Here is a 57671-nt window from a genome sequence, read left to right as displayed (position 1 = left end):
ACTTCGCAACATAATTGAAGAACAATAATGACTGCCGTAAATCAGATAATAGATATTGCCAGAAAACAGGACGGGCAATTCACACGAAAAGACCTGCTGAATGCGGTGCGCTCTGGTATGAAAAACATATCAGAAGGTTCTCTTGTTGTGCTTTTGAATAGGATGCTTGCAGAGAACAAAATCATCAGAGTTTCATACGGGAAATACAAATTAAATGAAGATTTGAAATATGATTTTTTGTATGAGCCAAGCGAATTTATGCTTTCACTCAACAGACATATAAAAGAAAAATTCCCTTTCATAGATTATTGTATATGGCAACCATCTATATTCGCTTCTATGATGTTACATATACCTGCGGTAAGAACTACATTGGTAGATGTTGAAAGGGTGGCAATGGAATCCGTTTTCATGTCATTACAAAACATGGAATCTGCAATCCCTGTTTTTTTGAATCCGAACCAAGAAGATGCGGATCGATATATTACAAATCGTGATATGATTATTGTTCGTCCTCTTGTCAAAGAGGCTCCAATAGATATTATTGATGGCTGTCCCGTTCCTACATTGGAGAAAATGCTTGTTGATGCCATATCCGACAAGGAACTACAACATCTTCAGGGTAATGAATTATATACTATATATTCAAACGCCTTCTCGGACTATGAAATCAAAATGCCACGGCTGTTGAGATATGCGGCACGCCGTAACAGAAAACAAAAAGTCGAACAAATTATCAATACAATCAATATATGATACATCCCGATAGCAGGACATTATCTTGGATAGAACAAGTAGCCAAAGACAACAAGATAAAAGATATAGCCCTCGTTGAAAAAACAATCCGTGCATTCTCGTTGTTGGAAGCATTAGCCCGGTCCGGTTGTCCCTTTTTATTCAAGGGAGGATCTTCCTTAATGCTTCATCTTGATACCGGCAAACGACTTTCAATCGACATTGATATAATTTGTCCTCCAGGAACAAGGATTGAAGATTATCTGGAAAAGTATTCCGAAGAATATGGTTTTGGAGAGGTTAAATTGGTGGAACGTATCTCTCGTACCGATATACCAAAACAACATGCCAAATTCTTTTACCAGGTGGCATATCCGGCAGGAGGACGTCAGGACAAGATTCTGTTGGATGTATTATTCGAGGAAATTCATTATGCAAATGTGGTGGAACTTCCCATTAAAAGTCGTTTGTTAAAGACAGAAGGAGATCCCGTAATGGTAAAATTGCCAAGTAAAGAAGATCTGCTCGGTGATAAATTAACCGCGTTTGCTCCTCACACGACCGGAATCCCATTTTTCAAAGGAGAAAAGAATTGTTCAATGGAAATCTGTAAACAGTTATTTGACGTTGCATCGCTTTTCGACATAGTTGGTGACTTATCTGTTACAGCGGAAACATTCAATAAGTTTGCGATGGTTGAACTTCAATACAGAGGTGAGAATCCTGATGCAATTCAAAAAGTTTTGGATGACATTTATGATACAGCCAAATGTATAGTAATGCGCGGGCAGGACAATCAGGAGGAATTTGACCTGATTCAAGATGGAATTAAAAAAGTGCGTGGCTTTATTCATAGTGAAGTCTATACTTTGGAAAGTGCTATTACAAATGCTTCAAAGGCAGCTTATCTTGCCAAACTTATCAGTAATGGCATAAATGAGATAAAGCACTATAATCCATCCGAAGCAAATCTATTGGTCAACGTAACGATACACTCTCCACTCTCAACCAAATTGAATAAATTAAAGAAGACGAATGCAGAAGCGTTCTTCTATTGGAGCGAAATACAAAAGTTATTATAACGAGATTTTTATAATGCAGAAGAGCCGATCCATCACGGACAGGCTCTCCTTTCAAAAGAATTGACATTTAACTAATCAATTTGAACAAAAAGAATCTTACACTTTCCTATTTCATATATAGCATGACTTTGGTATGTCTGTTAGCTTCAGTGGGTACATAATTGGAAATACCTCCTTGACAGACCTTTGTTATATTTTCAACAGTCACTCCGCGCCTGCGCAACTCCGTGGCAATATAATCGGCTCTCGATGCGCTCAACTTATTGTTTATATCGGCAGTTCCGGTGGCAGCGTCAGCCGCACCTGCAACAGTCACGGATAATCCGTATTTCTTTGTCACACGCGCCAGTTCATCCAGATTGACCAACTGGGATTTATCAGTCAGTTGAGCCGTGCCGAGTTCAAAGAAGAAATAGACAGGTGAACCGATGCACTCGTTGCCGGAACCTATAAAGGAGAGATAATCCGAATGGCTATAAATGGAAATGCTGTCATTATTCATATCTGGAGACAGCAGGGAATCGGCACCTGTGACATAGAAGCCGTTTACAACGCTACCGTCATTATTGGGTATGGCATTGACAAATTCAGACTTACTGAACAAACTGTCATTGGACAATGGAGACTTACCATCCCAATGCCTGTTTTTCAATCTTGCTCGGAGCGAGTTCAGTCCGCTGTAATCGTTTCTCGGATAGACATTGCCCAAACTCTCCCGGTCATCAAACATCTTGCTATATTTATCAAGCAAGCCCTCAATTTCCAGAATCTTCTTCAATTCGTTGATCGTTCTCATCGCCCTGTCATGTTGCCCGGTGTATCTGCGATTACTCTCCGATAGCTGTGAAGCGTAACCAATCAGCCACTCGTTCTGCCGGATGTAAGGACTCGCATCAACGGCACGTTTCCAGCCGGTCTTTCCAATCGTAAACGACAAGCCGGCTGACACGGAGAGCATATTATCTCCGAAACGATTGGATTTGCCATAGCCATCAAAGTCCTGGAATGTGGAAACATTGCCAATTTCCAACAATGCAGACAGCCGTTTACAGATACGGTATTGTCCCTGTATTCCGTATGAAATGGCAAACGGATTATGTCCGTTCTGCGGATTGTGCATCAGTCCAAATCCTATGTATGGAATGATTCCCCAACGAGGATTCTCAACCTTGCCATACCGATATCCAAGCACATTCCACATCAAGTCAGCATGAAAGTGATGGTAGTCATTTGTGACCAGTTCGCAATCTTTGAACTGCCAACCTCCATAACCGATTCTTGCTCCGATCTGCGGAGTGAACCACTTGCCAAGCGATGCGAAAATAGTAGGCTTTATCCTGTCAAATAAGTCGGCACAACCAACAGGTTTGCCAATGAACGCACTTGCACCACCTTGAAGACTGACAAACCAGTTGCCGTTCCAAGGCGATGTCACGAATACACCCTTATGGTAAGTCGGATCCAAAGGCCGGAGCATCTGTTCGATATCCGTGTACGACTCCAGCTGTACAGTGTCCTTTGTCACAGGTGGTACAGCCGCTTTCATGTGCAGTGAACAGCCCATACCTGCCACTGCCAGAATTAAAAATATTTTCTTTGTCATATTCAACGCATTATTTTGTTTTGTTATCCATTGCAGAAAAACATATTCTGCCGATTACCTCTTTTGCTTCTTGCCGGAAGCCGGTCGCATCATTCTGCTTGCCATCATCATGCAACGCCTTGCCCACGCACGGTTATCCTCGTCATCATCCTTTCCCCATTTAAGGTTGCTTTTACTTCCTCCACCGCCATGCGTTTCGGCAAATGTAGTGGCATCGTTGACCATACCAAGGAAGAGGAGCGTGGCGCAGTGCATCACTTCCGCCCCTTGCTCGGTCAGGCTCTGCAACAAAGAACCGTCAAAGACGGATTGCTCCGCAGCTCCCATTTCAGCCACTCTTGCCGAATGCTCTCCAACCAATGTTTCCAGCATCACATCTTTGAGCAGTACATCCACGTTGGAATGGATTTCACGACTGTATTTATAGGCTTCGCCTTTCAGTTCCTCCGTGCGCTCGCCAATGGCATCCATGTCCCTTTTAAGGGCTTCAAGCTGTTGGTCAGCCGTCCGTAGCTTATCCTGCTTGTCTTCCAATTTCGTTTGGATAGAAGCCAGTTCTTTTTCCAACCGTTCCCTCTCGGCTATAATGGTAGCCGTATCTCCCTGATGGGATTGAAGGGTGCGTTCCAATGCCGATAGTTGGGATTCCTTTTCCGCTTTCGCTTTTCGGAGGTTATCCACCATAGAGGTCAAGCCTTTCACCCTGCGCTCTGCCAGACTTATTTCCACTTTAAGGTCTGCCAATGCTTTTTTGTGTTGGACAACCTGTTCCTCTATATTGGTACATTCTTCCGAAAGGTATCGGCGGTATTCCTCCGTGCTTCGATGTCTTGCCCCAGTTTCGGAAACATTACGTCCCCGTTCCAGTTGCCATTTTTCGTTCACTTGCGAGAGTTCATCGTGTAACATTTTCATTCTTGCAGAAAACTCATATTTGTCCTTTCCTGCAAACATCTTTTTGAACGCAAACTTACCGTCTTGGATTGGCAATAAGGTAAGGTGCATATGCGGGGTCGTTTCATCAAGATGTACATAACACCCGACAATATTCTCCTCACCGAATCTTTCACTCATGAATCGGTACATATCCTTTGCCCATTCTTCTATTTCCGGCTTTCGTTGAAGCGAAGCATTGGCGGTATTGTTACCGGAACCATACACAACAGCCTGGTCTCCAAAAGCAAGCTGCCGCATTTGAAACTTCGATCCGCCCAGTATAAAATCCACGACCGTGCGAAATTTCGGTTCTGCCAAATCCGAATTGGGATCTTTTATCCCACGCCCGGCAAGGTTTTCAGCCATGCGTTCAGGAATAGACTTGTCCTTGTTTATAGGTCGCACCTTACCGCCCTTTACAATCTCGAAATTCAACCGTTCCCTTTGGCGGTCATAAGTTCCCTTGTCTATGGCGTGTTTCCAGCCGCTTTCCGTCCAGTTACGCTGGTGTTCGTTGCTTTGCGCGGTGGTTATGCCTTTCATCACGTTCATGTGCATCACCTGCCATGATTTTTCAGCCATATCATCCGTTTTTATCGGACAACCGATTTGCCCCAGCTTGCTGCTTGTCCGGCAACCACTCCCACCGACCGTAGTCGTGTGGGGTATTGAGTTACCCATACTTCCCTCTGTTTGGTCAACGTGCAAGCACCGCTGCACGCTTAAAATGGCAAGCCTACAAATGTAGGGCATCACGGTTCATCCGTGGTTATACAATAGTTTTTGACTTACAACATCGGTTGTGGAGTCTATAAAAGGGTGGAATCACGCTCCTGGTACTTTGCCCACAACGCCCTGAACGGCTGTCGGAGCGTGGCAAGCATATCCGTTTCGCTCGAACTATTGGGCGCGCCGTCGTTTCCAGCGTCCAGAATCATCTTGGCGATTATCTTGGATGCCTCCAAAAGTGAAGTCCAGTCACCTCCCAGTTCCCCGTGAAAAAACTCCAAGAAATCGGTCGGATCATCGAAGCGCGAATTTCGTATGGCGCGTTTCAGTCCGGCTACGGCTACACGTTCGACAATCTCTTGGGCTAACTCCGTTTCTGCACCTGCCTTTATTGCCGGCTTGTCGCCCGAATGATCTTTGCCGGATTCATCGGCAAGCCGTTTCAGTCCGGCTTCATGATACTGTCCACAAATCTCTCCCATATCTTCGTCAGACAGACTGCCATTTATCCATTCGGACAAAGCCTTGTCCAAATCATCGGCAAGTCCGGCCCCTGTATGACCGGTATAAGAGGCAGGAGTTTCGCCACTGGAGAATGGCGCAAAAGTCACGGTAATGACCACACTCTTTGCGAACCTTGTCCGACGAATATATCCCATCTCCTCCAGTTTGTCAAGGAACGCCCTGACGGTAGCCCTGTGCCAGTGCCATTCCACCGCAAGGTCTGAAATGGTCACATGACACTGGTCAGCCTGCAACACATACTCGTGGTTCTTCAAAAAGGGAGCGATAAAACCTGCCGTTGCTTTCTCCAACAGGTCGTAGTAGGCACCGGTCTTTGTCTTCCGTTCACCGACTTTCTCTTTGAGGTAGTCGAAAAACATCATATCTGCCAATACCTGATTGGCGGCTCTATTCTTGTCTTTCATCATTTCATTTGATTTTTATTTGACTATATGTGGATTCTATTAACCTGCCACTATCCACTTATTCGTGGCAGGTTCGCGTGATGATGTCAGCAGTAATGTTCGGACATTGTTTTTGGATTTTCTTTCAAATGCTTGCGCGTGTCGTCATCCTTCCATTCGGCTAACACACGGCAAGAGGGATAGAACATGGCAGCCAAAAGAAGAAAGGCGAGTGTGAACGCCGTGGTGTGCAGATGTGGTACAGCGCAGATGACCAATGTGATGAAGGCTGCCATAACGAACCTTTTTTTATCCTCGTGGAGTCTGTGCATCCACCTGTCGGCACGTCTGAACGAGAACAGAACGGCACAAGGTATGGTGGATATCAGAACTCCCCACTCTCCGAAGTGTCTGCCGGCATAGACATAGTGATATAGCAGGAGGAAGATAAGCATACACTGCACATAGAGTTTCCTTGCACTCTCACTACCCGCCATCCTAAGGTAAAACTTTGCCATAAAAAGCCGGTTGCTCCTGTACAATGACATGGGCAGTATAATGAGCAATGCCGGAAATGACATTTCGATGATAATCCAAATCATAATCGTAATCCTTTGTGTAATCAGTATTGTTTGAATAATGGCAGTTCGGTCAGTTCCAGTTTGACCAGCCCATAGGTGGCAATCTCTATAATGGCTTCCACATCCTTGGCTTCAAGATATGACGCTCCTTTTTTAAGCCGTGCCTTTAACTCGTGATTCTTTTGACGATACCTTGCCAATGCCTTGTCCAGCTCGTATTCGGATATGCTCCATTTCGTGCCACGCTCATAGCCATTGTGCTTATAAGTGGAACGGAGCCGGAGCATACGGCACACGCAGGAAACCGGCCTGCCCCGTCTGAACACGACACTTTGCCTGTATCCATATCCGTCATCCACGACTATCCAACTCCTGTACATATTGATAATGTATAGCATTTGCAGGTATATCGTCCGTCTCATATAAATTCGGCAAGCAACTCCTCCTTGGTCTTGCGGTACTTGAAATGACCGGTCTTTTCGTGAAGTTTCAAGTCAAGGCAGATGTCAGAACACATGAACTCCAGGGATTCATAGATGGTCACGTCAATGCGGTCAACCTTGCCGGTATCAGAAACTCTCGCGTTCATCTTGAACATCTGTCCGAAAGCCGGATTGGAATAGGCACAGGTGCTGCTGCCGAATGTCGTTGCGCTTGAAGGAATATGATGATAAAGGGTTATCAGCTCCATGTCGTCCTCGAAGATGTCCATTACTTCTTCCAGATCGTATGGGTCGGCAAGCGGAAACGAAAGGAGGACGTAATCGTCATAGAACCGCGGCTGTTCCATTGTGGTTACATCCAGCAACTGCGGAAGCTGGAGCGGCACAAAGGAGAGAAAGTCATCGTAAAAAAGTTGTAGCATAACTGTTGTATTTATTTGTTTCTGGTTCGTCAAATGGATGTGAGCATTATCTTGATCAGTACTCCGGGCAATACCCGCCATTGGTCGTTGTCCGTTCCGGCAGTCTTGTTGAGTTTGGCTATCATCTGAGGTGTCCGGTCAGCGACTGCATGAAGTGTTGTCCTTTCCATATCGGACAGGATAGCCACGCTGAAACCATCCAAGGCAACATACGGCTGCAACAACATCCAAACGTAAGCCCTTGCCTGCGCTTCGGTCTTTACATTGTCTTGGTTGATGTCATCACGGCAAGCCAAAGCGTTGAGTATGATTCTCCGGTTGGTTCGCCTGGCTGTATATACCAAGGCATCCCGGTAAGAGAGCCTGCCATTCTCCGCAGACTGGAATATCGACAGGCAGCATTTCTCCGTGTCGCACGTAATGACAGAAAGGTCGGCATCGGCAAGTTCAGTCAAATGGTCAAGGAACGAACGGAACAGCCTGTCCTCTTCCTTTATGAAAGCAAGCATTTCACTCTTGCCGCTTATTCCGGATTTCAAGGTCTTGGAAAGGAACATTCGGTATTTTTCAACGACAGCATTGGCACTGCCTTTATATGTCGGGACGGAATCCAATGGTTTGAAAAACGGCTCCGCTTCCGCTGCCGACTGCATCAGCTCCGTGTCTTGCCGGTATTGGGAAGTCTGCTCTCTGAGGAGCAACACATCCGCAAAAGTTCTCGGCTTCTCCAGAGCCAGACGGGTAAATTCAATGCGCAACGAATCGTGCAATCCACGAATTTCGCTTTCGTAATTGGCGTGAATACGGTTTGCCGTGTCTTTGGCGACACAGGCAGATACCGAATCTCGAAGCGACTGCCAGTCGTTGACTTTTTCAATCAGACGGTCTGTTGGCAGGTTTGCTTCCTTTCGCACCTCGGACAGGTATGACCTGTAAGCATCGGCAGCATTTTTAACGGTCTGAAACATACTGTTGCCGGTCTTTTCTCCGCATGATGCCAATGTGACAATGGCAAAACATACGGCAAAAGATTTGGCATACGAAGCACATTTCTTTGAGTATGATTTCAAGTTTCCTCTCTTCGGTTTTTGCATTGATTCTACTTTAAACAAGCCTTTATACATGATATTTTTATTGGTTTATGGCGGCAAAGTTAAGTATAAAAGTTTGTATGATAATACTCTAAAATAAAACTTTAATCTATTTTCTTTTTCATACTTACGAGTATAATCCGCGAAATAAACAAGAGCGTAACAAGTGAAAATACAAAGTATAATAATTGAAAAATATTTTATTGAGTATGATTTTAACCGAATTAAACTTTGTATCTTTGCACTTGGTATCATTTAGCATTGAACAGCACTATGGCAAAAGTAGGTTACATATTCAAGGCAGCCGGTTATGACGGCTTCGACACTGACAAGAAGTGGATGGAGCAATACGGCTGTGTACAAGTGATAGAGGAAGAGAACGGACACGAGAAACTGCGCCCTCAATGGAAACAACTGATGGCAAGTCTGGAGCGTGGGGACGAGCTGGTTGTCTCAAAATTCAGCAATGCCCTGCGTGGCTCCCGTGAGCTGGCGACATTCATCGAGTTCTGCCGGGTAAAGGTGGTTCGGATTGTCTCCATTCACGACAAGATTGACAGCCGTGGGGATTTGTTTCCGGAAACCAAAGCCTCCGATGTACTGGAGATGTTCGGTTCTTTGCCGGAGGAATGTGCCATGCTGCGCAAGGCTTCAGCCCACATCATCCATCTGAAACAGAATATCAACCAGCCGACCAAAGAGAAAAACATCAGCAGGGCGGAACGTGAAAAAACTATCGTGGCGATGTACAATAACGGGCATTCCATTGATGACATCTGGAAAGTGAGTGGATTCAACAGCCGCAGTTCGGTGTTCCGCATTCTTAATAAATACGGTGTTTCACTCAATCGAGGCAAGTTCAGCGGGCCGCTTGGGAAAAGAAAGAATAAAGAAAACTAATTATGGGACATAGTAAAATTTACAATAACGACTCAAAATATGTTATCGCCTACGTCATGGACGATGTAGAAAACGTTAATGTGAGAGAATATTTAATTGATTTTCATGCAAAATCAATCTATCCGGCAATAGAAGCAATGGTTCTAAAAGAACAGAATTTAGACACGATATGCAAAGATCCAATAGCAATAATGTTGGCATCAAAAAAAAATAGCTGAAAAAGAAATTGCTAGAGCTACTTCTCTCGAAATTCCCGAAAATATTAAATTGCTATTTCAAGAAGAACTATCCAAAAAAGAACAAATTTCTCTATTAAGGGGTATTTCAATAAAACCAGAACAACTCGCTACAATCTTTTTATATGCCAATGATAAAGGGTACAAATTCAGCAATTACAGATTTGAAGATACACCAAAAAAATATATAGGTGCAGATTTACCATCATTTATTTATCTATGCGATGAAAATACCATTGAACACTATGGAGAGACATCATTAACAGATGGTCAAATGAAAGAAATAATAACTGTTTCACAATTTGTTTTAGCACGAATCCTTAACAATGGGAAACATTGGCATTGCTTTTATCAAACCAGAAGGGGGTTATTAGGCAATGAACCAGGAGAATATGGAAACAAATCGCACATTCACTATATATCTGACTCGTTTAGCATCTCATTAAAAGATGTGATTAAGGGATTTAAAGCTGGAATTTGCCCACATTCTAAAGTTCACATAACACTTGATGAATCAAAAGAATAAAGTTTATTGTGTAACTATTGTAACAATCAAATTCGTTTTTAAATAATGAATAGCAAACCACACATATGGTCTATTGACAAGTTATTAGGGAAGAATCTAATCATTCCAGATTATCAACGGCCATATAAATGGACGGACAAAAACATAACAGAACTCATTCTCGATACTCAAAAAAGTATTGAAGAAAGCCGTAAGTACGCTAATTTCAAATATCGTATAGGTACAGTAATTCTTCATAGAAATGAAAACAATGAGTATGAGATTGTTGACGGACAGCAGCGCATACTATCATTCCTTTTATTGAAATTACATTTAGATTCTGATTTTACGTGTAATCTGCTAAAGAACAAGTTTCTAAATAAAATTACACAGAAGAATCTACATGACAACTATACAACTATCCGAGAGTGGTTTTCTTCTGTTGATGATACAGTGAAGGCCATTTTTAACGATGCCCTAAAAAACATTCTAGAAGTTGTCGTGATTACAGTAAATAGAATAGATGAAGCATTCCAATTATTCGATTCTCAAAACACACGTGGTCGTGCGCTATATCCGCATGATTTACTTAAAGCTTATCATCTTAGAGAGATTCACGATAAGTATGAGATGCAGAATGCCGTAGTGAAATGGGAATCGAAAGATCCAAAGGCTATCAGAGAGTTATTCGACTTGTACCTTTTCCCGATATGGAATTGGGCAAAATGTCGAAAGTGTGGTAATTTCACTTCTGCTGATATAGACATCTATAAAGGTATTGAAGAGAAGTATGGTTACACTTACGCGCGCAGAGCCAACAAAGCCATGCCTTATTTCCTACTCACAGAGCCATTCATTTCAGGAAGTGACTTTTTTGAAATGGTTGATCACTATATGAAGATGTTGCATAATATAAAAGAAGAAATTGTAACGAATCCAGCATTTCATGATATCGAACTGATTATTACAAACGGAAAAGATGTGGATTCAGCAGAAGAATTAGATAAATCTTTCAAATCGTCATCAGTTGGACTTAACCATGCACGAAACCTCTTTTTCTGCGCCTTGCTTTGCTATTACGACCGTTTTCACAACTTTGATGTCATGGCCGTGAAAAAACTATTTACTTGGGCTATGATGATTAGAATTGATATGCAGCATTTAGGCTTTGATACTATTAATAGATATGCCATAGGTATAGAAGATGACAAATACAGCAATGTAAAACCCGTAATATCCATGATTGCTTATGCGCGTAGACATACTGAAATCTCAGGAATGAGACTTGACATGAGAAATGATGACAAAGCAGCCAGTGAAAATTGGAACAATTTATATGCACAACTTCGTCAACTTAATGGATACAATTAATATGGTAGAAGAATTAAAAATATTGGATGAAGTAACAATATTCGATACAAATACTCACTATGTAATTCCGCGCTATCAGCGAGCCTATGCGTGGGAAGACAAAGAGATAGCGCAATTAATTGATGATATTAACGATATTGATTCATCCGAGAACTATTACATCGGTTCACTTGTTGTTTCCAAGGTACAAGATAAACCTAAAACGTATGAAGTTGTTGATGGACAGCAACGTCTTACAACACTTTTTCTTTTATTGCAATACCTTGTATCAGAAGGAGCATTGGAAGGAGAATTAGGACAGACTCTCTCTTTTGATTGTCGCTCTAAATCTAAATATACCCTTTCTAATATCCAACAAATACTAGCAGACAAAAAGCCTTCTGCCGATTATGAGGAAAATATAGATCAGTCTATCCTTAATGGTATAAAAGCAATCCGTCAAAAGTTTACGAGTGACAAAGGATTAAACAAGGATGAATTTGTTTCCCGTTTGCAACATGTGATTCTCTATAAGATAGAAGTGCCTGAACATACAGACTTAAACCGTTACTTCGAGATAATGAACACCCGTGGAGAGCAATTAGAACAGCATGATATCCTTAAAGCCCGGCTCATGAGATTTCTCAACAATAGAAAGGAACAAGAACTATTTTCACGGATATGGAATGCTTGTAGCGATATGACAGGCTATGTTCAAATGCACTTCTCACGAACAGAAAGAGAAAACATTTTCGGTGGAGAGTGGAATGGCTGGCCTGCTAATGAATGGAGTGAATATAGTGACTGTTTAGAAATTACAGAGGATTCGGAGAATAATGCAACCATAAACGAAATCATTAAGCCAAGATTCAAAGTTGACAATGTAGATGGCATACTTGACGATGATACTCATATACGCTTTGAAAGCATCATTGAATTCCCGTACTTCTTGCTTCATGCACTCAGGGTTTTTGTGGATTTCTACGATGTGTCATTGGAAAAAGATTTGGGCGAATTACTTGATGACAAGAAATTGATTGCTGACTTTGAAAACGTGATTAAATATGGAACATTAGATAATGAACCTATCAAGAACAACAAAGAAAATTTTGCCAGAATGATAATTATTCATCTGTTGCAAACACGTTATCTTTTTGATAGTTTCATCATAAAGAGAGAATATACTGGCGAAGACAAAGAGGGCGAATGGAGTCTTAAGGAATTGCACACATCTGGACAGGCATCTAAAAAGAAAGCATATTATTCAAATACAAAGTTGAAGTATGAAAAAGAATGGGAAACGACATATGCTCCACGCAATAAAGAATGTTTAATGATTCAGTCTGCGCTTCGAGTATCGTATACATCCCCAAAAGTCATGCACTGGATAACCGAGCTTGTTCTATGGCTGTTTGAGAATGATGAAGTAGCCCTATTAACAAACGAGGCTGAAGACATAGCGGCACTGGCAACCAAGGAGAATTTCTTGGATGGAAAGGACTACAAACTTGGTGTAACGACTCCTCACATCGTGTTCAACTTTCTGGATTACTTGTTATGGAAGAATAATAAAAGCAAATACAGCGATTTTGAATTCGAATTCCGTAACTCTGTTGAACACTGGTATCCACAAAATCCATCTGACGGTTCTTTTGACTCATGGGATGACAAAGATACATTTGGAAATCTGTGTATCATTTCTCGAAGTGTCAATTCAAAGTTTTCAAACCTTTCACCAGAGTCAAAGATGAAGTCATATGGCAAAATGGTTCAAAAAGGAAGTTTGAAACTTCGCATTATGGGAGATATTATAGAAAAAAGTTCAAATGACAAATGGATTAAGGTTCAATGTCATGAACACGGGGCTGAGATGATTGACATATTAGAAACAGCATGCAGAACATTAGATTGATTTACTGAATATGAGCAAGTGTAATTACATACAAGCCGACATTATAGAAACTGAGCGATTGCTCGTCCGCAAACTTACCAATGATGATTTTGATACTTTGCTTACAATAATGGGTAAGCCGGAAGTGATGTACGCTTGGGAGCATGGCTTCAGCGAAGATGATGTACAAGACTGGATAGAAAGACAGCTCGTCCGATATGCCAAAGATGGTATCGGATATTTTGCCGTTCTACAGAAAGAAAGCGGACAACTGATAGGCCAGGCCGGACTTATGAAAACAACAATGAACGGGAATGAAGTCGTTGAGATCGGCTACATATTTGACAACACATATTGGCACAACGGTTACGCGACAGAAGCCGCCGAATCTCTCATAGCCTATGCTTTTGACAGCTTGGAATTACCGGCTGTATATTGTAGTATCCGCCCGGAAAACAAGGCTTCCATTCGAGTGGCAAAACGGCTTGGTATGGAATCTTGTAGTAGCCATATTGTTGTTTACCGAGGTAAAGAAATGCCCCATATCATATACAAATTAAAAAAGCCGAAATAAAATGAGCAAAAAAGAATACATACAAGCCAATAAGGAATGGCTGGAAGCGAAAGCCAAAGAAGAGGGAGTAAAGCCACTCCCGAAAGGTATCTATTACAAGGTCATCAGTAAGGGAAAGAACGATGGCAAGCACCCTGCACCACGCAGTATCGTCACAGCCCACTATACCGGGTGGACCATAAACGGAAAGAAATTTGACAGCAGTCGGGGTGGCACTCCGATTGCATTCCGCCTGAACGAACTGATTGAGGGTTGGATTATCGCAATGCAACAGATGTGTATCGGGGACAAATGGGAGATTTATATCCCTGCCGAAATGGGATATGGCAAGTTCTCGCAACCCGGCATACCCGGTGGCTCAACACTCATCTTCGAGATAGAACTTTTCGGAATTGCATAGGCCAAGAACAGATGACATCCTCTCAAAAAAAAATGCTTCATCATATTGATATTTAACACCATACATTCGTTTATGTCGCGTTTTTTTCGTATCTTTACAAGTAGTAATCAGAAATAAATCAGTGATATGGGAGACGTAATCATTACAGTATTGGGATTGTGGGTGTTCATCAAAATCGTGAAAGTGATATTCGGAGGCTGGAGCAAAAGCGACTACCAGCGGGACAGGTAAGATTCAACCAACAGAATGCAGCCTATGACAGTCGTTCATGTCTGGCATAGCGAGGGACTTAAAAATCAGTATTTAATTCTCCCTCTTGTCGAAAATATCAACCCAAGCAAAGGGCGGGCAGTAAACGAGTTTCTTCTGCAAGCCCGATAAATAACAAAATGTTTTGCCTACCGGGAGAAAACGAAGTCTTGGAGCGGTTGGCAAATCTTTTTGTATCGGGCGATTTCGGCAGAGTGTCTTGCGAAAGAGGAGCAACGTGCAACATTGCGCAGCCGAGCAAGTCTCTCGAAGAAAAATAGAAGAAGCCGTTGACGGGATGGGTGAAAACTTATAATGGGCAACCCATAGATGTATGACAAGTAAACATACGAGCAAAAACAAAAGCGACCGAAGCCGCTTTGTTTGTCGGAACGAGGCAGGAGTTATTTCTTGCCTTTTTTCGTTTTCTTTTCCGGCTCCGCAGGAGTTTCTTCCTTGTCGGGTGTCTGGTAGAACTTGTTAGCGACCATGACGATGCGGTTGTGTTTCACGCCGTCCTTGTCAATCCATTCTTCGGGTTTGAAGTAGCCCTCCACTGTAAGCAGGGTACCCTTGGTGATTTGGGCAAGCGAATCGGTGTTGGCGTTGTTGCGCCAGGCTTCCACGTTGATGAAAGCGGACACACGTTTTGTTTCCTCGCCACTCTTCTCCTGACGGCTTACTGCCAATGAGAAGCGTGCCACGCTTGCATTTGCGAACTGACGGATTTCTGCGTCCTTACCTACGAATCCTGATACTGCGAAATTGTTCTCAATCTGTTTCATGTTACAATGCTTTAAGTTGTTAATTAAATTATTTTTACGCTGCCAATATAAGTGAGTGCAGTTACAGGGTTGCGACAAGGTTAGCAATCAAATACTCTTTATTTTTGTCAGCGTAAGCCGTCAAAACCTCCGGCCAGATAAAGGAAGATTTGTGAAGCAACACCATTGACCAAGGCTTTCAGCCGTACCCGGCTGCATACTAACTTTGCAACGGAAAAATGAGGAATAACACGGCCAAAAGCTGTAACGATATGGATTGGTGAATAAACAAGTGAGCAAGGTTCGCAGACAAAGGACAGCATCCGTCCGCAGACACAAAGTTTCAGGTACGCTTCGGCTGTAAATCCCAAAGGAGCAGAGTGATGAGACGAGGAATCCAGTATGTCCTCTCAATGTGGATGCCGTAATACTGAATCCGTTATGACGCTGCACAGCCAAAGGTATTTTGCTATGGAAGGGATAGCCGAAGAACAGAATGGCACGAAGATCGCGGAAGCCAGAGAATAGTCGCGTTCTACCTTACCGACAGAACCGGAGAAATCAAGGCAAAGAAAACAATGGCAAGAAGTCCGGTGCTCGTTGAACAAAGCAGCCCGATCGCCATTGCGAAATATGAAATGCCATATATACAAAAGGAGACTTGACTGTCAAAGATGAATATATAAGAGGAAAAACGGCTTGCCTTGCAAGCTCCAATTATAAAAGTTGATGCCATTGGAAATGTATTTCCAAATGGCGTGGACACAACAATGTGGAGCATTGCCCCACATTGCCATTCTGCCAGATGTCGGTCAGTTCAGGTATGACCATTCTGTTATCTCCAGTTCCTCGCCACAAGGGAAATCAATGATAGGGTCACAAATGAATGTACCACAGAAATTGACCACTACACAGCCGTTTTTCAGAGAGGCTGGTTCACTCCAATCATCGTCCGTATGTCGGATATGATACCACAGTTTACCCTTGGGCAAGGTTTCGGTGGCAATCCGCAAATCAATAAATTCGCCCTCAATGGTCTTGCCATTCGCCAAAGTCAGAAGCATAGGCGATTTGCTTTCTTTTCTGTAATCGTACAGCATAATCTTTCTTTTAATCTGTTATCTCAATTATTTCATCAATCCGACCGCAAAGGAATGTCCGTAAAGCGGTCTTGTCCACAGCATAGTATTCGGCTATATGTCCGTATTGCTTGACAAAGTAGCGTTTCAGTACGTCAGAGAAGTCAAAGCGGTAGCCCATTAGCGGAATAGCCCTTTTGAAATAGGTGTTGCTGTTCACGCTGTTCGTAAGCCAATTTTTCTGTTGTCGGCTCATTGGCGTACCCTCATTGAGTTGCACTCTCAATTGATAGACCTTGCTGTCTTGCAGGGTTGAAAGTTCGGGAATATCCCAATCCACAAACCTTGTCGCTATTGGTGTCATCATAAAGCAATCCTCCATTAGTCATAGATTAGCACTTCATCCCGGTATTCCACCACCTCCTTGCCATTGGTGAGCCTTACCACTATCTCGTTGCCGTAGTCTCCAACGACTTCTCCCTCTGTATGCCCCTTGTAAGGAGTCAGTAATGTGCATAAGCACCCGATAATGTCCGTATCTTGTTCGTCCTCGTAATACATAGTCAGTGAGTTTTTTAAGGTTATCGGTATGACCATTCTCCATTAGAGAACACTTGGAAGTTCACATACTCGTTACATAGTTCGTGTGTCAGCACTCGAATGTAGATTTTGTCTTTGTCCTCCAAAAGAGAAATCATCTTGTTTATCTCTTTTTCGGGATAGTCCCATTTTGACGAAAACTCGCCCTCGATACTGTCTTCCGACCTGTCAAGGTAACAGTCGCAAAATGTGTCTTCCAAAAAGTTCTCCACCTTATCAAGGTCTTTCTCGTTCTCCGTACTTGCGTAGAAGATGTTGGTCGCATAATTTGCCATAATCGCTTTTGATTTGATTTTTTACTTTTCCCTCTGTTGGCATCAACTACTTTCGGGTTTGATTAAAATTATGTCGCTTTGCAAGGTGTCCCGGCTCTTCCTGCAAGGCTTCACAGACAAAATACGACCTCAGTTGAAAACCGAGTGTGGAGATTTTGGTTTGAACCGATAGGCTTGACCTTGCAAGGAAGAAAGACGGGATATATACCTTTGCGACACAATTCTTATCTGCCAACCCGAAAGTGATGTGAAGACGAGAAAGGATAGTAGGTGTGCAACAGGAGCACTATAAACGGCAAAACGCATTTCAAGCAATAGCGAATAAAAAGGAGGATTTGCTGACGAAAAGAAAAAGCAATCAAGAGTTTAGAAATTGAGAAAATCAAGCAGTTTAGTTTAGAACTTGATTAGATATACAAAAACCAAACTAAACCTATTCAATCATTACTTTACTCACGTTATTGGTAACTGCATCAAACCTAACTTTCGTCCGAGGGACAAGCGAGGGACAAACAACAATACAACGAGGGACAAATTATGTCCCTTGCATTTCAGCATGCTTTTTCGAGAATGGTCTTATTGCTTTTTTCTTTTGGTATGCAAGACTATGGCTTTTGGCGTTTCTGAAATAATACAGAATCTAACTCTACATCCGAGGGACGAGGAGAGGCAAAGCAAAATAATTGCGAGGGACAAACCGTGCCTCTTGCAATTCAACACGTTTTTTTGGGAAGTGGTTTTATTGTTTTTCTTTCTTTTGGTATGCGAAATTTTGTCCCCCGTTTGTCCCCCAAAAATATTCTTCAAAAATTTACATATTGATATACAATGCTTTATACAACACAAATATCGTTTGCGTGGGCAAATAAACATTCTGCATCGGCAAGTAAAAAGCAGATGCAATCATTGGTATAATTTGGTATAATAAAGTAGATAGTTGTAAGAAATCCTATGCCCATTATAGAAATACATTCCTTAACTGATCCCAGAATAGAAATATTCAGTACTCTCACTGAAGCTCAACTACGTAATCGTATCGAGTCTGATAAGGGACTGTTTATTGCAGAAAGTCCGAAAGTTATTAATGTAGCTCTAAATGCTGGTTACGAACCTTTAGCTCTTTTATGCGAGCAGAAGCATATCACTGGTGATGCTGCTGATATCATTGAACGTTGTGGTGATATACCCGTCTATACGGGTGCAAGAGAACTGCTTGCCACATTGACCGGATATACACTCACACGCGGCGTCCTCTGTGCCATGCACCGCCCGACACCGAAAAGTGTAGAAGAAATATGTAGAGGCGCACGGCGTATCGCAGTCATTGAAGGTGTGGTAGACACTACCAACATTGGAGCTATTTTCCGTTCTGCAGCCGCTCTTGGGATAGATGCCATATTACTGACACGCAATTCTTGCGACCCGTTGAACCGACGTGCAGTCAGAGTTTCAATGGGATCTGTTTTCCTGATACCATGGGCTTGGTTGGATGGTTCTCCCAATGAATTGCATAAACTGGGATTCCGCACAGTCGCTATGGCACTTACAGAGAAATCAATCTCTATTGATAGTCCCATCTTAGCGACCGAACCCAAGTTAGCCATTGTGATGGGAACCGAGGGTGACGGTCTTCGAAACGAAACAATTACCGAGGCGGACTATGTGGTCCGCATCCCTATGGCAAACGGGGTAGATTCACTCAATGTAGCTGCCGCATCCGCTATCGCTTTCTGGCAACTTCGTGTTAAAGATTAAGCAACTCTGCCATCATCACCGGACGAGACACATATATGATTCTATTCATATTCCTACTCACACCTACAATATGTATTCGCCCCACAAGAACAGCGAGGCAAGAGTTTCTCCATTAATTCACTCCGAAAAAACTCATACAGTTCTTTATGCATAGCGTCATATAGTGCCACCACCCGTTCTTCCTGTTCATCATCGGCATGAATACCTCCCCGAAAAGGATCTGCAAAATTAAAAGAAACATATTTCCTCACTACACCCTGCATTTCCTTTTGCACTTCCTCCGCTTCTGGACAAAGAGTAATAACATAATCCCATGTCTGCTGGGCATATGTCGCAACATCACAAGGCTTTCTACGTGAAAAGTCATATCCATTTTGTTCCATCACTTGGCAAACAACGTCAGGAACAGAATTTCCAGCCAAAACACCGGCAGTACTAATCTTCATACCTCTACCGAACGAGTTTAAAATCTCTTGCGCCATACGACTGCGACACGTATCACTATTGCTCACTATCAGTATATTCTTCATATGTGATTTCTATTTAATTTTCATTTATTTCCTGATATAGCTACTTTAATAACCCCATCCAGCTTGTTTTCAAAGACACGGTAAGCCTCCTCAATCTCATTCAATGGAAATCGATGTGTAATAAGAGGAGTTGTATCAATTTTACCTTCCTCAATCAGCATGAGAATCTCGTTACAATCGCAGCCATCCACTCCACCTGTTTTAAAAACCAAATTCTTGCCATACATATCAGGTAAAGGAAGAAGTTGTGGTTTATCATAGAGGGCTACAATCGTGACAATAGCATTAGGACGGGCACAATTCCAAGCCAAATGGAAGGAATCGTCACTCCCTGCCACTTCCAAAACGACATCTGCACCACCATGGTCACTATTCTTGAGAACAAAATCCTTGCAGTTTTCCGGTTCAGTCACCAACACATCAGGATAATGCTCGCGGACAAACCGAATTCTTTCAGGAGACTTCTCACAGATAATAATGCGTTTTGGCTTCTTCAGCATCACACACAACAAAGTACAAATCCCGGTAGGTCCGGCACCGATGATAAGAACAGTATCTTCCGCGGTTATTTCCGAGATGCATGCTGCCCAAAAACCTGTTGCAAGCACATCACCGACAAACAAAGCTTGTTCATCACTCACTGTATCCGGAATACGATTCAAACCTTGATCCGCATAAGGAACTCTGACATATTCCGCCTGACCGCCATCAATTCGACAACCTAAAGCCCAACCGCCATTAGGATCAGTACAGTTATTCACATATCCATGCTTACAGAAAAAACACTCACCGCAGAAAGTTTCGACATTCACAGTCACCCTGTCACCAGGCTTCACCGAAGTGACATCAGCCCCTACTTGTTCTACCACACCTACCATCTCATGCCCGACAGTTATTCCGGGCACAGCACGCGGCACACTGCCATGTTTAATATGAAGATCACTGGTGCAGATGCTACCAAGTGTTACACGCACGACTGCATCCCGTGAATCCTTTATTTCCGGTCTTGCTTTCTCCTGTAACTCAAACTTTCCGTGTTCAATATATGTGTATGCAAGCATAATATCCTCCTTGTTCATTAATGTATACCTTGCAAAGATAATGATTTCATTGGCAAAACAAATCTCTTTTATCACGTTCAATACTCCCAAACCGAATCTCACTCTATATTCAGAACAATACAAAGCTGAATAAAGTCATTCACTGTTTTTTCTACTTCAGTTTTGATATTCTGGAAAATATTCTTACTTTTATATCCCAAATAATAAATAAAAACAGCTGCACGACTTATTATATTTACACACAAGCCTATGATAGATACTTCCGAAAATCTGATTATTATAAAAGGACAAATCAAGACTCCCAAAATAGAGAGTTGCCAAAATCATAATGGCAACTATAAGATAGTATTCCGAAATGTTCCTAGTACGTATACTTATAAAGAAGAAAATGTCCTTTGGCTGACTGATCCGGACAAACCGGACCCCAATAATTATCAAATAATCAGTAAAGGGAGAACTTTATCAAACATCAAAGCCTTATCTATTTTTAAGGCCGGATCACACAGGTATTGGCACATTCGTTTTCTAAATGGTAAAGAGTATGATTACAGAGAAAAGGACTTAGAAATTATCGAATCATGCTTGGGAGAGAGTCGTTCGAAAAGTATATTCGAATATTTGAAGAAAGTTGCCGATGCGAACGAATTGAAAGCTGATGACGGAACGAAGCTATTGGCAAAACAATATGAAAAGATTCATTTCATCGCAAACAACAGAGCTATTGCTGTATATCTGAATCCTCAAAAATATAAAATGCAGACCCAGCCTGCCTCAACCTTGATTTTTCCTTTCGGTTGTAATGCAAGCCAGCAAAAAGCAGTCCAGGCAGCTTTTGAGAATCAAATCAGTGTTGTGCAAGGACCTCCGGGAACTGGAAAGACCCAAACGATTCTGAACATCATTGCCAATATCCTTGTGCGTGGTAAGACTGTTCAGGTAGTATCTAATAATAACTCCGCCATTGTCAATGTACTTGAGAAGTTATCCAAATACGATATGGGATTCATTGTTGCATTGCTTGGCAGCACAGCTAACAAAGAGAAATTCATCGAGACTCAAGAAGAGGAAAAACAATATCCGGAGCACTTTGAGTCATGGCATGATACGGATGCCGACCAACCTCAATTTCTCAATCAGATACATCATCAGACAGAAGAACTAAAAAGCATATTTTACAAACAGGAACGCCTTGCCATGGCAAGACAGGAAATACAAGCTTTAAAAATAGAGTGGCAACATTATCTGCAAGAGTTCGGAACAAAAGAATTTACTCTCCAACAACGGAAAAGTTCCAGCTCGGCAGACCTTCTGAATTTATGGAATGAATGTCAACAATTTGCAGAAAAAGAACAATCATCAAGTCTTCGGGGAATAGCAGCTTTTATTCAACGGTTGAAATGGTTATTCTTTAAATTCAGGAGCAAAGCGATTTGTAAAATCCCCGATAAAGGTTTTTATAAACGGGAGATGAGTTTGATTATCGCTGACTTCCAAATCTTATTCTACCAAACAAAGTACGCAGAGCTGGAAGTTGAAATAGACACATTAGAAAAGGAGCTTGCCAACAAAGATGCAGCAGAAATGGCTAGACAAATGGCCGATACATCAATGAAATATCTAAAGAATCAGTTATTTCATACCTATGGCAATAATCATGACAAGCCCATCTTTACGCTCCCTGATCTAAAAAATAATTGGCGAGAGGTACAGAAAGAATACCCCATTATATTAAGTACGACCTTTTCATCATTAAGCAGTCTACAACGAGATGCCGTATATGATTATATCATTATGGACGAAGCATCGCAGGTTTCCGTTGAAACCGGAGCTTTAGCCTTGTCATGTGCTAAAAATGCAATCATTGTCGGTGACACCATGCAACTTCCCAACGTGGTCACAGAAGAAAATAAGGAAACGCTAAACTTTATCGCTAATGCGTGCCTAATTAAACCGGAATATGATTGTGCCAATATGAGTTTTTTGCAATCTGTCTGCAAAGTTATTCCAAATGTACCACAGACCTTGTTACGGGAACATTATCGATGCCATCCCCGAATCATCAACTTCTGTAATCAGAAATTTTATGGTGGAGATCTTGTCATCATGACACGTGATAAAGGAGAAGAGGATGTCATTTGTGCCATACGGACAGCCAAAGGTAACCATTCCCGCAGTCACATGAATCAACGAGAAATAGATGTTATCAAAGAGGAAGTACTACCGAATCTATCTTATGAAACAGATGAAATTGGCGTCATAGCTCCATATAACAAACAAGTAGATGCAGTAAAATCCGCACTTGAAGAGGATATTGATGTCGCAACAGTCCATAAGTTTCAAGGAAGAGAAAAGGATGCTATCATTATGACCACTGTCGACGATGTCATCACTTCCTTTTCCGACGATCCAAACCTGCTCAATGTTGCTGTTTCGCGGGCTAAGTCACAATTCTATTTAGTCGTATCGGGAAACGAACAACCCAAAGACTGCAATATCAGCGATTTGATTGCTTATATCGAATATAACAATGGTACTGTTTCCACCAGTAAGATTCATTCTATATTCGATTATCTATATGAGCAATATACAGATGCTCGAATTGCCTATTTGAAAAAACACAAGAAAATATCCGAATACGATTCCGAGAATCTTACATTTGCATTACTTGAAGATATCCTGAAAGAAAATATCAATATGCGTCATTTGAATATCATTTGCCATTTACCACTCTATATGTTGATTCAGGATTATTCTCTATTGAATGAAGAGGAAAGCAAATATGCTGCAAATATAAACACTCATATTGACTTTCTAATTTATAATCGTGTGAGTAAACAACCGGTATTGGCTATTGAAACGGATGGTTACACATTCCACAAATCGGGGACGAGTCAATCAGAACGCGATATTAAAAAGGATCATATCTTAGAGTTGTACGGAATTCCGTTGGTGAGATTGTCTACTATAGGTAGTAATGAGAAGAAAATTATTGGAGATAAGTTAAGCGAAGTATTAAACTTGCATTAGAATGTTCATTGCAAATCATATTTTTTTGTTAGAATAGGAGTTTCTGCATATTCTAACGACCCAAAGAATAAATTTTACTCCAACTATAACAATCACATCAATAATAATGCCTACATTTACTTCTCATTTATGGAAGAGATTAACAACAGCATAAAACTTCTATCTACAAACTAAAAGAATAATATTATGAATACAATTTTAACACCTTGTATCTTACAGACAATTATAATCTGTTGCACTATTATTATAATAACAATAATAGCTGTATCTGCGTATAGAATAAAAAAAGGACAACAACGTAGTTGGGGAGCATATATATATTATGCAAGTATATTATCTATATTTACCATATCAATATTCTCTTATTGTTTTTATGGGAATAGAAATGTTTTGGATTTTGTATCACTTGCTTCTGCTTTGATATCAATAATCTTGGCAATAATAACAATAATATATTCATTCTATAGCAATAGTCAATCAGCCAGCCAAGTTGAAACTTTAAATAAAGCAGCTGAAAGTGTAAAAAGAGCAACTACGTCATATGCAGAATCAGCCGAAAGCCTACAAGATAATATTTCAAAAATAATTACGGCAGTAAATCGTGTTGAAGAAAAAACAGACAGATTATTAGATATGACTTCTATTTCTGGTGCTGGAGCAAGTTCTGGAACAAATAATCATCTTGTAGATTTTGATTTAGATGCTTATATAAAAGGATATGTAAATTTAGCATCTCCCATTGGTATAATGGCAATGTATGCCTGTATAAAAGCGAAGGACACAAAGAGAGAATGGAATTTAAATATATTCCCTAATGAATATAATAGAATTTATTGTGGAGGTTTTTTAATTTCCACAACAAGTGCGGGTTTTATCACAGTTGATGTAAATTTTAGTAATGGCAATGTGATTGTTGCCAATTATTTGCAAAATGTAAAAAAATACATCTTGGAATGGTTAGAATCTTTTGATTTTACAAAAATTGAAGGCCTACAAAGTTTGAAAGACAGCATTGATAGTTATTTTGATAATCCTCAATGACATGAAAGAGTGGAAAAAATATAAAATAGGAGACGTTTTCGCTTACCTAAAAAGTGGAAAGGGAATACATGCTAATGAAATATCTTCAAAAGGAGAATACCCTGTTTATGGTGGTAATGGGGTGAGAGGCTATACTACTCGAAACAACTTTGAAGGTAATTGTGCTATAATAGGAAGACAAGGTGCGTTTTGTGGCAATGTGCGATATTTCAAAAGGAAAGCTTATATGACCGAACATGCAATTATTGCGGTGGCAAATGAAAATAATAGTACTCGTTTTTTGTCATACTTACTCGGTATTATAATGAATTTAGGACGATTCTCTGGTCAATCTGCTCAACCGGGGCTTTCTGTAACCGAGTTAGCCAAACAATCAATAACAGTACCTTCGTTATCGGTGCAAAAAAGATTGCTGACATTCTTTCCTCTCTTGAAGACAAAATCGAGTTGAACCGCCGGATAAATGAACAAGAAAGTATTAGGTTAACAATTCTACGCGACACACTTCTCCCGAAGCTGATGTCAGGAGAACTAAAAATTAACGCAACTGAAGTATTATAGATTACGATGAACAAGTCAATAAACATACTTGATAAAGAATATCTGCAATGGGTGAAAGACCTTTGCGGTCGCTATCGTCAAAGCCAAATAAAGGCAGCGGTGAAAGTAAATGTGGAACAGTTGAAATTCAACTGACTTTTAGGTCGTGACATTGTTGAATTGCACGTAGAAGAACGCTGGGGCGAAAGTGTTATCACTCAATTAAGCAAAGATTTACGTGAAGCCATACCCAATGCGGCTGGTTTATCAAAGAGCAATATTTACTATTGTAGGAAGTTTTATTTGTTATACAAGGATGCTCTGAAAACTTTCCACCAAGTTGGTGGAAAAAATGAAACGGAATTATTCCACCAAGTTGGTGGAATATTTGAAGTCCCATGGAGACACCATTGCTTGATAATGGATAAAGTGAAAGACGATATAGACAAAGCTCTGTTCTATGTTCACCAGACGGTGGAGAACGGTTGGAGTCGTAGTATACTGCTCAATTTCATTAGCACCGACCTTTATGAGCGGCAGGGCAAGGCACTGACTAACTTTACAAAAACATTACCCGATGCGATGAGCGACCTTGCACAGGAGTTGACCAAAGACCCTTACAATTTTGCTTTCACGGGTATAACTGGGCGTTACAATGAACGATTGCTCAAAAATGCTCTACTGAATAACATTACCCGATTCCTGATGGAACTAAACTATATCGCACGTTTCATTACTCAATCAATACGATAAATGATACATAAAATAATATTTATATTGCTAAATTTTCCCATTTACAGGGTCTTTACAGAGTCAAGTCTAAATCAATATAAAAAATACGGTCCTGCTAACCCGTTGCATTACATATCTATGCCGAAGCCTAGGATACAGTGGGGGCATTAACCCTCCACACGGGGACAGAACCGTAATATCGCGAAACTACGAACATATTTTTAATATGTTCGTAGTCGTTTACGACTAAAGGCTCCTTGGCTTCCAGTCGGCAAAATAGACATGTAATGCCCTACAAAGATAAGACTATTTCCTTATAAAGCCAATAAAATCAATGTTTTATTATAGAATAATGCAGAATGGTATATAAAAATCTCAATAAAAAGATACGACCCTGATCCCCCGCTGCATTACAAATCTATTAGCCGCAGCCTAGGATATGAGTGGGGTAATTAACCTACCACACGAGGAACACAGAGCCGTACTATCATTAACTGCAAAGTATATATATACCTGCAACTGACGACAACTAAGGATCTCCTAAGACATATAAACGACTTAAATATTGTAATGCAATACAAAGGTGAACATAAAATCCGAGAAAACCAAAGCACCAAGCATTATTCTTATAGCAAATGCACATTATATATCGCCTAAGATAAAATGACTGATATTTTAAAGAATTGAATCTAAACAGAAAAATCACCTTTGAAACACAATGTAACAAAGGTGATTTATTTGCACTAATTTCATTTCAAGATATTATTCCCGAAAGCTACTCTTTATTTTTCTGCGGTACTTCAATCCCCTCCGGCCATACAGCAGCTGTATAAGCCACAGCATCATTTCCATTACCGGTCAAGTCTTTTGCAATGTTATTTCCTTTACCTTCGTTGAACTTCCAGTAAGCTTTCAAACCAGTAGTTTGGGGATCAACATCATACATATTCCTGTAAATTTCTTCTTGTGAACGGAGCACATTCCATATACGTACTTCACAAATCTCTCCATTTAATTGCCGACTCATATCGTCGGGGTCTCCATAAGAGTGTCCTATCTTAAACATAAAGTCTCCTTTCTTCTGTTTTCCAAGGTTTATGGCTTCCCCATTTCCGTAATCGTCAACGCGGCTCTGCTCTTTACCATCTACATACATAATAGCAGCTTTTGTCTCCGTGTCATAAGTAACGGCAACATGATACCACTCACCAGGTTGCAGCAGTTTACCATCATTGGCATTTGGAAATTTCATTTCATTAGCCGCAAATTGCAATTGCTGTCTAGGAAAGCCAGAATCACCAAAACGTAACAAACAATATTGCTCAATACCCATAATGGATGAGATTTCGGTAAGAGGATCAAATCTATTCACTCGAACAACAGCTTCGAAAGTAAGTTGCTTCAATCCGTTTACTACATTAGCAGTAGGACTACCGGCAACAAATCCCGGTATCTCAAAATAATTGTTAGCAAGACTGACAGCAGTAGTTATAGCACTGGAACGACGCACTATGTAACAGATATTTTTAGAGCCGTCCAATATACTCATCCCTCCTGATGCTTCTCCAATAGTAACAGGTAATAGAAAGCTAGTGTCAATATCCAAGTCTATCAGGTTGGAAAATTCAATAGTGACCATTTCTGAATCTACATTTCCTTTAGGAATGACAACGTGCTGGGTAGAAAACTTATAATACTTAGCATCCAACATTGCATAATTATTCCCTAAACGTGCATTATAATAACTTATCAATGAAGGATCTGTCCGAAAGCTGACATCTATATCCTGCTCAGCAGGATATGCCAGTACAGCAGAAATCTGTTGCTGTCCATCCTGTTTAAGATTATTAAATGTGAAATTAGCTATATCCTTCACTTTCGCCGCATCAATATATACACTATTACCAAAAGGAGATTCCTTAGTATAATCTTTGTTGTCACAACCTGTTATTAATAACAGGAAAACCATGACCAAACAATTATTACTTATTTTCATTATATTCTTGTTTTGAATTATCAGACTCATTATATCTTAGTTTTAAGATTCATTTTATTTCTCACATTCCGGACGGACGTACCCATCCTTTTGAATACACATTATACATCTGGCGCAAAAGCCAGTCCAACGGTTTATAAGTATAAGAATACTCACCGGAAATAAATCCCCAATCATAAGGAGGATAGATGGATTGCCCCCAATAAGCACCATCATCCATCATAGCGTTAATGCCATCTCCTATCGCGATATCGTTCACCATTCCTTCATACATATTTTGCTCATTGGCTGTAAGATCAAACGCATATACAACAATATTATTTTTTTTACGCTTATTCATTTTCCAATCCACCATCCTATATTGCGATTTATCTCTCAAAGGATTTTCTCCTTTTTCATATAATGGAATAACCAGACTTCCATAACATTCCGGTGCCAGCCCTATAATAGGTTTACGGGTATATTCACTATAAGGATGCTCTGCGTCCCATGGTTCTATAATCTGTACCACTTCTTTTCCACTATCATACGCATGCCACGCATAGTCTATATACTTACCTACCTCAATGCCGCCACATCGATTTACATCATAAAAATATTCAGTAGCTTCTCCCTTATCAACAACTGTCAGCAACTTTTCAGGAAGTGCATCCCGCAATGCTTTTATTAGTTTAGGATAAGAGACTGTATTCATAGCAAACATACCTTCCTTGTTATAAGTACTCACTTTGTCCCAGAGATTTATTCCATCCAAACGATAAAGTTCTACCACATTTTTCACCTGTTGAACAAAATCTGCAAGCTGCATATCGTTTAAATTACAAAAGCCAAATCCTTTATTACCATTTTCAATGCTAAGACATACTTTACGTCCGTGTTCCTGAAGCGGACGAATAAACTTATCCGCCTTTTCCAACACATCACGTATATCACTACTCAAATTGAGCAGTGCACGTCCTGTTGCAGACTCATAGTCCATTGTCACAATTCGTAGATTCACGATACTACCTATATTATGTAAAGTTTGAGTATAATCTATCTGATTAATTTTTTGAATTCCATAAACATCAGCTATCAACGGTTGATAAGTTGAAGTATTCACATAGAAAACAACAAATGCATCAGGTAGCATTGGCGGCATATCTATTTGTTCATACTGGTTATTAGGATAACAAGTCGTTATTCTTTTCCGAATATTTACAATATAATAAAGCACCTGTTTCTTAGTATCCACTTTTACTCCAGCAGGTATTTCTTCCATAGTTAATGGCAAAAGATATGGAGTATCAGTATTCAGTCCGGCTGTGGATATAGTAAATTTGATTTTGGCAGATTTTTGTTCTCCAGCATCTATTGAAAGAACTCCGCCATTTTCGAACTGCACATTCCCAGCCGACAATGTATTCAATTTGGAATTATTTTCCTCATTATAATCTTCTACAAGCTTCTCGTTTACAACGGCTGTGACAGTCAACCTGCTTCCGGCTGATTGTGACAGTGAATAGAATATTTCCTCTGTGGCAGATTCGTCCCCTTCCGTCAACTCAAGAAATGCTTTATTAGTCAATGTAGTTGTGTTACGCAGGGCACCTGCAATATTATCCATAGCCGTCTCGTCAGGCATTCTGTCCGCATTCATTGAGATAGTCTCTTCAGTACACCCTGTTACTCCTATTTTCAGTAACAATACTAATATAAAATGTATGATAAGATTCTTTTTCATATTAATTCTTTTTTATTTCGATGGGTTCATTAGTTGAATAGCCGTTCGTGTAATCTCGTAATTCCTTATCGGGCTATAATAATCATTGCCTATAGCATAAATTCCCAATCCAGCTAATGGACCAAGAGCAACCACACGGTCAGTCATTAAAGTTACAGCCTCTTGTTTTACACCAGTCTCATCAATTACTTGTCCGCCCATTTGAACAGATAACAATAATTTATCTTTAGACAATAAACTATTGGCAAGAATCCCCGTCACCTGCAATTTCAAATCGGTAACATTGGTCAACTCTGCAGTATTCAACACAATATAATTCAATTTGTCAAAGTCTGCTTCATCAACGAAAGCCGGATTTCCTTCCAATACCAATAAATTATCCTGTCCCGTAGCAGTAGATAATTTAGAAACAATCAGTCGTGATTTCTCTTTATACGATGCCAATTCAGCATCAGTTCCATTATAGAGCGGAAGACCGGTAAAAGCAAATCCGTCCAGATTGAGTTCGGCCGACGTAGCAATTTCTTTATCCAACCAACTGTTTAATGCCGTGATATCTGTTAAGGAAGAGGCATGAGCTGCATAATCTATCAAATAAAGCACACGGATACTCTTTTCCTGCAATAGAGGGATATCCTCCCGATCATAATCAGAGATTTGATGAGAATTACTCAAGGTCACAATATCCAACGAATCCGGCAATGACCGAAGATAACTACCTTCATTTAGCGATTTTTCCGGAGAATTATCAAAGTGCGCATATGACAAGTAATGTTCACTTTGTTTGTAGGTACGTAATGCCTGCATATAACGCGCCCATAGTTCCGGATTCTGTTCTTTCGCACTATTAATATCAATATCTACAATTTCAGGTTCATTCCAGTCATCACAAGCAACTGGCAATAAAAAAGCCGTTAAAAACAGAAGACTATAAATGAATTGTTTATATATTATTGTTTTCATATAAATTCTTTTTCATTCTTTTATTCGTATTCAAACTCTCTCGTCAATTGAGATAAGATTTCTTATCCCACCACAATCTCGTTCCCCCATTGTCAGGACCTCCTAACATACCTATCGCCAAATTGATATTCGAAAGATTTTCAGTATATTCTGTAGGCGGATACCACAAACGACGGATCATATGCTCGGAACTGATGCTACCACCACTTTTGTTTTCTATAACCGGCATAAGATGAGGATATCCTGTACGGCGGAGTTCACTCCATGACTCAACACCCAAAGGAAAATTAGCAATCCATTTTTGAGTGATGATACGTTCAAGATTACGTTCAAAATTATCCGCACCATCTTCCCAAGCAATAGTAATAGTACTTCTCGGACCTTCCCAATCAGTATAGGCAAATGTCGGATCATTGTACGCTTCCGGAGTGTCAGTCGAATTCTCCGCATAGGTTTCAGAGCCCGACAGACCATATTGTTCAAAAGAAAGGGCTATCGCCATATTATATAAATCTTTAGCTTCCCCACCCATATTCCAACCTCGCAAGGCACCTTCGGCACGTAAGAAAGTGATTTCTGCGGCATTCATCCATAAAAAAGGACTGGAACTGCTGATAATCGGTATACTGTACGCATTTACCATCTCATCCTTGGTAGTCACATCAATGCCAATACGAATACCCGCATATCCATCAACCTCTTGCGGTTGGAAGTTTTCATCATATACAGTCATTTTCACTGTAGTGAACATCTTTTCCCGACGCGGATCTTTATAACCATTCATATATGAGATAATATCAGCCCCCACACGCTGATCATTCCAGTCATTAAAAATCATAGCAACCCTATTTTCTTCCACTTTCAAGAAAGCGTTATCATTTATTTCCGTCATTACGCCTGCCGTTACAGCTTCTTCGGCTATTCGTTGTATTTCCGCCTGCATTTCCGGTACATAAGTCAAGCGCATGGCCATACGCAATTTGAGTGAATTAGTAAATTTGAGCCATTTGAAAAGATCGCCTTGATATACATCATCAAATTTACGAAAAGCTTCCGCACTCAAATTGAGATTATCCCTAAGGACATCACTCACTTCGTCCAATTCACTGAACATTTGCTTATATACCTCTTCCTGCGAATCATAAGGTACGGTAAGAGAAACCTTACCTGTTTTAGAAATGATTTTTGAATAAGGAATCGGGCCGTACATATCTGTCACACGCTGCATGATGACCACACGAAACAGTTTCCCCAGTGCCAACGCCACAGGATCGTCTGTTTTGTCCAACAAGTCCCGATAAAACGGATAAGTACGGGTGACTAAATCGGAAAAAGGAGCTTCTTGCCAATCTATTGGCGGATTATACGTTTCAAACTTAGCCGTCCATTCTACAGTACAACCAATGTAACCGGCAAACGCACCTGCGCCAAGCGCTTCAACAAACTGATAGAGATGTTCTTCCGTAGGAATCACCAACCCTTGTAATCCTTTAAGACTGGCGCCTACGTTATAGCTTTCACGTCCCAACTCTTCTTTGTCAACCTGATAATCCTTCCGGTTGATTTTATCGAAATTATCCGTACAAGCGTAACCGACAATAAGCAATAGCGCTAGCGAAAGCAATTTTATGATAGATGTTATATATTTCATAGTAACTACTTTTTATCTGTTAAAAGTTGATTTTCACATTCAGACCGACATTACGGGTACTCGGCAACATGAAAAAGTCGATCCCTTGATAATAGTTACCAGTCGTTGCAACGGCTTCCGGATCAAAAGGAGCTTTATTATAAATCATACAGAGATTGCGTCCCACAACAGACAACTGAATATCGCATACATCATGCAACCATTTACGTGGAAACGTGTAACCGATAGCCGCCTCCTGCAATCGAATATTGGTAGCACTATAAGTATAATACTGTGGCAGACCACTTTGTGAACCGATAGCCGTGAACCATGTCTGCGCATCCACCCTATTACGTCCATTCACTAATACCCCACCATTATCACGGGCAACCGCCGAACTTTCAGATACCCCATATTGATCCATGGCCGCTGCAGTAGCCGAATAAACAATACCGCCTATACGTGCAGTAACTAAAGCACTGATATTAAACCCTTTCCATGAAAACTGATTGTTCCATGCCAAATTACATTTAGGGAAAACACTTCCTAATTTAATATCAGGTCGATTATTCACTGTTACTAATGTACCCGCAGGAGAAATTTCTACCATTCCATTGTCGTCCCGCTTCAAATCAGACTGTGTGTAAAGGTCACCCAGCGAACCTCCTGTTTTCAATATGAATCTGGCCTTTCCGAGTCCGCCTACATCCAGCCGATCTTTATTTATAGGCTCACCAGTCTCCGGATGTATATAGTCCTTTACCAATTCTATAATTTTGTTCTTGTTATGGCTTAATGTAAAATTACTTTGCCAGCGAAAATCTTTCTTCCATGTATGTCCGTAACCAAATGAAAGCTCTACTCCCTGGTTACGTACATATCCTGTTTGAAGATAAATGGTGGTATATCCAGATGACACGGAAATTCTCGGATCGAACGTTTGATTAAACGTATTAGCCAAATACCATGACAAACCGAGATTAAAGTCCTTGAAAAGCCGCATATCCAAACCAAATTCCCATGAATCGGTCCGTTCAGGTTTAAGGTCACCAATGGGATAATGTGTTTTCGGCTTCCACGTTTGAGTAGTTTCGTCATACTCAAAAGTAGGCGATGTCAAGTTACGAGGATAAGGCATACCCACCGAACTAAACGAACTGCGCACTTTCAGATAATCAACGAAAGAAGGTAGTTTCACCATTTCAGAGACGACAGCCGAAAGTCCAATTGACGGATAAAAGAAACAAGTAGAAGATGAGTTTGCCAACTGTGACGCCCAGTCATTACGTCCGGTCAGCGTAAGATAAAGCATACTCTTCCACCCTACTTCAGCACTGGCAAATATAGACTGCGTCTGCTCTTCCCATTCATCCTGACGTGCTTTCTTCTGAGTATTGTCAAGATCAAACACATTAAAAACATTGGGAATACCATTGGCACGTATCGGTCCACGATAACTCAATTCGTCATACTTATTATCTACGATGCTCGCCCCGATATTGACCACAATAGAATAATCACCCAAACGTTTATTTATATTTGCCAACGCATCAGCATACACTTGTGTTTCGTCAGGTTTAGATATAGCATAAAATCCCTGTGCACTACCTTCAGTAAGAGTAGTATTGGAACTTGCATATAATTTTTGTTCATATTTGGTACTGGAATTATCAACCCGAACACGCCCTGAAATATTCAGCCAGTCTGTAATATCATAACTTAAAGAGGCAGACAGCATATAACGCTTCTTGTCATTCGTCCGTAAATTGCGATAAGCGATCCAATAAGGATTCTGCATCCGCAAGTCTCCTTCTCCTTGAGGCCAAAACATGGTTTTAATCTTACGGGCCGGATCCCAACGTTCAAACACTTTTATCAAATTAAAGTCGTCGCCACGTGGAAACAAATAAACAGGAACTATCGGATTTGAGTAAGCACCTTGATTAGTCATATTGCGGTCATTCTGAATAATATAACTTGCACCTACATCAAGCTTCATCCTGTCATTCAGAAAGTTTGTAGTGTTACGGAAGGTGAAATTAAAACGGTTGTAACGGTTGTTCGGTACAATCCCTTCCGAATTAACCGCAGCAGCAGAAAAGAAGGTCTGATTCTTATCTGTTCCCGTTGATAATGTAATGGAATTGGTATAAGTTATCCCCGTATCAAAGAAATCACGTGGTTCATAGTTTCTACGAGATGCGTCATTTAATAAAGTCCCCCAACTCAACGTAGTAGAATTACCAGCTTTTCCTGAACTGCCTGTACCATAGCGATTTTGAAAATGTGGAAGTACGAATGGTTTAGCGAATTCGGTATTACTAGACACAGAAACCTGCAATTTACCAACTTTGCCACGTTTCGTATTAATAACGATGGCTCCATTTGCCGCATTACTTCCATAAAGGGCGGCAGCTGCTGCTCCAGTTAGCACTGAGATACTTTCAATGTCATCCGGATTGATGTCGGCAATGCTTTCAGTCACTCCCTGTGAACCATTCTCCATACTACCGCCACCTCCGAAATTAAACATGGGAATACCGTCAATAACATACAATGCATTACTGCTTTGTTCAATCGACTTTGTACCACGCATCACCACCTTGCTAGCTCCACCTACTCCTGAAGAACTACTGTTGATATTAACTCCTGCGACTTTACCATTCAGGCTATTAATAAAGTTTGCATCCTTGACATTTGTCAACTGGTCGGATTTTACCTGTTGTACATTGTAACTCAGAGCCTTTTGTTCCCTCTTGATACCCAAGGCAGTTACAACTACTTCATTTAGCGCCTCTACGTTAGCAGACATTTGTATATTGTACACATTCTTATCTGCTATTTTTACATAAGACGAAATATAGCCAATATAAGTAAAGCTTAATATACTACCTATAGAAGCTTTTATGACGTACTTACCCTCCAAATCAGTAACAGTTCCATCATCAGTCCCTTCTACCCGTATATTTACTCCTATCAGTGGTTCATTTTTCTCATCAACAACCCTTCCTGTTACCTGTTTAACAACCACAGTTCCAGTCTTTGGCTGAGGAATAATATTAATATAATTTCTTTTAATTCCATAAGTAAATCCTGTTCCTTTAAGGATAATCGAGAGGGCTTTTACCAAATCAATATTTTTCAAATTGAGATTGATAGCCGGTTTATCAATTAATTGCGAATCGTTATATCCTACTGAAAGCTTTGATTGCTTCTCCACTTCTTTCAGTGCTTCAATAACAGTTATATTTTCTTTTTGAATAGTAATTTTCATACCACCTTGGGCAAAAGCTGTAGTTTGTATTACAACCATAAATAAAAACAACACAAATCTTATCCCTTTTGCCTTCTTATCATTTTTCAATGTATAACTGTGTAACATGAATTTTAAGTATTAGTTTGCTAACTTTTTTATTCGCAACACATGTCTATCTGTTTTAATTTTCGATTTCATATCCAAGGCAGAAAGATTCCTGGCATAGATACTTTTTCACATATATCTTTATTATTAAGCAGTGCCTATCAACAAATGAAAGGCATCTGCAGTTTGTATATTCAGGTTAATTTATAAAAGACCGGAAGTGTCCTTCTCTGAAAGTCTATCACTTCCAGTCTTCAATTCATTCACATGGAGCGTCCTGATATCTTAATAATTCTTCGCATAGATAGTCGTCGTACGAGATACGGTCTTGCCTCCCCAAACTCTTGAAGCAAAGTTATTCATTAAGCTTGTTTGACCGGACTCGCGTAGATTGAACATCATAATGGCGCCATAGCCACTATAATTTGCAGCGCTACTTTGTATCACACCTGCACTTGGTCTACCATCCGTACAGTGTATTGACATCTTTGCCCATTTGCTATTCCCTAATCCGGCCGGAGTACTCCAATCCGCTCCGAAATCAGGCCACATGTAACTAATGGCATTCATTGTAATCGCATCAAAATTTGTATAACCACCAAAACTGAATACTGTAATCAGTTTATCAGGCAACAACTGACGCACTCTTTTTACAAGATTTCCAAAAATCGTAGTACTTGGTGAAGGCAAATTAGAAGGTGCCTTCCAATAGTCTGCATATTCATCGTCAAAATCCACACCATCTAAATTGTATTGCTTAACACAAGCGGCAATCTGTTGTGCAAAACTTTCAATCATGGCCGGTGTCAAGTTACAGAACCCCACTCCGGTGTGATCACCCAACAGCCCTAAAGAGACTCTGATACCTTTCTGTTGTAAAGGAGCGATAAGCGTACCGGCATTGGTCAATATATGAGACTGATTATTGTTATGATACAATTGAACAGTACTAGCCGTACCCCGAATATTAGAAGCAAACAGAATCACATTATCAATCACCTGCTCTTGCGGATCCGTACCTGTAAAATAGTACTCTCCTGCATTTAGAGGATTTACATCATTAGTTTCAATATAAGTAGTCAACTTCGGCATCTTGTCGCTGACACCGCGAGTAGTTGGCGAAATACCTTGTTGTTGTGCCTCTCCCATGTAGTCATCACTACTGCAACTTATGATCAAAGTTCCTGCCACCATTGCTACAACGAGTAACAAGAAGTATTTCAAATTTTTCATATAGTATTACTTTTTATATGGTTACTATTTCGCTTAGGTAATGCGTTCTAAAAGCTTAATAATTCCTCCTTTCTCCGTTTTAGTTATTCGACATACCTTCCACCGCTTTAACTTTCTAATATCAAAATTATTTCTGCATAATATAGCATTTATCATGTTCTATCTTAAAACATAAATCTCCTGCTACATCAACAATAACATCCATAACTTCAGACAAAGGCGGATTATCTTTAAACCTGAAACTATAACGATCATTCTTTAAGCTATGCTGATTATAAAAGAACTTACAATCGTACTTACGTTCCAATATCGTTATAATCTCCGTTATAGTCTTTCGATTAAATACCAACTCACCTTTTTGCCATGCTGTCACATCTTTCATATCAGGATAAGTCAGAGTATCTTGACGGCTCTTCCTATTATACACCAATTGTTCATTTGGCTTAAGCAACTTCTTTTTGCCCAAGTCGTCAAATTCCACAAGAACACTCCCTGTTATTAGAGTTGCAAAAACATTATTATCTTCAGTATATGCGGATACATTAAACTCGGTTCCCAAAGCTGTTATTTGAAAATCATTGGTTTTGACAATAAACGGTTTGTTTTTATTAGCTTTTACTTTAAAATTAGCTTCGCCAATTAGAAAAACACTACGGTACTTTCCTGTAAATTGTTCGGGATATAATAACATACTCCTCGAATTCATGCTTACCCGACTTCCGTCAGGCAAAAAAAATGTCTTCATCTGAGTGCCCGATATGCATTGCTGAGTTATTCCTGAATCGTCTTTTTCTGCCTTACAAAGCAGATATCCTAAAGATATAGATACTATTAATAATATAACAGCTACCGATTGCCACAATCGCATAAACAGTTTTTTATCGGACTTTTGTTGAGGTTGAACATGTGTAAGATTGTTATCTAACTTCCAACGTTCCAGTGATTTCTCCAGGTCGAATACTTTTCCTTTTTTTCTTGCTTCTAGATAAAGCTCCTGTAATGCTTCATCCTTTTCTTTTTCATATTCATTATCAACCAACCACCTGTAAAACATTTGATTTGTTTGTTCCGAATAATTATGTCGGGCAAAAAGGGATAATATTTTCTGAAAATAATTCTTCATGTTATCGTTATATTAGATTTCGGAATTTCATATATAACGATTGAAACATTCCGACTACTTAAAGAAAAGACAGGAAAAATAAAATTAAAATGATTCTCTTTAAAACTTGAAGCGACAAATATATCTGATGCTCTATTGTACGAACAGAAAGATGTAAGGATAATGCAATCTCCTGATTGCTCATATTATTGAAACGGCTCATCTCAAAAATCCTTCTGCGACGTTCAGGAAAGTTTTCAAGAGCCATTCTTATTATTAGTTGCATTTCTTTATAATAAAGCGAATTTAACGGATCTGAGAAGCCTAACAAATCCTTAATTGTACTTTTCTTTATTTGTTCCTCCCGATAATCATTTTCCAGTCTTTTGTGCTTGATAAAATCAAATGCAACATTTTTTGCCATAGCGTATATATACCCTTCTTTTCCATCATCATTTTGCCACGTCTCAAAATTAGTCCATAATTTGGTAAATACATCTTGAGCCAAATCTTCCGCATCTGCTTCCGATTTAAGAAACATATTGATAAAAAACTTCACTGAAGAGAAATGAGCTCTAAATATCATTTCAAACTGTTCTACTAAACAATGGTCTTGATTCATATAAGGTTACACTTTTGTTTGTGTTACCTTACAAAGATAGAGTAACTTATCTAGAATTGAAAGTAATAATGGTTTTATTTTCAATAAAACATTACCATATCGTTACAATTAAATTCTAATCCCTAAATCCAACTCAAAAATAAAATAACTTCTACTTTTTTAGACATTCTTTTGAGAAACAACTTAAAAATTCTAGCATACTCGTCTATCACGAACACTTTTTTCGATTAATTAAAAACTACATACGTACCATTATGAGAATGTGCCGTTTGAAATTCCAGATAATTGGGTGTGGACAACATTGGGTGAAGTTGGTACTTGGCAATCAGGCGGAACTCCTAGTCGTTCAAACAAATCATATTATGGTGGAAATATACCTTGGCTTAAAACCGGAGATTTAAATGATGGATTGATTTCGGATATTCCAGAAAGTATAACAGAGGAAGCTGTCGCAAGCTCTTCTGCTAAAATCAATCCTACTGGGAGTGTATTAATTGCGATGTATGGTGCAACAATTGGAAAATTAGGAATACTTACATTTCCTGCTACTACTAATCAAGCATGTTGTGCTTGTATAGAGTTTAATGCCATTACTCAATTATACCTCTTCTATTTCCTATTGTCGCAAAGAAGTACATTTATATCAAAAGGAGGAGGTGGAGCACAACCCAATATATCAAAAGAAATAATTGTAAATACATTTATACCTTTACCTCCTCTTAGTGAGCAACAGCGCATTATAATGGAAATAGAGAAATGGTTTGCTTTGATTGACCAAATTGAGCAAGGAAGAGCCGATTTGCAGACAACTATCAAACAAACCAAGAACAAAATACTTGACCTCGCTATTCATGGTAAGCTCGTACCACAGGATATGAATGATGAACCTGCCATCGAACAGCTAAAACGTATAAATCCCGACTTTATACCTTGTGATAACAGACATAGTGGGAAGTTACCTTATAAAATACCTAAGACATGGGTATGGTGTAGTCATAATTCTATCTTAGATATATCTGGAGGATCACAACCTGCGAAGAGTTATTTTGAAACTATACCTAAACCAAATTGCATTAGACTTTATCAGATTAGAGATTATGGAGAGTCTCCTGTACCTGTTTATATCCCAATTAATCTTGCTTCAAAACAAACCAAAAAAGGAGATATATTATTAGCACGTTATGGTGGTTCTTTAGGAAAAGTGTTTTATGCTGAACAAGGGGCTTATAATGTGGCAATGGCAAAAGTTATCTTTAAATTTGAAAATCTCATATACAAGGAGTTTGCATACTATTATTATTTATCTGACCTATATCAAGGAAAACTAAAAGAAATTTCAAGGACGGCTCAAACAGGATTTAATATTACAGACTTTAATGATATGTATTTTCCACTCCCCCCTATCAACGAGCAACAACGCATCGTTCAAAAGATGGAAAAACTTTTTTCATCCCTTGATGATATTCAAAAAAACTTAGAAGTGTAATTAATTACACTTCTAAGAATAGATAAAATTTACCAATTTACTACTTTGTCCACAATTTTTTGCTGTTCACTGGCTGTTCGACGAAGATAGATACGAGTAGTTTCAATACTTTCATGTCCCATAAGGTCGGCAAGTAGGGCAAGGTCATTGAATCGGTCAAGGAAGTTCTTGGCAAAACGATGACGGAATGAATGAGGATAAACCACTTCCTTATTCATTCCGTATTTTTCCGCAAAATGTTTCAGTTGTTGGGCTATGCCACGTGTTGTAATACGTTCTCCAAATCGGTTCAAGAATATATAGCCGGAAATAAGGCCTTTTTCTTTGAGCCATTTCGTAGCTTCTGTACGCAAATTTTTCGGAATATATAAACGACGTATTTTTCCACCTTTACTGTAAAGATCAAGATGACCAACATGTACATGCTCAGCTTTGATGTGAAGCAATTCACTGACACGTGCGCCTGTGGCAGCCATAAACCATACGATAAAGTACCACTCATTATAACCATCGGTTTTTAAGCGTGTTTTTAGAAATTTGTAGTCTGCATCGCTAATGACGTTTTCCAAAAAATTCTTCTGCTGCACTTTGACGAACTTTACCTTCAGTTTTTCCTGTTTTGTAAATTCCAAATACTTGTTCATACCTTGCAATCGTAGATTTACCGTCTGCGGTTTGAAGTTCTCCACCAGATACCCTTTATATGTTAAAAGGTTCTTTTTGTTTATTTCCTCATAATGATTGAGGAAATACTGTACTGTCCACACATACGATGTAACAGTGTTTTTTGCCAAATTAGTTTTGGCGAGATAGCTTTTGAATTTTGTTACCATATTATATTGATTTATAATGAATACGGCAACAATATAATAGAATATATCAGACATTATACGCAGTTGCCTAATGGTTGGTGTACTACTACACTTAAAGATTTATGCGAAAACATCAATGGATTGTGGAAAGGGAAGAAAGAACCATTTGTCCATGTGGGTGTTATACGCAATGCAAATTTTACAAAAGACTTTAAGTTAGACTATTCAAATATCGAATATATTGATGTTGAACAACGAACTTTTACTAAACGCCATTTAATGAATGGTGATTTAATTGTAGAGAAATCAGGCGGTAGTGATAATAATCCTGTAGGAAGAACAATACTCTATGAAGGTGAAGGTGGCGTTTTTTCATTCAGTAATTTTACAATGGTATTAAGAATAAAGTATAGCAACACCATATTAAGCAAATTTTTGTACTATTATATTCTGGCTATATATCAGACAGGAGCTATGAGATTGATGCAAACACAGACTACGGGTTTACACAATCTGATTCTTGATAAATTTTTATTAATGCCTATATACCTACCACCGTCTTCTGAGCAGAAGCGGATAATCGATAAAATAGAAATGATTTTCACCACTTTAGATATGATAATGGAGAGTTTATAAGCTCCCCATTATCATGTCCAATTGAGAAAATAAAGTCTGTATTTTAGCCTTAATTAGTTTTTGTTCAGATAATGGAGGTAACATTAATCTTATAGAACGCATATCGGTTTGAGTAAGTTTTAAGCGTGTACTTCCATTTACGTACTCAGAATAATCAATTTGATTAAGTGAGTATTGTAGAAATTCAAAATCAATTTTGGGAGATAGGATGTGAGCATGATTATTTACCCAGCTTTTTCCACTTATAGAATATGCCTTAATCGCATTTTTATCAAGGAAAGGTGCGCCATCTTCACCAAGCAATAAATAATGACCATCTACAATATAGTCATCTATCAGTCCAACTTGACCTGTTGCACCATAATAAGGGTACAACCTATCTATTTGTTTACCCTTTATTCGTAAATTACGTTCATTTGAATTAATAGGTTTCCGTAAATTGTCTAATACGTCTGCAACTTGATCAAGCCTGCAAACTGCCCAACCATTAGGCAACTGCGTATAATGTCTGTTATCACAAGGTGTGAAGTCGGGATTTATGCGCTTCAACAGTTCAATGGCAGATTCGTCATTCGGGTCTTGAGGCACGAGTTTGCCGTGAATGGCGAGGTCAAGGATTTTACCCTTAATTTGCTTGATAGTTGTCTGTAAATCGGTTTTTCCTTGCTCTATTTGGTCAATCAAAGCAAACCAATGTTCAATCTCTTCTACGATACGGTATTGTTCAGATAATGGAGGTAATGGTACTATCAACTTCTTAAATTTATCAAAATCTATACTATCAACGGTAGTACCATCTTTATGATAATCTTTAAGAATCACCTGCTCTTGAGCTTTTATCACATAATACAAGTATGTGTGAATATGTGATAAAACACATGAAATCGCCTTTACATCTTGATTAACGGTCGCTTCTGTATCTAAAATTGCAATGGGGAATGTATGACGTAATATTCCACTTCTTGTCACTATTAATAATGTGCCTTTACCGTAAATTGTCATTTGATCTAATGCTGCATCGGAAATCTTCAACAAGGAATCTGCTATATGAGCAAACTTCATGTCTTTTGATGTTATCCATAGATGCTTAGCATTATTCCAATACTTTCTGTTATCCATTGAGGGCGTTTTTCCTCCCCCAAAAGTAGCTAAATCATCCAAAGAACAAATAGTCCAACCTTTCGGCAAATATTTGTTCTCATAATGGTACGTATCAGAAGAAACAGTTTTCTTACTTTTCTTTATCTTCCCCTCCTTTATCAAACGTTCTTTCTCTTCCTTAATACGTTCAAGTAAAACAGATGCAGGTTCATCATTTGGATCTTGTGGGACAAGTTTTCCTCTAATAGCGAGGTCTAATATTTTCTGCCGTAGTTTCTTTGTGTCCATTAGTCCTCGATATTTGCCATTAATTTTTGAAGTTCAGCCACCGCTTTACTTATGTTATCACTTTTCTCTTTGAGAATATCAATTAATTCTGATAATGAATAGTCTACTTCATCTCCGCCCTGTTTTATCCAAGATACATCAAGGCTAGTCTTGTCACGAGTTATTATTTCATCACAAGTATATTTACGCCAACGCCCATTCGGATTATCCTCAGCATTATATGTTTCTACACGAGCATTTATATCCTCCGTATGATAACACGAAACGAAATCATCAAGATGATGCCTTTGCATTGGATTAGTAGCCAATGTATGCTTTACATCCGTACGATAATCATAAAACCAAATATCCTTCGTACCACTACCTTTTGTAAAGAATAATACATTAGCTTTTACACCTTGAGCATAAAATATACCAGTCGGCAAACGCAAAATAGTATGTAAATTAAATTCTGAAAGTAGTTTCTTACGAATCACTTCTCCAGCGCCCCCTTCAAACAGTACGTTATCAGGCAAAACAACCGCTGCACGTCCGCCTGTTTTGAGCGAAAGCATTATATGTTGTAAGAAATTCAATTGGTTATTTTTCGTCTCAACATAAAAATCACTTCGATTAATGTCGACAGAGCCAGAAGGGCGGGTTCCAAAAGGCGGATTAGCAAGAATGACATTCACTAGTATATCAGGTTCCTTTTCTAATGAATCCTGACATATAATAGGACTTCGGTCAGTACCAACACCATGAAGATACAAGTTCATCGAAGCTAATGTAACAACCAAAGGAGTATTATCCGAACCATGCAGAGCTTTATTCCGCAAAAAATCCCGTTTGCCTTTGTCTTGTGATTGTTTTTTCATGTAGTCATAAGCTGCCAAAAGAAAGCCACCAGTTCCACAAGCCGGGTCACAAACCGTTTCCCCAATCTGAGGACGCGTTACATCAACCATTGCCGATATAAGAGAACGAGGAGTAAAATACTGACCTGCACCACTCTTTTTATCTTGCCCATTCTTCTCTAAAATACTTTCATAAATAGCCCCCTTAACATCACCATCCATTATAAGCCATTGCTCCTCATTAATCATTGTTATGACCTTCTTCAAATATACAGGCTTATCTATTTTATTTTGAGCTTTCGTATAGATAGTACCAATTAGATTATCCTGCTCACTCAGTATTTTCAATGTATTTTCATACTGGCCTATCAAATCAAGACCATCTAATTCTATCAAGTTTTCCCAACGATATCCTTCAGGTATGGCTGATTCTTCGTCAAGCAATTTAACGTTTTCATCATCCATTTTCAGAAATAACAAATAAGTCAGTTGGGTTATATAATCGGTAAATCCAATACCTTGACCCGCTAACGTAGTGGCAAGTGTCCAGACCTTTTTAGTCAGACCTTGCTCATTCGAATTTGATTTTGCCATATTAATTTTATGCTACTTTTCTATTATAAATTAAAAACTGAGATAATGAAACAATAGCCTCATTCACCGCTGCTATAGTACCAAACTTACGTATCATCTGAAGCGCTATTGTTTTATCATCTTCCTTTATTTCTTTTATTGTACAAGAACCATTCGCTACAATATAGTTCACAATCTGACGGATAGTATTCTTTTGAGCCTCAGTCATTGTACGCTGTATCTGCCCACACCACAATTCAAAACGTTGGGCAGCCATTGATGACAGGCTACGAAGCTCTGTCACCTGATGATAAGCATATCTGACTAACTGAATAATATTAGTCAAAGCTTCTTTTTCTTCTTTCGTCCCAAAATGTACTACACTGGAAGGGTTAATAATAGAATATGTATTCCATAATTGGGAAGGATTAAACTTGTAATTCTCCATTTTCATCCGATTCTCCAAATCCTTAAGCATTGCATAAGTGATAGGTTCTCCGTTATTATTATAAATAATACGTAAAGCCTCTATCTCATCCCTGTGTTCATTTACATATTGTTCAAACGCCTGAGTCGTGTCATGAGCTTCCTCTATGGAAAATCCTTTCTCAATCAATGTATCTTCACCAGGCATTAAAATTGTGACAAATCCGGCGTTCAGAATACACAGATATTCACGGGCATCGGGATGAATAGCGAGAGGACGTACCAAGCCTTTCCGTTCGTAATTCGGTTCGTTTATATTCACATATTCCGGCAATAGATTATTATCCAAAGCTTCATATATATGAGATGCCATATCCCGCATATCTGTACCAGCCAATCTTATAAACTCATTCCTCTGTTCTTCATTTGCCTTATTATGTATTCTTGACAGACGGCTAGCCAACAATCGCAGATGTTCATCCAGCAGTTCACCATGAGAGATACGTTCTAAAAGTTGCCTTAAAGACAACAATGTTTCAGCATTGCTTCCCACTCCAGAAGTTGTTACATAATGCTCATGTTCTGTTACTCCCACTGCATCGACTAAGAAAAATAAATCTTTACTATGAGCATTTGGAGTAACATTACGAAGTTGCTCATCACCAATAGTACGTACTCCCCTACCTTTCATCTGAGTATAAAGAGAGTCAGACTCGACATCACGCATAAACATCACCACTTCCAAAGGCTTCACATCTGTTCCAGTAGCAACCAAAGTCACAGTTACAGCAATACGGAAGTCCTTATCATTACGAAAATGACGTATCAATTCATTACTATCTCCAGCCGAATAAGTGATTTTCTGCACAAACGTATCATCTTCACGTCCAAAGACCTCCTTCGCTATTTTAACAATATTACTTGCATGAGCATCATTCAAAGCAAATATTAATGTCTTAGGTAAATAGTCAAAATTAGGTTCTCTTTGGGGATCATTAAACATTTCTGTATAAACCGAATCTCTATATGTCTCTAAAATCAACTTTATTTGAGCAGGATTAATAATACTCCTATTCAGTTCCCGTCTTGTGTAAGTAGTCGTTTCCTGTGTTTCGATATTTTCAGTTTTACCTGTATAGCGGGTTATTTTACGTACTATATCCCCCTCGCGAATTGCACCGCCATCTTCGGTTACTTGTGTTTTAATACGGAACACCCTATAATCAACATTGACACCATCAACTATTGACTTTTCAAGAGTGTAGTTCACTATTAAGTTGTTATTAAAGAAGGCTAATGTTTCAACAGCAGGAGTAGCTGTTAACCCAATCATTTTTGCAGAACTAAAATATTCAAGCACACTTCGCCAACTACCATAAATAGAGCGATGGCACTCATCAATAATTATCAAATCAAAGTAATCCGGGGGCAAGTTAGGATGAACTGGCAAATTCATATTTCTAGTGCCGTCGACAACATAATCCGCTTCATTATCATCATCTATAAAATCGTCTCCGGACAATAAAGAAAATAAACGCTGTATAGTAGCGATAACAACATTGGCATCATTTGGGATTTTCGCGGTTTTCAATCTTTCTACCCCAAATATGGTATTAAACGGATCACCATTTTCTGTCAAACGGAATGTTCCAAATTCTCCTTCTGCCTGTTTTCCAAGATTATTACGGTCAACAAGAAACAAAACCCTCTTCATTGAAGTGAAAGCCAACAAACGATAGGCAGCCAAACATGCGGTATAAGTCTTTCCCGCTCCCGTAGCCAAAACCATCAATGCACGATCATGCCCGCTACGAAAACTATTTTCTAATTTTGTTATTGCTTCATACTGGCAATCCCTTAATCCTTTCCTTTTTAAAGTTGGAAGTCCTGCAAAATCATCTTTAAGTCCTAATAGTTTTACTATTTCTTTAGGAGAATGAATTTTATTCAAAGAAATATATTCAGAATCAACTTCACGGGTATCTCTGAATAACAGTTCCCTTCCATTTGACAAATAAACTAAAGGTAAAGGATTCATCCAAGCCTGACACCAATGAGGTACACCTCTAGTATATTTTTCAGCCTGGTCTGCCACAATTTCAGAATAAATTGACACAGATTCTTTCTTTGCTTCCAATACGCCAACAGCTTTACCATTTAAAAAAAGTAAATAGTCAGCTTCACGATTACCTTTCAGCAAGCCTTCTTCGACTGCTATAGCAGATACTTCAGGAGAATAATGATTTCTATCAACTACTTCCCAACCCGCATCATTAAGCATACGGTCAATTATTATTCGAGCCTTTTCTTCCGGTTTCATGTGTGTGTCTTTTTTGTAACTTCCGATAAGGCTATATTATCGGAAGTTACAAAAATAGGTAAAAATATAGAATATGAGAAAGAAATAGAGATTTTTTGATACATCACAACACAATTTCTCTATAAAAGATTCTTTGCATATTAGTAATATTTGCCCAAACACTTCCCATTCCCAAAATAAAGCCCTACTTTTGCGAAGAATATTTTCCCGTATATTAACATATAAACAACAGTATCTCACAAATAAAATAAACCCTACAAGATGAAAGAAGAATCCGACAGCCCGTCTGTCCCCTACAATTTCTCCCGGTGTTTCAACGACCAATGTCCACAAGCCTCGAAATGCTTGCGCCACGTAGTTACGCAAGATAAAATAGCCGACTATCTTTATATCTCCATCGTTAATCCGGCACGTTATCCTGCGGATGGAAACCAATGCGAATGTTTCAAGACTGCTGTCAAAGTTCATGTGGCGTGGGGACTAAAACGGTTGCTTGACAGAATCCCTTATGAAGATGCGGTCAGTATCAGAATACAAATGGTCGGACACTATGGAAAAACGGGATATTATCGGTTCTATCGTGGAGAACGGGGGCTTATGCCTAAAGACCAAGCCTACATCAAACAGCTATTCCGTAATAAAGGAATAAAAGAAGAACCAACTTACCAACGTTACACAGAAGAATATATTTGGTAAGTTGCTGTCATCTGTCACAGATTAGGAGTTAATAGTTTAGTAATGAACCGATAAGACTGTGACAGCAAGAGGTGACAGCAGGGTGATGGTATTTTTGCCGTCACCTGGTTATTAGTCTTACAACATGATAGAGTGTACCGCTACGCGTATGTTTGGAAGGTATTTCTTGCTTTTTCAGTATTCTTCCGAAGGAATTAACCCTCTTGACAGACATCGGGATTGAACTGCCTTTTTGAATATCTTCCATAATCTCCGCTGGAGACAACCACTCCCCTTCTTCAGGCTGTGCGGCACGGAAATAACGGAAGAAAAGTTGCTCTTCCGGCGGGACTTGTTCAAATTCACGGTTGTTTTCCACCATGATCTTTTCTTCCTCCTGGTCGAACCAGTAACGTTCGCCATGTTCCAATTCGTACATAGCTTGTGCGTAAAGCTGCTCATAGTCTATCGGACGGTTGGTGTCAATCACTCCGGTCACTTCGATGCAAATAAAACGACGGCTGCCGGAAGGGTCGGTCAACAAGTCTTTCTGGTTACTTGTAGCTATGAATGAGGCGTACCGACGCATTTCAAGCACGGCACTGCCATGAGGTTTCTTCACATTCAGTACAGGCTTTTGCAAAATATGTTTCAGAAAGCCTTGTTGTGTCGAACTCACCTGGTCAAATTCATCGATATTGATAAGCGCAAAACGATTGAGGTAAAGTTCGGCATCTTTCTTTCGGGAGAAATCAATGCTGTCAGTATAGTAGGAACGCTCGGAAGGAGGCATTATGCTCCGGCAAAAGGTGGATTTACGTGTCCCTTGCGGTCCGACAAGTAAGGGCGAAACACTATTCGCATACTTTTTATTGCTTCCTTTCCAATGAGAAACCATATTGAGGAACCAACGGTGGAATAAATCCATCCAATACGGATTCTTACAAGGAACGGTGGCTGCCAATGCACGAATACGGTCTTTACCGTCCCAAGCAGGAAGCCGGTAGAGAAAATCTTCCAACGGATTGAATACAGGCACGCGGTTGGAGTAAATATAACGACTAATATCCCTATCCCACAACGGGATACCTTCCATTTGCGCATCCAAAGCAATGCTGTTCAGCGCACGTTTGTCGAGAGGATTGAAGCGGAAACGGAAAGAAAGCCTTTCACGATATTCTACCTCACCAATTTGGGTGTTATGGCGGAATTCATAGCGGCGTTTCATAAATTCTTCAGTCTGCAAGGCGAGTTGCTGCTCTTTGCTTAGGCTGATATTCTTGCCGAAGCCTTTGCACTCGGTATATATATTGCCAATCATTTGCCGGATAAGCTCTTCTTGTTTATACATATAGAAGTGGAAAACAGTACGTCTCACGACTTCTTCTTGTGGAAGTCCCGAAGCAAAACAGTTTTTAGCCAGTTGAACAACTAAAGGATGCCATGTGTCTTCGCTCAATTCGAGCCCCGCTTCCCGGAGATCGGCATAAGCTTTCCGAAAAGCGGCTTCGAAAAGCATCAGGAAGGCATTTTCCGCATCATATCCCGGTACGGCACGAGTCAATGGAGATTTCTCCGCCTGAACCGCTTCACGGAAAGTGGTTTCTTCGGGCATTGATGATGGTTGAGAGAGATAAAACTGGACTGAACCCGGACGATATATGATGTCCGGATCGTGGGATAATCGCGAATATTGTTCAAGGGTCGGTTCTTTGGGAAGTATATCGAACGGGATTTGGGGTTGATAACACTTTACAGCCAGTCGATAGGCGTGGGCGTGGAATAGTTCCGCTTCTTCCCGTGTTTTGGGAAGGGAGTTGTCCGGTCGGGTAAAGGTAGTCCATATTTTCACTGTTTTACCACTTGAACCCATAAAAACACAACGGGTTTGTGGTTGCTCACAGGCTTTTTGTTTCACTAAAGCGATTTCCGACTTATTGGATAAAGGGCCGATGGTCAGTTCTACAATACCGTTGTAGTTTTTCATCTGTTTCTGACCGTTTACTTTACGGAATTCAGCGGAAGGAATTATCTTGGGCAGTTTATCGGCAAACATACACCGTTCATCGGAAAGGGTATATCGCAGATGTTCTCTGAATGTAGAAACAGGACGGGATTTTATTTCTGTCTTTATCTTATTTACCAGTATATCAAGATCCATTACGCTGAGCGCTATCGTATCTTCATTCTTACGAAATTGAGTAATTTTCATTAATTTGATAATAAATTGTTTTGTCAGCGCCTTTGTGATCGTTGAGACTGCTAAATTAGTCATAATATCCGAAACCGGCAAAGAAAACAAGTTTTTAATACAGAAAATTATTGATATATCAAGCATCTCTTTAGCTGAAAGAAACGGGATTGTCACCACCTAATTACGGGGCAAATTAGTTTTCTCCGCTTGAAACTACAGTTCCAGCTAAAGGAAACTATAGTTTCATCGGTGAGAAACCAATGGTTTCAAGTAATTGAAACTAGAGTTTCAAGCGTATGAAACTAAAGTTTCAAACCGCAGAACCAACAGTTTCGCACCTTGAAACTGTTGGTTTCAAGGCAGGACACAATTCATAAGTACGGGGGTAATAAAATGAACAACTTATCCATTTATGGCTAATACTATTCATTTTCGAACAGCGTTTTTATTTTGTATTTGTTTTTTTAGGTGACAGCATTATTGCTATCACACTGCTGTCACCTTGTGCTGTCACAGCATTAAGTACTTATACTCTGCAAGTTAGATTATAATCTGTGACAGATGACAGATATATTTTGTTTTTCATTTCATAGAGAGCCTAAGCCTGAGTTCAAGTTATAAATGCGACAGTTGAGTAAGAAGATAGTGTAGAAAAATATTTTTAGAGAGAAGCGGATGAAAAAACTCTTCATCTTGCTTCTCCCTTGGAATAAAGTTTCTATCTTGCTCCCTCAATCTCCTACCAAATCAGTCACATGATGAAACAATTAACCGAAGGACAAAGATACGAATTACAAGCGTATCTGCAAGCAGGAATTAAAAAAGATGAAATAGCCCATTTGCTAGGTATTCATCGTAGTACCCTTTATCGTGAGTTATGTCGCAATAAATGGAATCCCACAGACTCTTATGATGCTGACTATGCACAGTATCGTTACGAACGTCGTAAAGAGCAACGTATTCGTCCGCAGAAACTCACAATGTGTGTCAAAGCTAGAGCTGAAGCCATGCTGGTTCAGTTGAATTATAGTCCGGAGCAGATAGTAGGTAGATGTAAGGGTCTAGGCTTCCCAATGGTTTCTGTGGAGAGGCTTTATCAGTGGATCTGGGAGGATAAACGAAAAGGCGGAGACTTATATCGGTCACTTAGAAGAAAGGGGCGGAAGCATGGAAAGAGAGGTTCCGCGCATAATAGTAGAGGATGTATTCCCAATCGCAAGGATATTTCAGAAAGACCTGCTATTGTGGAGAAAAGAAAGCGATGGGGAGATTTGGAAATGGATACTATTATTGGAAAGAACAATAAAGGGGCTATTCTTACAATTAATGAAAGGAAAACTGGATGGCTATGGACATACAAGTTGCCAAGTAAGGAAGCTAAATATGTGGCGGCAGCAACCGTGCAACTATTGAGACCCTATAAAGGACGAATACATACAATTACATCAGACAATGGATCCGAATTTGCAGACCACCAATATATTGCTAAAGAATTAGGGATCGATTTTTACTTTGCAAAACCACATCACCCATGGGAAAGAGGGGCTAATGAAAACTTAAATGGATTAATTAGACAATATATACCGAAAGGAATTTCGTTCGAATATATTACACACCAATATATAGAGGAAATGACATTGGAAATAAATCAAAGACCAAGAAAAAGACTGGGATTTTTATCCCCCAAAGAGGCACAAACTTTTAGAAAGATGAAGCAACTCAAGAAAAAATTGAACTTATAAAATAAGGAGGTGTCGCATTTACAACTTGAATTCAGCAAGTTCAAGTTATAAATGCGACACCGACTTATTTCACAGGGAGCAATTATTCAGGCATTGTATCATATTCCGCAATCTTCTCCTTACACAAGCGTTCAGTAATATCTTTCAGAATATCTATGCGGGCAATAAGGTATTCCAGTTGTTCTTTTGAGATACTGAAATCTTTGTTATAACGAGCCTCGATATACGAACGGCATAATAAATCAAAACATTCTTTCTCTTCATCCGTATTTTGAGGAAAGACTGTGGTCAATTCCTGTGAGAAACGTTTTACCATCCCACTAAGCTCTTTAATTTTATGAGTTTTTGGAAGATAATTCGTAAAAACCATCAGGATAGTATAGTATAATTTTTCACAAGTCTGATGAAGCATGAAAGCTGATAAGTTATATTGTTCTTTAGGCATGAAATATTCCTTCACAACACCCAAAAAGTCACACGCATAAGGATACAACCTATCAAATTCACTCTGCGCAATATCCCGAATCTCTCTAAAACTCAACTTTCGCGGTTTTGCCAATTCGTGTTTGCCACTATTATAAAGCATAACACCCTCCTTTACTATATCCGTAAAGAAATATTGGCTGATTTCCAGATTACGGTTTACGGTATTAATATGTTCTACAACAAATTGTGGAAAAGCATGACGACGACCAGCAAACAAATCATGATATTGATTCGTAATACGGTGCAATTTTCTTTCCACATATTTAGTCTGTCCGGTCACGACGACAAGAATATCGTAATCACTCTGATAGGAAGTATGAACACCAAATTCGATATTACTGTCCCATAAAACATAGTTTCCCCTTGCATAACTCCCGAACAGGATAACCATCTGACAATTCTCGATGTTTTTACACACTAAATCCAGCAAGACTGTCAATTCTTCCTGTGTACGTTTGGGTAAACGTTTTATAGACTTCTTCATTATCATTCTTATTTGTAACTTTACAAAGGTACGAACTTTGTCATCCCCAAACAACAGAGATACAAAAAAACTTATAACTAAGTATTTTAAAACCTCGTCAATACTTCCATCATTGCCGGACGACGTTTATATTTTATCCGGAACTCTGCAACCAACGTTTTCACTGCCGCCTGTCCCCCATTAAGTTTCTTTGCACACAACAACGCTTGTGCTATCAATTCATAATGAGTCCGCCCCACATTTTGTTCTGCGTAATCATTCAACAAAGAGGTATATATAGCAATCAATTGCTCCGAATGAGTGTCTTTCAGATAATAAGAATACTTCATCAATGCTTCCAGTTGATGATACCTGGTTGATGATAGCAATTTGAACAAACGCTCATTATCCCTTTCATTCACATAAATTTCAGCCTCATCATTCGCACCAAAAGAAAAATATTCACTAAAATGAGTTTCTTCCATCATTGCATCCAGAAAGCTCTTCCATTCTTCTTTCGGAACAAGAGTTTTAAGTTTCCTATAATATTCTAACTTATCCCCACCTGACACAAACAATAAACGACATGTATTAATGACTTCAGAAGTTTGATGAGTCATCTCGTAAATCCTCAATTTAGTTTTCAACCATTCCTCTATGGTTCCGATATGTTCTTCTTTTTCCGCAATCTCTATTCCTTCATTCAGCAAACGGATAGCTTCATCATATTGACAACTGGCAATCAATTTATCCACCTCCATTTCTCGAATTTCAGTTAAATAAAGGTATTGACGAATCGTATCAGCTGCTTTTTGCTCTTCATGCAGTTCGGTTAACAGATTGACTTTCCGAAGAACGATTTGATATAAGTCGTAAGTATCTTTTCTTTCTTCCAAGAGTTTGTCAATCAATTCCAACGCTTTTTCTGCCGGTTGAATGGAAAGATTTATTTGCATCAGCAATTCGTCTATATCATAAAGGTCATAATCACGATAAGTAGATAGTTTAGCCAGCTGACCTAGTTCCTGAAGAATCGCTGTCTTTTGCTTTTGGGTGGTCTTAGGGTGCTCAATTACTTTTATCAGCAAATCTCCTGCCTGCTCACAATAATCAGAAGGATAGAGATCATTATTATACAAAAGTTCATCCTCATAATTCTCACCGATTGAACGAAGAGTTTGAAGAGCTATATCAATAGCAGTATCTATGTTTCCCACATTCAAAAAGAAGTCTGCTTTCTCCAAAAAAGTGTCCATCCGATTGAAAACAGTTTCCCAATCACAGTCAAAATCATCATAACGATTATGATAACGAGGCTTTTTGTTATAATAAGAGTCATTAAACACTTTCTGAATCTCTACTCTGTAATCCTTTTCTTTTGATGTTGCAGACAACTCTTTAGCCATAAAACGATTCAAAAGGGCTGTTTTAAACTCAGGATGCATAGTGGCATATTCATATATAAATTGTGAAAGTTCTTGTGGGTTAACGAATGACAGCAATTGTTGTATGTCCACAGTTTCATCTATAACGACGGCTTCCTCTACCTCTACTTTCATCTTGGAAAAGGCACTGCGATTCACCTTTTTCTCATTATCACGAATTGCCAGTAAGGTGGCTATTACATGTTTACAAATCTCCCCATCATACGGACAATCACAGTACCAAGACTCTATTTCTTTTCCGTCCATAGATATCTCTACGTTATAATTCTCCGTACCCTCTACTGTCGCAGTCCATTCACCGGGCGAATCTTCTTCCAATTCAGAAACAGCCCCTGTTTCATAATACTCTTCTCCGCGCACTAATATTCTATATGGCACACAGCTCTCAAAATTATCTAATGTAATCATAATGAATATTTTACTCTTTTATATAACCCTCTTGTTCGTATCTCCTTCTGTATTTATGTTACATGCTGAAACAATGTCGACTGACATTTTAACATAGCATCTATTCACTTATCAATTTATTCACAAAAGTAGGAATTTCTTATCCGACATCACTATTTTTGAATGAGAATTTGCAAAGGCAATTACTATTTATACCTTTGTGACTTCAACAGAAAATATGATTTCAATAGAGAATTAGTAACCCGTTAAAAGAGAAATTGATTATGCGTTCATTCATAGTATTTCTTTGTTTGGTCCCCACCCTCCTGTTTGCTCGACAAACTCAACTTGAGACACAGTTGAAAGAAGCCATCAAAGGAAAGAAGGCCGAAATAGGAATAGCCGTCATCATTGATGGAAAAGATACGGTAACTGTCAATAATGATATTCACTATCCACTGATGAGCGTATTCAAGTTTCATCAAGCATTAGCATTGGCCGATTATATGGGAAAACAGAGGCAATCGCTGGAAACCCAGTTACCCATTAAAAAATCGGATTTAAAGCCGGATACTTACAGTCCGCTGCGGGATAAATATCCGCAGGGCGGAATTGAAATGAGTATTGCCGACCTGCTAAAATATACACTCCAACAGAGTGACAACAATGCCTGCGATATTCTTTTTGATTATCAGGGAGGTCCGGATGCCGTAAACAAGTATATCCATTCACTAGGAATTCGGGAATGTGCCATTGCCGGTACGGAAACTGCCATGCACGAAGACTTGAACCTATGTTATGAAAACTGGACTACTCCGTTAGCCGCAGCCGAATTAGTGGAAATATTCCGTAAGAAGCCATTGTTTCCCAAAGTGTACAAAGACTTCATATTTCAAACAATGGTGGAGTGTCAAACCGGACAAGACCGTCTGGTTGCTCCGTTGCTCGACAAAAAAGTAACCGTAGGCCATAAAACCGGAACGGGAGATCTTAATGCGAAAGGACAACAAATCGGTTGTAATGACATCGGTTTCGTTCTTTTGCCCGGTGGACGTACTTATAGTATAGCTGTCTTCGTGAAGGATTCTGAAGAAAATAATCAAGCGAACAGTAAAATTATCGCTGATATTTCCCGTATCGTTTACGAATATGTAATGCAGCATTAAGATGGAGACAAAGACATTCGGTACGAATGAAGATTGAAACAAAGTAATAGAAATTAGAAAATTCATTTATATGAAACTACATCATATCGCTATCTGGACTTTTCGTCTGGAAGAACTAAAAGAGTTCTATGTCCGCTTCTTCGGAGGAAAAAGCAACGAAAAATATATCAATCCCAAGAAAGGATTCGAGTCCTATTTTATCTCCTTTGGAGAGGGAACAGACTTGGAACTGATGAGCCGTACAGATGTACTGAATACTCCCATTGAAGAAAACAGGGTTGGACTGACACACTTTGCTTTCACCTTCCCCAGCCAGGAAGAAGTATTACGCTTCACCGAACAAATGCGTTCGGAAGGATATACCATCGCCGGCGAACCGCGTACTTCGGGAGACGGATACTTTGAAAGTGTAGTCCTCGATCCTGACGGAAACCGGATTGAGTGCGTATATCGGAAAACAGCAAACGAATCGAAAAACAAAGCAAGACAGGAAACTGAAATAGAAAGTATTCCCCCCGTGACGCTCCATACAGAACGTTTATTTCTCCGCCCTTTCGAAGAAAGAGATGCAGAAACATTTTTCGCTTGTTGCCAAAACCCGAATTTGGGGAACAATGCCGGATGGCCGCCCCATCGTACATTGGATGAATCCCGCCGGATACTTCATTCCACATTTATCAACCAAGAGGGAATATGGGCAGTGATACTAAAAGATACGAAACAGCTAATTGGTTCCGTAGGAATTATCCCCGATCCTAAACGCGAAAATCCGCAAGTGAGAATGTTGGGTTACTGGCTCGACGAATCTTATTGGGGCAAAGGATACATGACCGAAGCAGTGCAGAGTGTCCTCAACTATGGCTTTGAAGAATTGCGGCTTAGCCTCATCACAGCTACCTGTTATCCGCACAACAAACGTTCGCAGAAAGTACTGAAAAAGAACGGTTTTATCTACGAAGGTACACTCCATCAGGCAGAACTGACTTATAACGGAAACATCTACGACCACCAATGCTACTACCTGCCCGGCATCTCCCAACCTACTCCGGAAGACTATGATGAAATCCTCCATGTATGGGAAATGTCCGTTCGCCACACGCATGATTTCCTGACGGAAGAACATATCCAGTTCTATAAACCACTGGTGCGGAAGCATTATCTACCCGCTGTTGAACTTTTTGTTATCCGGAATGCCAACGGAAAGATTGCCGCCTTCATGGGATTGAGCGACGAACTGATCGAAATGTTATTCGTACACCCCGACGAACAGGGAAAAGGATATGGCAAACGATTAATGGAATATGCAAGAGACAAAAAACATATGGATAAGGTGGACGTAAACGAGCAGAATGAAAAAGCACTCCAGTTCTATCTCCATTTGGGATTCCAAGTCATCGGCAGAGATGAAACGGACAGCATGGGCAAACCTTTCCCCATTCTTCATTTACAACTACCGGAAGCGAATACCGGTGACAGAAATTAATATCAAACAAACATCAGTTGAGTAAGTGCCCCCAAGCAATTGTTGAGCTAATTTAATGATAAAAGAAAAAAAACATGAACCTACGTGCCAGATTATCCGAACGTGTACACATTGAAGATATCAGAGAAGTACTTCATTTCATACAGGACGACAAGCGTCTTAGAGAAGAAATCTACCAGCTGATATTCGACGAAGACCACATTGTTTCCTATCAGGCACTGTGGGTATGTACTCATTTCTCCAAAGCAGATGTAGAATGGTTGAGCCGGCGACAGAACGAGTTGATTGACACTGCCATGACCTGCCCACATTCGGGAAAACGGAGAATGATCCTGAACCTGATATGCCAGCAACCTGCCGCCGACCCGCCACGAGTGGATTTCCTTGATTTCTGCATGGAACACATGATATCACGTGAAGAACCAGCCGGTGTGCAATCTCTCTGCATGAAACTGGCTTATCAACTGACGCGCTCCATCCCGG

At 39.6% G+C, this 57671-nt stretch carries 50 protein-coding genes and 1 pseudogene (1 of these 51 only partly in view); 21 read left to right on the top strand and 30 right to left on the bottom strand.

Going from position 1 to position 57671, the window contains the following annotated elements:
* The first annotated feature begins 27 nt into the window (after window positions 1–27).
* Together BSCG_RS17120 and BSCG_RS17125 are read left to right on the top strand one after the other, a co-directional pair.
* Window positions 28–756, top strand: a complete 729-nt coding sequence (locus BSCG_RS17120; RefSeq protein ID WP_008771347.1) for a type IV toxin-antitoxin system AbiEi family antitoxin domain-containing protein — start codon at window positions 28–30, stop codon at window positions 754–756.
* Window positions 753–1817 (top strand): nucleotidyl transferase AbiEii/AbiGii toxin family protein, encoded by a 1065-nt coding sequence (locus tag BSCG_RS17125; protein ID WP_008771346.1) that lies wholly within the window; start codon window positions 753–755, stop codon window positions 1815–1817. The genes BSCG_RS17120 and BSCG_RS17125 overlap by 4 nt, the downstream gene beginning before the upstream one ends.
* A gap of 106 nt (window positions 1818–1923) precedes the next feature.
* On the opposite strand, the gene BSCG_RS17130 is transcribed toward BSCG_RS17125, so the two are convergent.
* The 7 genes from BSCG_RS17130 to BSCG_RS17160 all read right to left on the bottom strand — a co-directional run bounded on the left by BSCG_RS17130 (window position 1924) and on the right by BSCG_RS17160 (window position 8533).
* Window positions 1924–3420, bottom strand: a complete 1497-nt coding sequence (locus BSCG_RS17130) for an OmpA family protein (protein ID WP_008771345.1) — start codon at window positions 3418–3420, stop codon at window positions 1924–1926.
* Window positions 3421–3474: 54 nt separating this feature from the next.
* Window positions 3475–4938 (bottom strand): MobV family relaxase, encoded by a 1464-nt coding sequence (gene mobV / locus BSCG_RS17135; RefSeq protein WP_008771344.1) that lies wholly within the window; start codon window positions 4936–4938, stop codon window positions 3475–3477.
* Window positions 4939–5165: 227 nt separating this feature from the next.
* A complete protein-coding gene (locus tag BSCG_RS17140) occupies window positions 5166–6017 on the bottom strand; it encodes a MarR family transcriptional regulator (RefSeq protein WP_008771343.1) in 852 nt (283 codons plus the stop codon).
* An 83-nt stretch (window positions 6018–6100) separates the two neighbouring features.
* Window positions 6101–6595: a hypothetical protein gene (locus BSCG_RS17145; RefSeq protein ID WP_008775664.1), complete on the bottom strand. Its 495-nt coding sequence runs from the start codon at window positions 6593–6595 to the stop codon at window positions 6101–6103.
* 20 nt (window positions 6596–6615) lie between these two features.
* Complete coding sequence (locus BSCG_RS17150) at window positions 6616–6996, bottom strand: hypothetical protein (protein ID WP_008771341.1); 381 nt, start codon at window positions 6994–6996, stop codon at window positions 6616–6618.
* A complete protein-coding gene (locus BSCG_RS17155; protein WP_008775663.1) occupies window positions 6993–7439 on the bottom strand; it encodes a hypothetical protein in 447 nt (148 codons plus the stop codon). The genes BSCG_RS17150 and BSCG_RS17155 overlap by 4 nt, the downstream gene beginning before the upstream one ends.
* A gap of 29 nt (window positions 7440–7468) precedes the next feature.
* Window positions 7469–8533 (bottom strand): hypothetical protein, encoded by a 1065-nt coding sequence (locus BSCG_RS17160; protein ID WP_227035318.1) that lies wholly within the window; start codon window positions 8531–8533, stop codon window positions 7469–7471.
* A 270-nt stretch (window positions 8534–8803) separates the two neighbouring features.
* Between BSCG_RS17160 and BSCG_RS17165 the strand changes: the two genes are divergently transcribed.
* The 7 genes from BSCG_RS17165 to BSCG_RS17185 are packed head-to-tail and all read left to right on the top strand — an operon-like array spanning window position 8804 to window position 14386.
* Window positions 8804–9430, top strand: coding sequence for a recombinase family protein (locus BSCG_RS17165; RefSeq protein ID WP_008775662.1), 627 nt, complete (start codon window positions 8804–8806; stop codon window positions 9428–9430).
* 2 nt (window positions 9431–9432) lie between these two features.
* Window positions 9433–9648 (top strand): hypothetical protein, encoded by a 216-nt coding sequence (locus tag BSCG_RS30450; RefSeq protein ID WP_008775661.1) that lies wholly within the window; start codon window positions 9433–9435, stop codon window positions 9646–9648.
* A gap of 49 nt (window positions 9649–9697) precedes the next feature.
* Entirely contained in the window at window positions 9698–10192 is a 495-nt protein-coding gene (locus tag BSCG_RS0127435) for a hypothetical protein (protein ID WP_008775660.1), read from the top strand.
* Between the two features lie 45 nt (window positions 10193–10237).
* Entirely contained in the window at window positions 10238–11542 is a 1305-nt protein-coding gene (locus tag BSCG_RS17170; RefSeq protein ID WP_008771336.1) for a DUF262 domain-containing protein, read from the top strand.
* A 1-nt stretch (window position 11543) separates the two neighbouring features.
* A complete protein-coding gene (locus BSCG_RS17175) occupies window positions 11544–13433 on the top strand; it encodes a DUF262 domain-containing protein (RefSeq protein ID WP_008771335.1) in 1890 nt (629 codons plus the stop codon).
* A gap of 10 nt (window positions 13434–13443) precedes the next feature.
* On the top strand, window positions 13444–13986 hold the full coding sequence (locus BSCG_RS17180) for a GNAT family N-acetyltransferase (protein ID WP_008771334.1): 543 nt from the start codon (window positions 13444–13446) through the stop codon (window positions 13984–13986).
* A gap of 1 nt (window position 13987) precedes the next feature.
* Window positions 13988–14386 carry an FKBP-type peptidyl-prolyl cis-trans isomerase gene (locus BSCG_RS17185; RefSeq protein WP_008771333.1) on the top strand — a complete coding sequence of 133 codons (399 nt, stop codon included), beginning with the start codon at window positions 13988–13990 and terminating at the stop codon, window positions 14384–14386.
* A gap of 653 nt (window positions 14387–15039) precedes the next feature.
* Here the strand turns inward: BSCG_RS17185 and BSCG_RS17190 are convergent.
* From BSCG_RS17190 to BSCG_RS17210, 6 genes are all read right to left on the bottom strand, one after another.
* Complete coding sequence (locus BSCG_RS17190; protein ID WP_008771331.1) at window positions 15040–15420, bottom strand: single-stranded DNA-binding protein; 381 nt, start codon at window positions 15418–15420, stop codon at window positions 15040–15042.
* Window positions 15421–15527: 107 nt separating this feature from the next.
* Window positions 15528–15770, bottom strand: coding sequence for a hypothetical protein (locus tag BSCG_RS29635; RefSeq protein WP_139016494.1), 243 nt, complete (start codon window positions 15768–15770; stop codon window positions 15528–15530).
* A 441-nt stretch (window positions 15771–16211) separates the two neighbouring features.
* On the bottom strand, window positions 16212–16499 hold the full coding sequence (locus BSCG_RS17195) for an LPD28 domain-containing protein (RefSeq protein WP_008771330.1): 288 nt from the start codon (window positions 16497–16499) through the stop codon (window positions 16212–16214).
* 10 nt (window positions 16500–16509) lie between these two features.
* Complete coding sequence (locus BSCG_RS17200) at window positions 16510–16842, bottom strand: hypothetical protein (RefSeq protein WP_008771329.1); 333 nt, start codon at window positions 16840–16842, stop codon at window positions 16510–16512.
* 17 nt (window positions 16843–16859) lie between these two features.
* On the bottom strand, window positions 16860–17039 hold the full coding sequence (locus BSCG_RS17205; protein WP_008771328.1) for a hypothetical protein: 180 nt from the start codon (window positions 17037–17039) through the stop codon (window positions 16860–16862).
* Window positions 17040–17059: 20 nt separating this feature from the next.
* Window positions 17060–17353, bottom strand: coding sequence for a hypothetical protein (locus BSCG_RS17210; RefSeq protein ID WP_008771327.1), 294 nt, complete (start codon window positions 17351–17353; stop codon window positions 17060–17062).
* Between the two features lie 951 nt (window positions 17354–18304).
* Between BSCG_RS17210 and BSCG_RS17215 the strand changes: the two genes are divergently transcribed.
* Complete coding sequence (locus tag BSCG_RS17215) at window positions 18305–19108, top strand: TrmH family RNA methyltransferase (protein WP_008775653.1); 804 nt, start codon at window positions 18305–18307, stop codon at window positions 19106–19108.
* Window positions 19109–19161: 53 nt separating this feature from the next.
* Here the strand turns inward: BSCG_RS17215 and BSCG_RS17220 are convergent, their stop codons facing one another.
* Both BSCG_RS17220 and BSCG_RS17225 read right to left on the bottom strand, forming a co-directional pair.
* Entirely contained in the window at window positions 19162–19638 is a 477-nt protein-coding gene (locus BSCG_RS17220; protein WP_008775652.1) for a low molecular weight phosphatase family protein, read from the bottom strand.
* Window positions 19639–19658: 20 nt separating this feature from the next.
* Window positions 19659–20699 carry an alcohol dehydrogenase gene (locus tag BSCG_RS17225; RefSeq protein WP_371179448.1) on the bottom strand — a complete coding sequence of 347 codons (1041 nt, stop codon included), beginning with the start codon at window positions 20697–20699 and terminating at the stop codon, window positions 19659–19661.
* Window positions 20700–20948: 249 nt separating this feature from the next.
* Here BSCG_RS17225 and BSCG_RS17230 point away from each other — a divergent pair, with 249 nt between their 5' ends.
* The 4 genes and pseudogenes from BSCG_RS17230 to BSCG_RS17245 all read left to right on the top strand — a co-directional run.
* The gene (locus BSCG_RS17230) at window positions 20949–23726 is read left to right on the top strand and encodes an AAA domain-containing protein (protein WP_032849447.1); all 2778 of its coding nucleotides are present in this window, start codon (window positions 20949–20951) and stop codon (window positions 23724–23726) included.
* A 186-nt stretch (window positions 23727–23912) separates the two neighbouring features.
* Window positions 23913–24767: a hypothetical protein gene (locus BSCG_RS17235; RefSeq protein WP_008021174.1), complete on the top strand. Its 855-nt coding sequence runs from the start codon at window positions 23913–23915 to the stop codon at window positions 24765–24767.
* Between the two features lies 1 nt (window position 24768).
* Window positions 24769–25218, top strand: coding sequence for a restriction endonuclease subunit S (locus BSCG_RS17240; RefSeq protein ID WP_008021172.1), 450 nt, complete (start codon window positions 24769–24771; stop codon window positions 25216–25218).
* A gap of 116 nt (window positions 25219–25334) precedes the next feature.
* Window positions 25335–26021: pseudogene (locus BSCG_RS17245) on the top strand (DUF1016 N-terminal domain-containing protein); the annotation flags it as partial.
* Between the two features lie 793 nt (window positions 26022–26814).
* Here the strand turns inward: BSCG_RS17245 and BSCG_RS17250 are convergent.
* The 8 genes from BSCG_RS17250 to BSCG_RS17285 all read right to left on the bottom strand — a co-directional run bounded on the left by BSCG_RS17250 (window position 26815) and on the right by BSCG_RS17285 (window position 38669).
* Entirely contained in the window at window positions 26815–28065 is a 1251-nt protein-coding gene (locus tag BSCG_RS17250) for a DUF1735 and LamG domain-containing protein (protein WP_008775645.1), read from the bottom strand.
* Window positions 28066–28096: 31 nt separating this feature from the next.
* Window positions 28097–29758, bottom strand: a complete 1662-nt coding sequence (locus BSCG_RS17255; RefSeq protein ID WP_008775644.1) for a BT_3987 domain-containing protein — start codon at window positions 29756–29758, stop codon at window positions 28097–28099.
* A 12-nt stretch (window positions 29759–29770) separates the two neighbouring features.
* Complete coding sequence (locus BSCG_RS17260; protein WP_008775643.1) at window positions 29771–30721, bottom strand: glycoside hydrolase family 18; 951 nt, start codon at window positions 30719–30721, stop codon at window positions 29771–29773.
* A 43-nt stretch (window positions 30722–30764) separates the two neighbouring features.
* The gene (locus tag BSCG_RS17265; RefSeq protein ID WP_008775642.1) at window positions 30765–32372 is read right to left on the bottom strand and encodes a RagB/SusD family nutrient uptake outer membrane protein; all 1608 of its coding nucleotides are present in this window, start codon (window positions 32370–32372) and stop codon (window positions 30765–30767) included.
* 19 nt (window positions 32373–32391) lie between these two features.
* A complete protein-coding gene (locus BSCG_RS17270) occupies window positions 32392–35733 on the bottom strand; it encodes a TonB-dependent receptor (RefSeq protein WP_008775641.1) in 3342 nt (1113 codons plus the stop codon).
* A 264-nt stretch (window positions 35734–35997) separates the two neighbouring features.
* Window positions 35998–36945 carry a glycosyl hydrolase family 18 protein gene (locus BSCG_RS17275; protein ID WP_032849446.1) on the bottom strand — a complete coding sequence of 316 codons (948 nt, stop codon included), beginning with the start codon at window positions 36943–36945 and terminating at the stop codon, window positions 35998–36000.
* A 127-nt stretch (window positions 36946–37072) separates the two neighbouring features.
* A complete protein-coding gene (locus tag BSCG_RS17280) occupies window positions 37073–38068 on the bottom strand; it encodes a FecR family protein (protein ID WP_008775639.1) in 996 nt (331 codons plus the stop codon).
* 58 nt (window positions 38069–38126) lie between these two features.
* The gene (locus tag BSCG_RS17285) at window positions 38127–38669 is read right to left on the bottom strand and encodes an RNA polymerase sigma-70 factor (protein ID WP_008775638.1); all 543 of its coding nucleotides are present in this window, start codon (window positions 38667–38669) and stop codon (window positions 38127–38129) included.
* 262 nt (window positions 38670–38931) lie between these two features.
* On the opposite strand from BSCG_RS17285, the gene BSCG_RS17290 reads away from it, so the two are divergent.
* On the top strand, window positions 38932–40155 hold the full coding sequence (locus tag BSCG_RS17290; RefSeq protein ID WP_008775637.1) for a restriction endonuclease subunit S: 1224 nt from the start codon (window positions 38932–38934) through the stop codon (window positions 40153–40155).
* A 29-nt stretch (window positions 40156–40184) separates the two neighbouring features.
* On the opposite strand, the gene BSCG_RS17295 is transcribed toward BSCG_RS17290, so the two are convergent.
* Window positions 40185–40988 carry a tyrosine-type recombinase/integrase gene (locus tag BSCG_RS17295; RefSeq protein ID WP_008775636.1) on the bottom strand — a complete coding sequence of 268 codons (804 nt, stop codon included), beginning with the start codon at window positions 40986–40988 and terminating at the stop codon, window positions 40185–40187.
* 6 nt (window positions 40989–40994) lie between these two features.
* Here BSCG_RS17295 and BSCG_RS17300 point away from each other — a divergent pair, with 6 nt between their 5' ends.
* Window positions 40995–41603, top strand: a complete 609-nt coding sequence (locus BSCG_RS17300) for a restriction endonuclease subunit S (protein WP_008775635.1) — start codon at window positions 40995–40997, stop codon at window positions 41601–41603.
* Here BSCG_RS17300 and BSCG_RS17305 read toward each other — a convergent pair.
* The 3 genes from BSCG_RS17305 to BSCG_RS17315 are packed head-to-tail and all read right to left on the bottom strand — an operon-like array spanning window position 41598 to window position 47147.
* Window positions 41598–42992: a restriction endonuclease subunit S gene (locus BSCG_RS17305; protein ID WP_008775634.1), complete on the bottom strand. Its 1395-nt coding sequence runs from the start codon at window positions 42990–42992 to the stop codon at window positions 41598–41600. The two genes, BSCG_RS17300 and BSCG_RS17305, sit on opposite strands and share 6 nt — an antisense overlap.
* The gene (locus BSCG_RS17310) at window positions 42992–44422 is read right to left on the bottom strand and encodes a class I SAM-dependent DNA methyltransferase (RefSeq protein WP_008775633.1); all 1431 of its coding nucleotides are present in this window, start codon (window positions 44420–44422) and stop codon (window positions 42992–42994) included. Before BSCG_RS17310 ends, BSCG_RS17305 begins: the two co-directional genes overlap by 1 nt.
* A 7-nt stretch (window positions 44423–44429) precedes the next feature.
* Entirely contained in the window at window positions 44430–47147 is a 2718-nt protein-coding gene (locus tag BSCG_RS17315) for a DEAD/DEAH box helicase family protein (protein ID WP_008775632.1), read from the bottom strand.
* A gap of 261 nt (window positions 47148–47408) precedes the next feature.
* On the opposite strand from BSCG_RS17315, the gene BSCG_RS17320 reads away from it, so the two are divergent.
* The gene (locus BSCG_RS17320) at window positions 47409–47843 is read left to right on the top strand and encodes a DUF6078 family protein (protein ID WP_008775631.1); all 435 of its coding nucleotides are present in this window, start codon (window positions 47409–47411) and stop codon (window positions 47841–47843) included.
* A 100-nt stretch (window positions 47844–47943) separates the two neighbouring features.
* On the opposite strand, the gene BSCG_RS17325 is transcribed toward BSCG_RS17320, so the two are convergent.
* On the bottom strand, window positions 47944–50034 hold the full coding sequence (locus BSCG_RS17325; protein ID WP_008775630.1) for a BT4734/BF3469 family protein: 2091 nt from the start codon (window positions 50032–50034) through the stop codon (window positions 47944–47946).
* Between the two features lie 737 nt (window positions 50035–50771).
* On the opposite strand from BSCG_RS17325, the gene BSCG_RS17330 reads away from it, so the two are divergent.
* Entirely contained in the window at window positions 50772–51758 is a 987-nt protein-coding gene (locus tag BSCG_RS17330) for an IS30 family transposase (RefSeq protein WP_008775629.1), read from the top strand.
* An 82-nt stretch (window positions 51759–51840) separates the two neighbouring features.
* On the opposite strand, the gene BSCG_RS17335 is transcribed toward BSCG_RS17330, so the two are convergent.
* Together BSCG_RS17335 and BSCG_RS17340 are read right to left on the bottom strand one after the other, a co-directional pair.
* The gene (locus BSCG_RS17335; RefSeq protein WP_008775628.1) at window positions 51841–52728 is read right to left on the bottom strand and encodes a HEPN domain-containing protein; all 888 of its coding nucleotides are present in this window, start codon (window positions 52726–52728) and stop codon (window positions 51841–51843) included.
* Window positions 52729–52814: 86 nt separating this feature from the next.
* Entirely contained in the window at window positions 52815–54560 is a 1746-nt protein-coding gene (locus BSCG_RS17340; RefSeq protein ID WP_008775627.1) for an SWIM zinc finger domain-containing protein, read from the bottom strand.
* A 263-nt stretch (window positions 54561–54823) separates the two neighbouring features.
* Here BSCG_RS17340 and bla point away from each other — a divergent pair, with 263 nt between their 5' ends.
* The 3 genes from bla to BSCG_RS17355 all read left to right on the top strand — a co-directional run.
* Window positions 54824–55705 carry a class A beta-lactamase, subclass A2 gene (bla, locus tag BSCG_RS17345; protein ID WP_008775626.1) on the top strand — a complete coding sequence of 294 codons (882 nt, stop codon included), beginning with the start codon at window positions 54824–54826 and terminating at the stop codon, window positions 55703–55705.
* Between the two features lie 70 nt (window positions 55706–55775).
* On the top strand, window positions 55776–57188 hold the full coding sequence (locus BSCG_RS17350; RefSeq protein ID WP_032849445.1) for a GNAT family N-acetyltransferase: 1413 nt from the start codon (window positions 55776–55778) through the stop codon (window positions 57186–57188).
* 74 nt (window positions 57189–57262) lie between these two features.
* Window positions 57263–57671, top strand: partial view of a hypothetical protein gene (locus BSCG_RS17355; RefSeq protein WP_008775624.1) — the 5' portion only. The gene runs 116 nt beyond the window's last position; 409 of the gene's 525 nt are visible here — the first part of the coding sequence; the start codon lies at window positions 57263–57265; its stop codon lies beyond the right edge, outside the window.

This window comes from Bacteroides sp. 2_2_4 (assembly GCF_000157055.1).
Lineage (GTDB): Bacteria > Bacteroidota > Bacteroidia > Bacteroidales > Bacteroidaceae > Bacteroides > Bacteroides ovatus.
This window is presented reverse-complemented; position numbering and strand designations above follow the sequence as displayed.

What these genes read in the sequence shown, in the direction of transcription:
- BSCG_RS17120 (WP_008771347.1), top strand. Translation starts at nt 28, where the DNA reads ATGACTGCCGTAAATCAGATAATAGATATTGCCAGAAAACAGGACGGG.
- BSCG_RS17125 (WP_008771346.1), top strand. Translation starts at nt 753, where the DNA reads ATGATACATCCCGATAGCAGGACATTATCTTGGATAGAACAAGTAGCC.
- BSCG_RS17130 (WP_008771345.1), bottom strand. Translation starts at nt 3,420, where the DNA reads ATGACAAAGAAAATATTTTTAATTCTGGCAGTGGCAGGTATGGGCTGT.
- mobV (WP_008771344.1), bottom strand. Translation starts at nt 4,938, where the DNA reads ATGGCTGAAAAATCATGGCAGGTGATGCACATGAACGTGATGAAAGGC.
- BSCG_RS17140 (WP_008771343.1), bottom strand. Translation starts at nt 6,017, where the DNA reads ATGATGAAAGACAAGAATAGAGCCGCCAATCAGGTATTGGCAGATATG.
- BSCG_RS17145 (WP_008775664.1), bottom strand. Translation starts at nt 6,595, where the DNA reads ATGATTTGGATTATCATCGAAATGTCATTTCCGGCATTGCTCATTATA.
- BSCG_RS17150 (WP_008771341.1), bottom strand. Translation starts at nt 6,996, where the DNA reads ATGAGACGGACGATATACCTGCAAATGCTATACATTATCAATATGTAC.
- BSCG_RS17155 (WP_008775663.1), bottom strand. Translation starts at nt 7,439, where the DNA reads ATGCTACAACTTTTTTACGATGACTTTCTCTCCTTTGTGCCGCTCCAG.
- BSCG_RS17160 (WP_227035318.1), bottom strand. Translation starts at nt 8,533, where the DNA reads ATGCAAAAACCGAAGAGAGGAAACTTGAAATCATACTCAAAGAAATGT.
- BSCG_RS17165 (WP_008775662.1), top strand. Translation starts at nt 8,804, where the DNA reads ATGGCAAAAGTAGGTTACATATTCAAGGCAGCCGGTTATGACGGCTTC.
- BSCG_RS30450 (WP_008775661.1), top strand. Translation starts at nt 9,433, where the DNA reads ATGGGACATAGTAAAATTTACAATAACGACTCAAAATATGTTATCGCC.
- BSCG_RS17170 (WP_008771336.1), top strand. Translation starts at nt 10,238, where the DNA reads ATGAATAGCAAACCACACATATGGTCTATTGACAAGTTATTAGGGAAG.
- BSCG_RS17175 (WP_008771335.1), top strand. Translation starts at nt 11,544, where the DNA reads ATGGTAGAAGAATTAAAAATATTGGATGAAGTAACAATATTCGATACA.
- BSCG_RS17180 (WP_008771334.1), top strand. Translation starts at nt 13,444, where the DNA reads ATGAGCAAGTGTAATTACATACAAGCCGACATTATAGAAACTGAGCGA.
- BSCG_RS17185 (WP_008771333.1), top strand. Translation starts at nt 13,988, where the DNA reads ATGAGCAAAAAAGAATACATACAAGCCAATAAGGAATGGCTGGAAGCG.
- BSCG_RS17190 (WP_008771331.1), bottom strand. Translation starts at nt 15,420, where the DNA reads ATGAAACAGATTGAGAACAATTTCGCAGTATCAGGATTCGTAGGTAAG.
- BSCG_RS17195 (WP_008771330.1), bottom strand. Translation starts at nt 16,499, where the DNA reads ATGCTGTACGATTACAGAAAAGAAAGCAAATCGCCTATGCTTCTGACT.
- BSCG_RS17200 (WP_008771329.1), bottom strand. Translation starts at nt 16,842, where the DNA reads ATGACACCAATAGCGACAAGGTTTGTGGATTGGGATATTCCCGAACTT.
- BSCG_RS17205 (WP_008771328.1), bottom strand. Translation starts at nt 17,039, where the DNA reads ATGTATTACGAGGACGAACAAGATACGGACATTATCGGGTGCTTATGC.
- BSCG_RS17210 (WP_008771327.1), bottom strand. Translation starts at nt 17,353, where the DNA reads ATGGCAAATTATGCGACCAACATCTTCTACGCAAGTACGGAGAACGAG.
- BSCG_RS17215 (WP_008775653.1), top strand. Translation starts at nt 18,305, where the DNA reads ATGCCCATTATAGAAATACATTCCTTAACTGATCCCAGAATAGAAATA.
- BSCG_RS17220 (WP_008775652.1), bottom strand. Translation starts at nt 19,638, where the DNA reads ATGAAGAATATACTGATAGTGAGCAATAGTGATACGTGTCGCAGTCGT.
- BSCG_RS17225 (WP_371179448.1), bottom strand. Translation starts at nt 20,699, where the DNA reads ATGCTTGCATACACATATATTGAACACGGAAAGTTTGAGTTACAGGAG.
- BSCG_RS17230 (WP_032849447.1), top strand. Translation starts at nt 20,949, where the DNA reads ATGATAGATACTTCCGAAAATCTGATTATTATAAAAGGACAAATCAAG.
- BSCG_RS17235 (WP_008021174.1), top strand. Translation starts at nt 23,913, where the DNA reads ATGAATACAATTTTAACACCTTGTATCTTACAGACAATTATAATCTGT.
- BSCG_RS17240 (WP_008021172.1), top strand. Translation starts at nt 24,769, where the DNA reads ATGAAAGAGTGGAAAAAATATAAAATAGGAGACGTTTTCGCTTACCTA.
- BSCG_RS17250 (WP_008775645.1), bottom strand. Translation starts at nt 28,065, where the DNA reads ATGAGTCTGATAATTCAAAACAAGAATATAATGAAAATAAGTAATAAT.
- BSCG_RS17255 (WP_008775644.1), bottom strand. Translation starts at nt 29,758, where the DNA reads ATGAAAAAGAATCTTATCATACATTTTATATTAGTATTGTTACTGAAA.
- BSCG_RS17260 (WP_008775643.1), bottom strand. Translation starts at nt 30,721, where the DNA reads ATGAAAACAATAATATATAAACAATTCATTTATAGTCTTCTGTTTTTA.
- BSCG_RS17265 (WP_008775642.1), bottom strand. Translation starts at nt 32,372, where the DNA reads ATGAAATATATAACATCTATCATAAAATTGCTTTCGCTAGCGCTATTG.
- BSCG_RS17270 (WP_008775641.1), bottom strand. Translation starts at nt 35,733, where the DNA reads ATGTTACACAGTTATACATTGAAAAATGATAAGAAGGCAAAAGGGATA.
- BSCG_RS17275 (WP_032849446.1), bottom strand. Translation starts at nt 36,945, where the DNA reads ATGAAAAATTTGAAATACTTCTTGTTACTCGTTGTAGCAATGGTGGCA.
- BSCG_RS17280 (WP_008775639.1), bottom strand. Translation starts at nt 38,068, where the DNA reads ATGAAGAATTATTTTCAGAAAATATTATCCCTTTTTGCCCGACATAAT.
- BSCG_RS17285 (WP_008775638.1), bottom strand. Translation starts at nt 38,669, where the DNA reads ATGAATCAAGACCATTGTTTAGTAGAACAGTTTGAAATGATATTTAGA.
- BSCG_RS17295 (WP_008775636.1), bottom strand. Translation starts at nt 40,988, where the DNA reads ATGGTAACAAAATTCAAAAGCTATCTCGCCAAAACTAATTTGGCAAAA.
- BSCG_RS17305 (WP_008775634.1), bottom strand. Translation starts at nt 42,992, where the DNA reads ATGGACACAAAGAAACTACGGCAGAAAATATTAGACCTCGCTATTAGA.
- BSCG_RS17310 (WP_008775633.1), bottom strand. Translation starts at nt 44,422, where the DNA reads ATGGCAAAATCAAATTCGAATGAGCAAGGTCTGACTAAAAAGGTCTGG.
- BSCG_RS17315 (WP_008775632.1), bottom strand. Translation starts at nt 47,147, where the DNA reads ATGAAACCGGAAGAAAAGGCTCGAATAATAATTGACCGTATGCTTAAT.
- BSCG_RS17320 (WP_008775631.1), top strand. Translation starts at nt 47,409, where the DNA reads ATGAAAGAAGAATCCGACAGCCCGTCTGTCCCCTACAATTTCTCCCGG.
- BSCG_RS17325 (WP_008775630.1), bottom strand. Translation starts at nt 50,034, where the DNA reads ATGAAAATTACTCAATTTCGTAAGAATGAAGATACGATAGCGCTCAGC.
- BSCG_RS17330 (WP_008775629.1), top strand. Translation starts at nt 50,772, where the DNA reads ATGATGAAACAATTAACCGAAGGACAAAGATACGAATTACAAGCGTAT.
- BSCG_RS17335 (WP_008775628.1), bottom strand. Translation starts at nt 52,728, where the DNA reads ATGAAGAAGTCTATAAAACGTTTACCCAAACGTACACAGGAAGAATTG.
- BSCG_RS17340 (WP_008775627.1), bottom strand. Translation starts at nt 54,560, where the DNA reads ATGATTACATTAGATAATTTTGAGAGCTGTGTGCCATATAGAATATTA.
- bla (WP_008775626.1), top strand. Translation starts at nt 54,824, where the DNA reads ATGCGTTCATTCATAGTATTTCTTTGTTTGGTCCCCACCCTCCTGTTT.
- BSCG_RS17350 (WP_032849445.1), top strand. Translation starts at nt 55,776, where the DNA reads ATGAAACTACATCATATCGCTATCTGGACTTTTCGTCTGGAAGAACTA.